Below are 57,671 nucleotides of genomic sequence, written 5' to 3' on the forward strand. Positions count from 1 at the left end.
TTTTCATAAGTTATCTCTCCAGCGAGTAAAGTATTCTTCATCGTCCCTGCTCCGAACGACTCCTTCCCTTGCCATATGGCCCCTCATCCCTGCTCCTTACGAGCCTGATATGAATAGTAACCTATTTTTTATGGCAGTCCAGTGACTTAAAGCAAGCGTCTGTTGATTCTCAAACCGACTAATAGATGTTACTTTACATATAGATAATAATACAAGACAGTTAAGCGGTTAGCGCGGCATTTAACTTGCTACTAAAGTCGCAAATCAAGCCAGTACGTCAGGTGATCTTTTCCATGCCGCTATTAATAGGCTAAATAAGACCATTTTAACCGAGAGCAACAGATAAAAAATGGATTCTCTGAAACGATGAGTGTACAACCCTTTCAGCCCCTCAGCGGCTTGGCTAGACGATTGGTCAACGACGGTGTGTTTTCATCCGATGTGGCAATGGATGCACTTAAAACCGCCCGTAAAGACAATAAACCCTTTATTGCCCATATTATCGAAAACCGTCTCGTCAGTGCTTATCGGGCAGCAGCAGCCGCCGCCGATGAGTTTGGCATGCCACTGTTTGATCTCGATGTGATCGATATCGAATCGCTGCCGCAAGGGTTGGTCGATGAGAACCTCATTACCAAGCACCACGCACTACCATTAATTAAGCGAGAAAATCGCCTCTATGTGGCCATCTCTGACCCTACCAACATCCAGGCGTTAGATGAGTTTAAATTTCACACCGGTACCACCACCGAAGGGGTTATCGTTGAAGAGGATAAACTATCCCACCTTATCGACACCTTCTTGGATGAACAAAACTCGGCTCTCGATGGCCTAGAAGATGCCGACCTCGACAACCTAGAGATTGATGAAGGGTTACAAGAGCCTCAAGAGGATAACAATGAAGAGGCGGCCAACGATGCGCCTATCGTGCGTTTCGTTAATAAGATTTTGCTTGATGCCATTAAAAACGGCGCGTCAGATATTCACTTTGAACCCTATGAAAAAACTTACCGAATCCGCTGCCGAATCGATGGTATTTTACAAGAGGTCGCTAAACCCCCTCAAACTTAGCCCCCCGACTCTGCGCCCGTCTTAAAGTCATGTCTCAGATGGATATCTCTGAACGACGCATGCCGCAAGATGGTCGGATTAAGATGAAAATATCTAAAAATCGAGCGATCGATTTCCGGGTTAACACCCTGCCGACGCTATGGGGCGAAAAGGTCGTGCTGCGTATTCTCGATCCGACGAGTGCCCAGATGGGGATTGAAGCACTGGGGTATGATGATGATCAGAAAGATCTCTATATGGAGACTCTACAGAAGCCCCAGGGGATGATTCTGGTCACCGGCCCCACCGGTAGTGGTAAAACCGTTTCGCTCTACACCGGCCTGAATATCCTCAACACCGTTGAACGCAATATCTCAACCGCTGAAGACCCTGTGGAGATCAACCTCGAAGGGATCAACCAGGTCCATGTGAATAACAAAGTAGGTCTAACCTTTGCCGAAGCACTGCGCTCCTTCCTACGTCAAGACCCGGATGTGGTTATGGTGGGGGAAATACGGGATATTGAAACCGCAGAGATCGCTATCAAAGCCGCTCAAACCGGCCATATGGTGTTATCTACATTGCACACCAACAGTGCCGCTGAGACATTAACCCGATTACGTAATATGGGGGTACCCGCCTTCAACATTGCCACCTCGGTATCGCTCATTATTGCCCAGCGCCTCGGTAGACGCCTATGCAGTGGCTGTAAAAAACCGACCACTATCCCTGAAGCGACACTGTTAGAGGAAGGCTTCACCCAAGCACAGATCGATGAAGGCCTAAACCTATTTGAGCACAACCCCGAAGGCTGTAACAAATGTAATAAGGGCTATAAGGGCCGCGTGGGTGTCTATGAAACAATGAAGATGACGCCTGAAATTGCTCAGGTCATCATGGATAATGGTTCATCTTTGGATATACTCGCCCAAGCAAACAAACAGGGCTTTAGATCGTTGCGCAAATCAGGCCTACGCAAAGTCATTCAAGGCATTACCAGCCTCGAAGAGATGAACCGGGTTATTAAGCTCTGATAATGCTAACCTTAAAATATTTCAACCTGTAAACGGAAGTTATTCAGATGGCGAAGAAAGCAGCAGACAAAACCCCTCTGACTTTTAACTGGGAAGGCAAGGACAAAAGTGGCAACCCAAGTAAGGGGGCCATCAATGCTGAGAGTATAACGGAAGCTAAAGCGATGCTGCGCAAGCAAGGCATCATGCCGAAAAAAGTGCGTAAACAAACGCACAGCATGTTTAGCAACCATAACAAACCGATAAAACCGCTGGATATCGCCCTGTTCACTCGACAGACCGCCACCATGCTGAAATCCGGTGTACCCCTACTTCAGGGCTTCGAAATCGTCGCCAACGGTATTGAAAAAGCCAAAATGAAAAAGGTTATCTACGATCTAAAATCCGATGTCAGCGGCGGCACCAGCTTTGCGAAGGCTTTAGAACGACACCCCAAATATTTTGATGATCTGTACTGCAACCTTGTCCACGCGGGTGAAAGCTCCGGCTCACTGGAAACCATGCTCGATCGTATAGCCAGCTATAAAGAGAAGATCGAAACCCTTAAGAAGAAAATCAAAAAAGCCCTGACCTACCCTATCGCCGTTATCGTGGTCGGTTTAGTCGTGTCAGCGATTCTGTTGATCAAAGTAGTACCGCAATTTGAAAGCGTATTTTCCAGCTTTGGTGCCGATTTACCTGCCTTTACTCAATTTGTTGTCGGCCTGTCAAAAGTTGCCCAAGACTGGTGGTTTGTTGCCATTATCGTCATTGTATTAGCCGGCTTCGCCTTTACTAAGGCCCATGAAAAATCGAGAGGCTTCCGCGAGTGGCTCGATCGTACCATGCTTAAAATCCCCATCATCGGGCAAATTCTACACAATTCATCCATTGCCCGCTTTGCCCGAACCTTAGCTACCACCTTTGCTGCCGGGGTACCCTTGGTAGATGCATTGGATTCTGCCGCGGGTGCATCCGGTAATGTTGTCTATGAAAAGGCCATTCACCAAATCAAAAATGGCGTCTCGACCGGCCAATCCCTGCAAAACGCCGTCAATATGACCGGGTTATTCCCGCCGATGGCCACTCAGATGATCGCCATCGGTGAAGAAGCAGGCTCTCTGGAGATGATGCTTGATAAAGTTGCCAGTTATTATGAAGAGGAGGTCGATAACGCTGTGGATAACCTATCTACCCTGATAGAGCCGCTAATTATGTCGATTCTCGGTATTCTGGTGGGTGGTTTGGTTATCGCCATGTATCTACCAATCTTCCAGCTCGGTAATGTTGTGTAAAAACTTCCAGGATTACAGTTTTCGCTTTAATAAAAACGTTTCAGGTTAAAGATTTTAATTTTGAGCAATCAGTACGACAGTAGGCCGAATTAGCATGATGTTCGACATAATTGCAGCGCAACCTTGGCTGGCGATCTCTTTAACCTTTATTTTTTCATTGCTAATCGGCAGTTTTATGAATGTGGTTATTTATCGTCTGCCGTTGATGATGGAGCGGGAATGGCTGGAGATGGCAGAAGAGGCTCTTGGGTCAACATCAACAGACTCGGCATTGGAAACAACAACAGCAGATGCTCAACTCGAAGAGACGGTTTTTTCTAATACAGATCAGGCCGACTCAGCACTTGTAGAACCCTCAGCATTAGCAACACAACCCATACCGGAAGCCACAGAGAGAGAAGAGGCCAACAAAGTCTTTAACCTTGCCCAACCGGCATCAACCTGCCCTAACTGTAATCACCTAATTCGTTGGTATGAAAACATCCCTCTCATCAGCTATTTTCTGATCCTCAGAGGTCGTTGTAGCGGCTGTAAAACCCGCATCTCAATACGCTATCCTCTGATTGAGCTGATTACCGCCATAATGTCCGCCTTTATCGTCTATCAATTTGGTTTTAATACCGTGGCGCTGGCGATTATTGTCTTTAGTTGGTGCCTAATCACGCTGACCGCGATCGACCTAGATCATCAACTATTACCGGATAAAATCACCCTACCGCTACTTTGGATCGGTCTGATCGTTAATAGCTTTGGCTATTTCACCAGCCTGCCCTCGGCACTCTGGGGCGCAGTTCTTGGCTATCTCTCGCTCTGGTCAGTCTACTGGTTATTTAAGCTAGTGACTGGTAAAGAAGGGATGGGTTACGGTGATTTTAAGTTACTCGCAGCACTTGGCGCTTGGGCCGGAGCGGATATGTTACCGCTGATAATTCTCGTTTCATCGCTGATTGGCGCACTAACCGGCGGTTTAATGATACTTTTCCGGCGTCACGGATCGCAAACACCGATGCCGTTCGGCCCCTATCTAGCAGGTGCGGGTTGGGTTGCGCTATTATGGGGCGATAATCTTACCGATTGGTATCTACAGCTGCTAAGCTTATAGTCGTTGAGCCGATCAGAGCAAGTACATACAACGCTGAATTCAGAGAGACTAATATGTTTGTAGTGGGTCTTACCGGTGGTATTAGCAGTGGAAAATCTGCAGTCTCCCACCTATTTGAGCAGTTAGCCGTGACCGTGATTGATGCGGACCAAGTCGCCCGTGAAGTCGTCGAACCCGGCGAGCCCGCGCTAGAAAAAATTACCCGACGCTTCGGCCCTGAGATACGCTTAGCGAACGGCGGGCTAGACCGCAAAGCCCTGCGAAAGATTGTCTTTTCCGATCCCCGCCAACGGGACTGGTTGGAACAGCTACTACACCCTCTCATTAGAGATCGCATTCTATTAAAGCTGGATCGGTGTGATTCAGACTATGCTATCTTGGCATCACCACTTTTATTAGAAACCGATCAGCATCTGTTGGTAAACCATATTGTGGTGGTCGATGTGGATGAAGCGACTCAGATTAGCCGTACCGTGACACGCGATAATACAGATATTGCACAGGTAAAAGCGATTATCGCCGCACAGATGCCCCATGATGAACGCATCACTAAAGCCGATGATCTGATCGATAACAGCGGCTCTTTCGCGGATCTGAAACCACAGATTGAACAACTACATTTAAAGTTTCTGGCGCAAGCACGACAGGAACAGGAGTCCGACCTTGGCAAATAACCCCACACACGGTAACAAACCGCTAGTCGCCTGCCCTTGTTGTAAGAAAGAGCAGGAATGGAGTAGCGATAATCCGTTTCGGCCATTCTGCAGTGAACGTTGTAAAATGATCGATCTGGGAGCATGGGCGGCCGAAGAATACCAGATTGCCGCCGAACCCAGTGTCGACGATTACAGCAGCAGCTTTGAGGATGCCGAAGGCACCGATTATCTAGACCGACCGCTGCACTAATTCACAGGATATCTATGGCAGCTTTTCATTGTGATATGAAGGCTCGACGCGATTATGTTGATCTAGCTTTATCGCCCCGAGACGGGGCCCCTACAAGAGCGGTTGCTGTTTTGATGTAGGAGATATCTCTGGCGGCGATATTGTTTGTTGAGGTTTATCGCCCCGAGACGGGGCTCCTACAAGAGCGGTTGCTGTTTTGATGTAGGAGCTACCTCTGGCGGCGATGTTGCTTGTTGAGGTTTATCGCCCCTAGAAGGGGCTCCTACAAGAGCGGTTGCTGTTTTGATGTAGGAGATATCTCTGGCGGCGATATTGTTTGTTGAGGTTTACCGCCCCGAGACGGGGCTCCTACAAGAGCGGTTGCTGTTTTGATGTAGAAGCTGCCTCTGGCGGCGATGTTGCTTGTTGAGGTTTATCGCCCCGAGACGGGGCTCCTACAAGAGCGGTTGTTGTTTTGATGTAGGAGCGGCCTCTGGCGGCGATATTGCTTGTTGAGGTTTATCGCCCCTAGAAGGGGTTCCTACAAGAGCGGTTGCTGTTTTGATGTAGGAGTTGCCTCTGGCAGCGATGTTTGGGTTAAAATTCATCGCCCCGAGCGGGGCTCCTACAAGAGCGGTTTCTGTTTTGATATAGGAGCTGCGTCTGGCAGCGATTACCTACGCATCAACAGCGAAACCCGCTAATCGCTGCGATTCCTTGGCCACCAACATGGATCGCTGTATCAATATTATCGAGTGATACCCCACCCAGCGCATAGACCGGCAACCTTGTTTGACTCACCTGCCGGGTAAATTCATCCCAACCTAGCGGTGCAGTATCGGGATGACTCGGCGTCTGCTGAACTGGCGATAGGGTAATGTAATCCACTCCGACCCGCTCAGCCTGCTGAATCTGTTCTAAGCTATGACAGGATGCTCCCAACCAACGGCCTGAAAATAGGTCGCGACCATTAGGCCCTTGACGATCCAACTGCTGTAAACGGTCAGAACTTAAATGAATAACGGGTACTTTGGCCTCATTAGCCGCTTCGATCGAGGTATTCCAGATGATCGGCCGGCTTTTAAAACGCTCAGCAAGCTGCGTATAAAGCGCTAACTGCACAGAGTTATCAAGATGCTTTGCCCGCAACATAATCGCGTCAGCGCCATTAAGCATCGCTTGAGCCACGAATCTGCCATACTGATCGGCTAGCTCAGTTAAGCACGACTCGCTCATCTGACCGTCTTCTAACAAAGCCTCTGTCGAATATTCCGGCGTAATCGCAATCGCATTCGGCAATAACAGCGCATTCACAATCGGTTTATTCGCCGCCGGAAACTGATAGTTCGGTAACTCAGACAAACGGATCCATTTTAGCGGCTGACCTTCTCGGCCATAAGCATCACCGCTAAACCGATTGACCCGAAACACATCCAGCAATACTGATTTATCCGGATAATGATAAGGCACCTGTATCAACGGCCGAGAGGCCGCCAGATCGATGGTAATACCTAACTCTTCATGCAGCTCACGGGTCAGTGCGTCGTGGGCAGATTCGCCCGGCTCCACCTTGCCCCCGGGAAACTCCCATAAACCGCCCTGATGCTGCTTGCTATTACGCAGTGCCAGAAGCAATTCGCCAGACTCATTAAAGATCGCTGCCGCCGCCACATGAATCAATTTAGACAAAACGCGTTCCTACTCAACGATTGATTAAGAACGGTAGTCCGCATTGATAGCAACATAGTCTTTGCTCAAATCAGTGGTCCAAACCGTTTCTTGTTGATCACCTCGATTAAGCAGAATACGAATAGTAATCTCTTCCCGACTCATCACTGCCTGTCCAGCCGCTTCGGTATAACTGGCCGCACGACCACCGTTTTCAACGATACAAGCTTCACCTAGCCAGATTTGCAGTGCATCAACATCGAGATTATCAACCCCAGCATAGCCCACCGCCGCTAGGATTCGCCCCCAGTTAGGGTCACTGGCAAACAGAGCGGTTTTCACCAACGGAGAATGTGCCACTGCATAAGCCGTTTTTAACGCTTCCTCAGAACTAGCCGCCTGCTCAACACTGATGGTAACAAATTTGGTCGCCCCTTCGCCGTCACGCACAATAGCCTGTGCTAGTTCGAGCAACACCTTGTTGACCGCCGCATCAAACAAAGCCAACAACTCGGCTGTTGCTTCGCTAACGTCGATACCACTGGCACCAGTCGCTATCAACATGCAGGAATCATTGGTAGACGTATCGCCATCGATGGTAATACGGTTAAACGAACGATCCGCCGCACGACTCAATAGAGTTTGCAGCAGTGCCGCCTCAACCTTCGCATCGGTAGCAATATAGGCCAACATGGTCGCCATATTCGGTTTGATCATACCGGCACCTTTGGAGATGCCGGTTAGGGTAATCAACTGCCCTTGATGTTCAATCTGCATCGAATAGGCTTTAGGGCGAGTATCGGTGGTCATAATACCACTGGCAGCCTCTAGCCAGCCGTTATCCGACAGAGCGTCAAAAGCGGCGGGGATCGCACTAATGATGCGTTCTTTCGGTAGCTTTTCACCAATCACTCCGGTTGAGAATGGCAATACCTGAGCAGACGTTACACCCGCCGTTTCAGCCACGGCCTGACACACAGCCAGCGCGTCCTGATAGCCTTCTTTACCGGTACCAGCATTGGCATTGCCGGTATTGGTCACCAGATAGCTAGGCATTCCCTGTTGCAGATGCTGTTTACAAATTCTCACCGGCGCAGCACAGAACTGATTAAGAGTAAAAACACCCGCCATCGATGCGCCAGCGGCAACCTCCATCAATACCAGATCTTTTCGGCCTGGCTTTTTAACGCCTGCGGATGTTGTACCTATACGAAACCCTGCAACCGGGTGCAGCGTTGGAAGCGTGCCAGGACCTACTGCCATTACCAACTCCTTAAACCTTGAAAAAAAGAAAGCAGCTTGGCTGCTTTCTATCAATTAATCAATCACCGGATCGGGGTAAGTATTACCCCTTAAGCGATCAGCTCAGCTTACCGTGACACTGTTTAAACTTCTTACCTGAACCACAAGGACAGGGATCATTACGCCCGACTTTTTTACCATCGCGTACAAAAGTTTCAACTTCAGCCACCGCTTCTGGTGCTTCAGTCTCAGATTCATCAACGGCCATCGCTGATGACTCAGCATGCTGGAAATTCATCTGCTGCTGTTCAGCCTGCTCACGACGCTGGCGTTCTAACTCGTCCAGCTCTTCTGGTTGGCGTACCTGTACATGACTCAAGATTTTGATCACATCGGTCTTAATATTTTCCAACAGATGTTCAAACAAGATAAACGATTCGCGTTTATATTCCTGTTTTGGGTTTTTCTGTGCATAACCGCGCAGATGAATCCCTTGGCGCAGCATATCCATAGACTGTAGATGCTCTTTCCACAGTGTATCTAGCACCTGCAACATCACCTGTTTCTCGAACAGGCGCATATTTTCTACCCCAACAAACGCTGCTTTAGCCTGATAATCTTCGACGATATCACGCAGAATTCGCTCGCGCAGTGTATCTTCATGCAGGGTGTCATCTTTATCCAGCCACTCCTGAATCGGCATCTCTATGCCAAATTCAGACTCAATGTGTTTCTCTAGCCCAGCAACATCCCACTGCTCTTCCAAGCTCTGCGGCTTGATATAATCATTGATCGCATTTTCAACCACTTCAGCGCGCACCGCCTCAATAGTTTCAGAAATATCATTGGTGGCCATCAGTTCATTACGTTGATCATAGACCGCCCGGCGTTGATCGTTCGCCACATCATCATATTCCAGCAGTTGCTTACGAATATCGTAGTTACGGCCTTCAACTTTACGCTGTGCTTTTTCAATCGCGTTAGAGACCATCTTATGCTCGATCGCTTCGCCCTTTTCCATTCCCAGCGCTTTCATAAACTGACGCACACGATCGGAGGCAAAGATACGCATCAGATCATCTTCCAATGACAGGAAGAAACGTGACGAGCCGTTATCACCCTGACGACCGGCACGACCTCGAAGCTGGTTATCGATACGGCGTGATTCATGACGCTCAGTACCGATAATATGCAGGCCGCCCGCCTTCAATACTGCATCATGACGCTCTTGCCATTCAGCCTTAGCTGCCGCGACCTGCTCTTCAGTCGGGTTATCTAAACCTTCCAATACCGATTCAAACTTACCACCCAAGACGATATCAGTACCACGACCCGCCATGTTGGTGGCAATTGTCACCGCACCGGCACGGCCAGCATCGGCGATAATCGTCGCTTCCTTACCGTGGTTCTTAGCGTTCAAAACATTGTGAGGGAAGTTTTTCTTCTTCAAGAAATTAGAGATCATTTCAGAAGATTCAACCGAGGCAGTACCCACCAGTACGGGACGTTTCTCTTCAACGCAATGCTCGATCTCTTTTAGAATCGCTTCATATTTCTCTTCAATCGTGAGGAAGACCAAATCGTTATAGTCGATCCGCGCAACGGGCACATTGGTCGGGATAACTACAACATCCAAACCATAGATCTGATTCAATTCGAATGCTTCAGTATCCGCAGTACCGGTCATACCTGACAGCTTTTCATACAAGCGGAAATAGTTCTGGAAAGTGGTTGATGCCAACGTCTGACTTTCTTGATTAATATGCACGCCTTCTTTTGCTTCAACCGCCTGATGCAAGCCTTCAGACCAACGGCGACCCGGCATAATACGGCCAGTGTGCTCATCAACGATAACCACTTCACCATTCTGCACGATGTAGTCAACATCCCGCTGAAACAGGTTATGCGCCCGCAGTGCCGCTAAGACATGATGTAACATACCCAAGTTTTGTGGCGCATAGAGGCTTTCGCCTTCGGCAAGAATCCCCTCTTTCGAGAGCATCTCTTCGATACGTTGATGACCGCGCTCCGTTAACTCAACCGAGCGGTTTTTCTCATCAACGGCAAAATCACCATCGATCTCGATCTCTTCTTTAGGATCGATCTCACCATCAAACTTTTCCAGTACCGGAATCAAGGTGTTCATTTTGCGGTACATTTCAGAGCTATCTTCCGCGGCGCCAGAAATAATCAATGGCGTACGCGCCTCATCGATCAAGATAGAGTCAACCTCATCCACAACCGAAAAGAAAAAGTCTCGCTGTACTTTGTCTTCGACACTAAAAGCCATATTATCGCGCAAATAGTCGAAGCCAAATTCGTTGTTAGTACCGTAGGTAATATCGCAATGATAAGCGTCGCGTTTGGTTTGCGGATCCTGACCAGATAAAACCACGCCCACGCTCATACCGAGAAATTCATACAGTGGGCGCATCCACTCTGCATCTCGGCTGGCCAGATAATCGTTCACGGTGACAACATGAACACCGCGGCCCGCTAATGCATTGAGATACACAGGCAGTGTCGCCACCAGTGTTTTACCCTCACCGGTGCGCATCTCTGCAACTTTACCCTCATGCAGGGTGATACCACCGATCATCTGCACATCGAAGTGACGCATCCCCATGACCCGGCGTGATGCTTCCCGTACCACGGCAAACGCTTCAGGCAACAGCGCATCGAGGGATTCACCCTGTTCGAGGCGCGCCTTAAACTCAACCGTCTTGGCTTTCAGATCATCATCGGAGAGAGGTTCAACTTCGCTTTCATAGCTATTGATCTGCTTAACAACCTTACCCATCTGTTTGAGCACACGGTCGTTCTTACTACCAAAAACCTTCTTTAACATCGAAGTGAACATAATCTGATTATTTACCTATTAGCAGCGGCGGGCTTGAGCCGATTAAAGTATAAAATTAACGCAACATTCTACATCTATTGGGGCATCAAATTGAATCTCAATAGGGATATTTTTTCTGTGGGGATAAATGACTGGTAAAAAGCGTAAAAAGCGTAAAAAGCCGAACTAAATAGTTCGGCTTTTATGGCGTTACAACCGCTTAGCTTACAGCTGCTGGTTGTAAGTATGAAATAGGCACTGATTGCTCACGCCCTTCAAAGGTAACAATCTCCCAAGCATCTTCTGTTTCCAGAAGCTTACGCAGTAGGAGGTTATTTAAATAATGGCCGGATTTAAAACCGTGGAATTCACCAATCAGGCTTTTACCTAATAGATAAAGGTCGCCGACAGCATCCAACACCTTGTGTTTAACAAACTCATCATCGTAACGCAGCCCATCTTCATTCAGAATGCGGTAATCATCCACGACAATGGCATTATCCATGCTTCCGCCAAGGGCTAGGTTTTGCGCTCGCAGGTATTCAATATCCCGCATAAAACCAAAGGTACGTGCCCGGCTAACCTCTTTAACAAATGAAGTGCTGGAAAAATCAAGGGTAGCTTCCATATTGCGTTCAGCAAAGGCAGGGTGGTCAAACTCGATGGTAAAACCAACTTTAAAGCCTTCAAATGGCTTAAAGGTTGCTGATTTATCATCCAATTCAACACGAATCTCTTTCTTAATGCGGATAAACTGCTTCGGTGCATCCTGCTCGTGAATACCGGCTGATTGAATTAGGAAGACAAACGGCGCTGCGCTGCCATCCATAATCGGCACTTCTTCTGCACTCAACTCAACAAAAGCATTATCGATACCCAATCCTGCCATCGCTGACAACAGATGCTCTACCGTAGAAACCCGAACATCACCTTTCTGCAGATTGGTCGACAATGTGGTATCACCCACATTCTTCGCCCGCGCATGAATCTCGACCACAGGATCAAGATCGACACGACGGAAAACAATACCGGTATCCACGGGTGCAGGCTTCAGTGTCAAATACACCTTCTGCCCGGTGTGGAGGCCCACGCCAGTTGCTTTAATGCTGTTGCGTAAAGTACGTTGTCCGATCATATTTCCTGCCAAGGTTATTTTGTGGCGATAAACGCGCCATTCTAACAAAATTACGCCTATATCAGCAATAACTGATTAAGCGTAACACCGACAATGTCAAGCGCATGGGTATAAACCCTTAATCCGCCTGACGCCGCAGAAATGTCGGGATATCCAGATAGGTCTCGGTTTCCCCTTGCGTGCTACTCTTCGACTGCTGTGAGCCAGAAAGTTCCCGCTGAGAGACTCTATTTTTTTCAGCACTGATATGATCCGCTTTACGGCGGTGCACCGCTGGTAGTTCCAGTTGATCCAGATCCAGCGCACCATCGGGCTTACGGTTGCTACTGACCACTTTAACGGTAGTGTCCTCTGGTGCCGCTTTTTGTAAACCGGTGGCAACAACAGTCACTTTAATATCATCGGTCATTTCTGGATCGATAACGGTTCCAACCACGACAATGGCATTATCAGAGGCGAACTCTTCAATTACCTGACCGACATCACTAAACTCACCGAGACCTAAATCTAGACCCGCTGTGATATTAACCAAGATACCGCGAGCGCCCATCAGATCGACATCTTCCAACAATGGACTGCGAACCGCCGCCTGTGCGGCTTCCATCGCCCGGTTTTCACCCCGCGCCATACCAGTCCCCATCATCGAGGTACCCATTTCAGACATCACAGTACGAACATCGGCGAAGTCGACGTTGATCATACCCGGGCGGATAATTAGGTCAGAAATACCCTGTACCGCACCTTTCAATACATCGTTCGCTTCATCGAACGCCTTCATCAGAGTGCAGTTTTTACCCAGCACCTGAAGCAGCTTCTCGTTAGGCACGATAATCAATGAATCAACATGCTCGGATAACTCTTTGATCCCCTGATCGGCAATCAGCATGCGCTTCTTACCTTCAAACGGGAATGGCTTGGTCACCACGGCAACGGTCAAAATACCGAGTTCTTTAGCCACTTCAGCCACAATCGGTGCCGCACCGGTGCCAGTACCGCCGCCCATACCGGCGGTGATAAACACCATATCGGCACCGCTCAGCATCTCGACGATCTGATCCCGATCTTCCAGTGCGGCCTGACGACCAATATCCGGATTTGCCCCCGCGCCCAACCCTTTGGTGATCTCGCCACCTAATTGCAGGACACTGCGCGAGGCCATATTATTCAAGGCCTGCGCATCGGTGTTGGCACAGATAAACTCAACCCCATCAACTTCTGACGAGACCATGTGCTGGACCGCGTTGCCGCCGCCACCACCCACACCGATCACTTTAATGACGGCGCTCTGTGCAATGTTATTCACTAATTCAAACATATCCCTTCCCTCCAGGTTCAGTGCCCGACCCGCACCTGCTTGTGTTGCATTCTGTTTCATTGCTGACTGTCACATCCTGTGAATACTTCAATCACCCGGGGATAACACACTGTGTATCACGCCCCGCTCTAAATTTATTATGTTGCGTCCGTTCTTTATTTCGCTTACAAAATCATCAGAAGTTCCCCTGAAACCAGGTCTTCATCCGCTGCAGAACATTGGGTTGCTCAACACCATCATCAACCGGTACCGCTTCAGCCATATGCTGAATATCCTGTTTAGCGTATTGCAGCAAGCCAATGCCAGTGGCGTAGATAGGGCTATTCAAAATATCACCCATTCCCCGTACCCCCTTTGGCAACGCCAGACGGACCGGCATGTGGAAAATTTCTTCCGCCAGCTCCACTGCACCTTCCATCTTCGCCGTGCCGCCGGTCAGGACAATACCTGCCGCGACTAAATCTTCGAATCCACTGCGCCTCAGCTCAGCCTGTATCAGGGTGAACAGTTCGTCATAGCGAGGCTCAACCACCTCAGCTAACGCCTGCCGGGATAGATCCCGCGCCGGACGATCCCCCACACTCGGCACCTTAATGGTGTCATCGGCACTAGCCAACTGCGCCAATGCGCAGGCATATTTAATTTTGATCTCTTCTGCGTGGGGTGTCGGTGTGCGTAACGCCATAGCAATATCGTTGGTCACCTGATCTCCGGCAATGGGAATCACCGCCGTATGGCGAATAGAGCCACCGGTAAAGATTGCAATGTCGGTCGTGCCGCCCCCCATATCCACCATGCAAACGCCGAGCTCTTTTTCGTCATCGGTCAATACTGAAAAACTGGACGCTAATTGTTCCAACACCGAGTTATCCACCGCTAAACCGCAACGCTGAACACACTTTTCAATATTTTGTACCGCGTTTACCGCACCGGTCACCAGATGCACCTTAGCTTCCAATCGAACACCGGACATACCCAGTGGCTCACGGATACCTTCCTGATTATCGATGACATACTCTTGCGGTAAAATATGCAGAATCTTTTGATCAGCGGGAATGGCCACCGCTCGAGCAGCATCAATCACCCGCTCTAGATCGTGTTCCATCACTTCACCCTCACGCACCGCGACGATGCCGTGAGAATTCATGCTATTAATATGGCTACCGGCGATACCCACTGTCACCGAATGGATCTTACAACCAGCCATCAGTTCGGCTTCTTCCACCGCTCGCTGTATGGAGTGCACCGTGGATTCGATATTCACCACCACGCCGCGCTTTAGCCCACGGGACTCATGGGAGCCAATACCAACGATATCGATCGTGCCATCTAGGCCAACCTCACCCACAAGGCAGACCACTTTTGAGGTCCCTATATCCAGCGCCACAATCATATTATTTCCAGGCTTCATTGCCATATTCACTGTATCAACCTTGTTGTTGTTCATCTGTGGCGGCCAAAGGGCGCCACTTAACGGCTATGCCGTTGTTGTATCGAATATCAATCTGCTCTATCCGGCCAGCATCTGCTTCTGCTTGCAAACGCTGCTGATAGACTTTCAAAAAACGTTCTAACCTTGCTACAACCTGATCTCGGCCGACAATCACGCGAATACCGTTATCCAGCAATAGAGTCCAAGCCCCTCTCGCTTCCAGCTGTAACTCCACCAATTGCAAACCGGTATTACGCAACATCTGATTTAAGTCGTAATACTCCGACATCATCATCCCAGTGTTACTCGAAGGCCCCTTTAAACGCGGCAATGCGTTGTACTTAGCAACATCATCGGGCCAAAAAATATCCCCTTCGTGGTTTAACAAACCATCTTCACCCCAACGGGCAATCGGCACCTCTTCGGTGACCGTTAAATAAAGCGATGCAGGCCAACGCCGACTTATCCCAACCTGATAAACCCAAGGATTCGCCTGTATCCCCTCTTTAACCGCCTGAATATCGGCACTCAATAAACCGCCATCCATCAAGGCAACTGACTTAGCGGCGATCTGCTGTCGGTCAAGGTGGCGCGTATTACCGGCGAAAGTCACCCGTTCAACCGGCTGATCCAGCCAACTATACAACGACCCAAAGGCATAATTACCTAGGGCAAAAAACACTGCGAGTGCCGTCAAAATAGTGGCTGGCTTGATCCACCAATCACCATCGATAGTCTGCCAACGAGGCAAGACATCATGGTCTGTATCAACGGCCGCTTGGCTGCCAGGCTGTACTTCCTGTGTGTCATTGTTAACTGAACGTGCTATCGGCTTTATGCGCCTAAACCAACCCTTGCCAACTTTATGTTTTGGTTCATCTGTTTTCTTATAAACCGTTGCCGACGCCCCTCTTTTAGGCGCTTCAGGCTGTGGCTCTTCAGTTGAAAACAGTTTCTTCAACACAGTTAAAGGCTCCCTCGCAGGATCGTCACCACCAACTCTTCAAAACTAATTCCCGCTTGCCGTGCAGCCATCGGCACTAAGCTATGATCAGTCATACCCGGTAAGGTATTCACTTCCAGCAACTGAAACCCCCGCTGCTGATCCAACATCACATCCACTCGCCCCCAACCTCGGCAATCAACCATTTCAAAGGCTAGCTCAGCCAACCGTTTTAACTCAGTTTCCTGCGCTTCGGTCAGTTCATTATCAAAATGATACTGGGTATCATTAGCCTGATATTTAGCCTCAAAATCGTAAAATTCATGGGGTGTTTCCAAGCGGATAGCCGGCAGCGCTTGGCCATTTAACACCGCAATCGTAAACTCAGGGCCGTTGATCCAACTCTCCACCAGCACCGCCCGATCAAACTGTCGGGCCGCTTCGATCGCTTGTGCTAACTCAGCCGCGCTCGTCACCTTGCTCATACCGATGCTTGAACCTTCATGAGCAGGCTTTACAATCATGGGAAAACCCAGTTGCTCAGCTAACTGCTGTAGATCAGTCGCTTCATCAGGTACCACATAGGCAGGTGTTGGTAATCCTGCGGCACTCCAAATCTGTTTACACTTAACCTTATCCATCCCTAGGGCGGAAGCCATAACACCGCTGCCGGTATAGGGTTTCGCCATAATTTCTAACACCCCTTGCAGAGTGCCATCTTCACCGCCACGGCCATGCATAATCAGAAACGCCCGATCAAACACCGCCTGCTGCAACTGCGCAAGAGGGTCTGCGCCATCAGCACATAGATCGATCCCAAACGCATCCACATTGGCCTGCTGCAATCCACGCAAGACTTCGGCACCGCTTTTGAGAGACACGCTTCGCTCAGCAGATGAGCCACCGAACAGCACCGCCACTCGACCAAATTCAGCACGTTCCGCAGCCGTAATCCTATAAGCGCCCATCAATCAGCCTCCGCCACGACGGTTAAATCTAGAGTTAAGTCCAATGTCGACAACTGATGTGCTAAGGCGGTGATATTCCCCGCGCCTTGGGTCAGCAGTAGATCACCTGGCTGCAATACGTTTTTCAGCACTTGAGGCACCGCATCAACCGATTCAACAAACACTGGATCGACACTGCCACGCTGACGAATACTGCGACACAAACTACGGCTATCAGCACCGGCAATAGGCTCCTCACCGGCAGCATAGACTTCCATCAGCAGTAGCACATCGGCTTCGGATAACACCTGCACGAAATCCTCATACAGATCTCGAGTACGGGTATAACGGTGGGGCTGATTAATCATAACCAAACGTTTGTCTGGCCAGCCCTCTTTGACCGCCCGGATAGTCGCCTGAACTTCACGAGGGTGATGACCATAATCATCCACCAGCATCACCGAGCCACCCGCAACGGGAATATCACCTAACACCTGAAAGCGTCGTCCAACCCCTTCAAATTTCTGCAATGCGGTACAGATAGCCTGGTCATCAATCCCTTCATCACTGGCCACCGCAATGGTCGCCAACGCATTCAAAACATTATGCCTGCCCGGCATATTCACAGTGACCTGCAGATCGGCGCGGCCATCAGGCCGTTTCACCGTAAAGCTGGTTTGCATACCGCGCTGAACAATATCTTCTGCCCGGTAATCGGCATCTTCATTGACACCGTAGGTGACGATAGGCCGCCCTACTTGGGGAATGATCTCCTTAACCACCGGGTCATCGGTACAAAGTACGGCTAAACCATAAAACGGTAGGTTATGCAGAAAATCGACAAAGGTTTGTTTCAACTTGCCAAAATCACCGCCGTAAGTATCCATATGATCGGCGTCGATGTTGGTAACAATCGCCACCATCGGCTGCAGATGTAGGAAAGAAGCATCACTTTCATCCGCTTCGGCCACCAAATAACGGCTTCCACCGAGTTTGGCATTGGTGCCGGCACTGTTGAGTCGCCCACCAATCACAAAGGTCGGATCAAACCCCGCTTCGGCCATCACCGAGGCCAGTAAACTGGTCGTAGTCGTCTTACCGTGGGTTCCCGCAACCGCGATGCCATGCCGGTAACGCATCAACTCTGCCAGCATCTCAGCCCGACGCACCACCGGAATACGGCGTTCACGGGCAGCACTAACTTCTGGGTTATCATTACCGACCGCCGTAGAAATAACGACCACATTAGCAGCAGTAATATTTTCCGCGAGATGCCCGATAAAGATCTCAGCCCCCATACTCTTAAGTCGCTCAGTGGTCGCCGAAGCGCGAATATCAGAACCGGTAATCTGATAGCCCTGATTCAACAGCACCTCAGCGATACCACACATACCCACACCGCCGATACCGACAAAGTGAATACGGCGAATACGGCGCATTTCCGGTACTTCATACATCTCAGTGGTATTATCAGTCACTTGTTCATTACCTCCAGACAGATATCCGCGACCGTTTGACTCGCATCGGGCTGTCCTAGCTGGCGGGCTTTTTGCGCCATATCTAAAAGTACCTCGCGGTCATTCAACTGCTCTGTCAAAATATTTATCAGCCGGTCTCGATTCAGTTCATGCTGCTGAATCAATAGTGCGGCGCCCGCCTCAGCCAGATAGCGGGCATTGCCCGTCTGATGATCATCAACCGCAAACGGGAATGGCACCAAGATAGACGCCACACCGGCAATACTTAATTCACTCACCGTCAGTGCACCTGACCGGCACAGGACGAGATCAGCCCAACCATAAGCTTCATCCATCCGCTCAATAAAGGGTACAACCCGGATCGATTCCCGTTCAGCCAGTCCAGCCTCGCGGTATAGCGCTTCGGTTTCTGTTAGGTTTCGTTTGCCTACTTGATGCAAAACGTCTGGAACCATCCCTTGCGGCAGCGCACTCAACACTTGCGGCAATAGTTCATTGATGGCCTTAGCGCCCAAGCTACCGCCAACAACCAATAGCCTTAGTGGCCCTTTGCGACCATCAAAACGCTTCTCGGGCTGCGGCAAGTTAAGAATATCGCCACGCACCGGATTACCGACGACCGTGGTTTTAACCTTACCCATAAAGGCCCCACCAAAGGCTTCCAACACCCGCTTGGCTAACCGCGCCAAGATCTTATTGGTCATACCAGCACAGGCATTCTGTTCGTGCACCACCACGGGCACACCCGTCAGCCAGGCCGCCAAACCACCCGGGCCTGATGCAAAGCCGCCCATGCCGAGTACCACATCAGGTTTTACCCGCCGCAAAACAGCTAATGCTTGATACAACGCCTGTAGCAAGCGCAAGGGTGCCAGCAGTAAGCTTAACTTCCCCTTACCGCGCAGCCCTTGCACATTAATACAGTGCAATTTAATGTCTGCCGCCGGCACAACATCGGCTTCAATCCCAGCAGCCGTACCTAGCCACTCGACGGCAACACCCTGCTGGCGTAAGCAGTCAGCAGTGGCCAGCGCCGGAAAAACATGTCCACCGGTACCACCCGCCATAATCAATACTTTGCGGCTGCTATTCATCTGCACTGCCTGTTTTCAATGATTTCTTTTTTCTTACCGGCACCTTACCCGCTTCAACCTGTAACCGTTTCAGTTCGTAATCCACCCGCAAGACAATCGCCAACATCACACAACTCACCACTAAGCTACTGCCGCCATAGCTAACCAACGGTAGGGTCAACCCCTTGGTTGGCAACGCCCCCACATTGACACCGATATTAATCAACGCTTGTCCTGTCAGCATAATCGCGAAGCCATAAACCACGTAGGCCATAAAAAACTGCTGTAGCTTTTCGGCCCGACGACCAATACGAAACATCCGCTGGGCCATCAGGCCATATAACCCGACCACCAGCAGCGCAAACACCAAGCCCATCTCTTCGGCTAAGACCGAAAAAACAAAATCGGTATGTGCCTCAGGCAGGTAAAAAAGCTTTTGCACACTATTACCTAAGCCTGCGCCAAACCAATCTCCACGGCCAAAGGCGATCTGGGCTTGGGCCAACTGATAGCCGGAACCAAATGGGTCTGCCCAAGGGTCAAGAAAGGTTTTTAAACGCACCACCCGATAAGGTTGCAGCATAGCCAACGAAGGAATCACCACCGCACAACCGACGACGATCAGAGCGAACTGGCTAAACTTCATCCCACCCAGAAAGATCATCCCCATCACACTGCCCATTAACACCACAGCCGCGCCAAAATCCGGCTCTAGAATCATCAGAAAGACAAAAAAAGCCAGTGGCAATGCGGGTTTCGCAATGCCTATCCAGCTACTTCTCACCTCCGTCAGTCGGCGTACAAGATAGCCCGCGAGGTAGATCACCATGGTGAACTTAGCCACCTCTGACGCCTGTAGGTTCACAGGTCCTAACGGGATCCAACGTACCGAACCATTAATTTCCCGGCCCACAACCAACACCAACATCAGTAATACAATACCCAGCAACAACAACCCTGGCCCCATACGCTGCCATACATGAAGCGGCACACGAATTACGGCAATTACTGCGGTTAGCCCCAGCAGGATAAACACACCGTGCCGGATCATATAAAAAAATGGATTGCTGTTACGCACCGCCGCCACTTCAATGGAAGCCGAGCTAATCATCACAAAACCGATCAAGATCAAACACAGCGCCGCCGCAACCAGCAAAGGATCAAACGGTAACACCCGGTGAGTACCGGGGGTCGCCGATCTATCTAATGCGGCTGCACTCATAGCGCCTCCACCGATTCAATAAAGGCATCACCGCGCGCCGGAAAACCACTAAACATATCGAAACTGGCGCAGGCCGGTGACAGCAATACAATGTCACCGGGCTGCGCCAATGCCGCCGCCTGTTGCACGGCGGCAGTCATACTTGCGGCATATTGACCTGATAGGCAACCGACCGCTTGATCAATCAACGCACCATCTTTACCGATACATATCAACGCCCGACCGGCCTGTTTTAACGGCTTATCCAAATCTCTAAAATCAGCGCCTTTACCAACACCACCCGCTATCAAGACAATTTTATGCCCTTCACCTAACGTGGCTGACAAACCATTGATCGCTGCAACGGTAGCGCCAACATTGGTGCCCTTACTATCATTGAAATAGTTAATGCCATTTTTCTCGGCAACCCACTGACAACGATGCTTTAACCCGGCGAACTGCTTTAAGGTGTGCAACATCGACTCGAGCGGGATATTCACCGCCTCACCTAAAGCCAACGCCGCAAGCGCATTCGCCAAATTGTGTTGCCCTTGAATTTTCAATTCACTCACCGCCAATAATGGCGTTAAGCCTCGGGCCAAAAAGGTTTGCCCTTGCTGTTCGATCAAACCAAACTGATTAAGGTCGGGCCGCCCTAAACCAAAACTACTAATCTTAACCCCGGTACTCACCAATGGTGAGGTCAATGGATCATCTCGATTGATCACCACATTCGCCGCACCTTTAAACACCCGATGCTTAGCCTGATAATAGAGCTGCAGATTTTGATCATAGCGATCCAAATGATCAGGACTTACATTAAGCACAGTGGCGGCGGTAGCCCGCAGGTCATTCACCGTTTCCAGTTGAAAACTAGACAGTTCTAAAACATATAGCTGCTGTTCACCATCCCTCAGCATATCCAACACGGGCGTGCCTAGATTGCCGCCAATACCGGTATCAATCCCAGCATCTAAGGCCATCTGTCCCACCAGCGTGGTCACGGTGCTTTTCGCATTCGAGCCGGTAATGGCAACAATCGGAGCACTGATCGCCTGACAGAACAGATCGATATCACCGCTGAGCTTTACTCCGGCGGCAACCGCAGCCTGAATCGCTGGCTGATCTTTTGCCACCCCAGGGCTGAGTATCATTTCACTGGCACGGCATAGCAGCGTGGCATCGAGCTCACCACAGTGCAGTTCAACATGAGGGAACTCTGAACGAATCGCGGCAAGATTTGGTGGCGCATCACGGGTATCCAACAACATAAACGGCAACCCTTTTGCCGCTAAATAGCGGGCACAGGAAAGCCCAGTCTGTCCTAGGCCAATAATAATCCGCTGTTGATCCGTCGCTATCAGGTTCACAATCACTCCACTAACGTATTTTCAGCGTTGCTAGTCCGATCAGTACCAGCACTACCGTAATAATCCAAAAACGCACAATAACCCGTGGTTCAGGCCAACCTTTCAATTCAAAATGGTGGTGCAGGGGTGCCATTCTAAAGATCCGCCGCCCCGTCAATTTGAACGATGCCACCTGCAAAATTACCGACACGGTTTCAATCACGAATACCCCGCCCATAATCAGCAACACCAATTCCTGGCGTACAACTACGGCAATAACACCCAACGCGGCACCTAGGGCCAACGCACCAACATCACCCATAAAGACCTGTGCTGGGTAGGTGTTAAACCACAAAAATCCGAGCCCTGCGCCAACAATCGAAGCACAGATAATCACCAATTCACCCGCACCCGCGATATAAGGAATATGCAGGTAGTTAGCAAAGTTAACGTTACCGCCCAAGTAAGCGAAAAAGCCCAATGCACCGGCAACCAAGACCGTCGGCAAAATAGCCAAACCATCTAAACCATCCGTCAGGTTGACCGCATTAGATGTGCCGACAATGACGAAATAAGTGAACACGATAAAGAACAGCCCCATCTCGATGGCAACGTCTTTAAAGATCGGAATAATCAACTGGGTTTCTGCCGGTGATTGCGCCGTCATATACAGCACAATAGCGGCCCCTAAGCCGCCCACCGATTGCCAAAAATATTTCCAACGGGCCGGTAATCCTCGGGTGCTCTTTTCGATCACCATGCGGTAATCATCCACCCAGCCAACCGCGCCAAAGATAAAGGTTACCCCTAGCACAATCCAGGTATAACGGTTACTCAGATCAGACCAAAGCAGGCTGCTGATCATAATGGCCAGAATAATTAGTGCGCCACCCATGGTAGGCGTACCAGCTTTACTAAAGTGGGACTCCGGTCCATCACTGCGAACCGTTTGGCCGATCTGTTTACTTTTCAGTTTACGAATCAACGCAGGTCCAAGCATCAATGAGATCGCCAGTGCGGTCAGCACGCCGAGAATACTGCGCAGCGTTAGATAACTGAACACGGCGAAAAAACTGTTATATTCAGCTAGCCAGTTGGCCAGTAGTAATAACATCAGTGACTACCTCCATCGGTAGAGCCATCATTGGTCAGGCCCATTACAATTTGATCCATTCCCGCACTGCGAGACCCTTTTACCAACAGAACACGCTGACTCGTCGGCAGCTGCTGCAGATAACGCAACAGCGCCTTTTTATCTGTAAAATGCTGGGCGTTTTGACCACCGGCGGCGATAAAGCCATCATGGGCTGCACGACTCAACACACCACAACTAAGCAAGCTATCGATATGTTTAGCGGCGGCATACTGCCCCACATCCTGATGCTGTTGCAGTTCATCAGCACCTAATTCACCCATATCACCCAGAACCAATACCTGTTCACCCTCAAGCTCTGCGAGGGTATCCAACGCGGCTTTCACCGCATCCGGATTGGCGTTATAGCTGTCATCGATAAGCAGTGTGGCGTCATCTAAGCGAATAGGTCGCATCCGTCCGGCAACCCCTTGGCACTGACTTAAACCTTTGGCTGCCACTTTAGGCTCGCAGCCATCGGCTATCACCGCCGCCGCTGCGGCTAAGGCATTGGCAATATTATGACGTCCCATCAACGCTAGGCTGACCGGATACTGACTACCTTGATAGTTCAGACTAAACCCATAACAACCGCTGTCCTGTAAGCGGATATCCGACGCAAACACCGTTGCTTCAGGATTTGCCAGTGAAAAGGTCAATAGCTGTTGTTGCGCTAACATGGCCAACCAAACACTGGCATGCGGATCATCCAAATTTACAATGGCGGTGCCGTTCTCCGACAGACCTTCAAATATTTCCGCCTTGGCTAGCACTACACCTCGAAGCGAGCCGAAGCCCTCGAGATGTGCGCCATAGGCATTATTCAATATTGCTACATCCGGCTTTGTCAGTTGGGTGCTATAGGCGATCTCGTGAGCGCCACTGGCGCCCATTTCGATAACCGCATAACGATCACCCGCTGACAACCGCAGTAAAGTCAAAGGCACGCCAATATCGTTATTCAAGTTGCCCTGAGTGGCCAACGTTTGACCTCGTAACCGGTTTATTGATGCCAACATCTCTTTAACGGTGGTTTTGCCACTACTTCCGGTCACCGCAAACATGGAGCCACTAAAGCGGGCACGATTAAAGGCCGCGATATTACCCAGCGCCATCCGCGTATTACTAACCACCAGCTGAGGCACATCAATCTCGACTTGCCGCTCGACAACAACCGCTACCGCGCCATCAGCAACCGCTTGGGCGACAAACTCATGGGCATCGAAATGCTCGCCCCGCAACGCGATAAACAGATCACCGGCCTGTATATTGCGGGTATCGGTGCTGACACCCTGCACTTCGCAACTCGCGCCAATCAGCCGGGCAGACAACGGCCCGGCCAGCTCACTCAGATTAAAAGGGCCGTTCATTACTGCCCCTCCAGGCGCTGTTGACGCACAACATCTAGGGCATGACGCGCCACGGCCAAATCATCAAATGGTCGTTTCACGCCCTGTATATCCTGATAAGTCTCATGACCTTTCCCAGCTATCAACAAAATATCCTTAGGTTTCAATGCCGCTACAGCGTATTCAATGGCACGTTGACGGTCCGGTTCACAGATAACCTGCGGCGCATCACTGAAGCCCGCCATCACCATTTCAATAATCTGTTGTGGATCTTCAGTGCGCGGGTTATCACTGGTCACGACAACGCGCTCGGCTAACTGCTCAGCGATTATCGCCATCGGCGCTCGCTTACCCGTATCCCGATCACCGCCGCAGCCAAACACACACCAAAGTTCGCCTTCGCAGTGGCTTCGCAACGCTTGCAAGGCTTTTTCCAGCGCATCCGGCGTGTGGGCATAATCAACCACCACCAGCGGCGATTGCCTTGACACCAACTGCATTCGACCAGCAACAGGGCTCAATTGCCTCACCGCACTCTCAATCTGATCCAGTGGATAACCCATTTTTAGAGTTACTCCAATCGACAACAGTAGGTTGCTCAGATTAAACCGGCCGATAAGACCGGTATCCAACCTAAAGGTTCCCTGGGGTGTGCTAATCTGGGCGCGAATACCGGTCGCGGAAAGCGTTACCTCGGTCGCCCGTACGGCAACACCGTCTAATTCGCCAAAGCTCAGCCGCTCGTGACCATCTTTGCGGGCCAATAAATTAGCGCCAAATGGATCATCCCCATTGATCACCTGATGATCGATATCAAAATCAGTAAATAAACGCGCCTTCGCCGCACCATAGTTTTCCATATCACCGTGATAATCTAAGTGATCACGGGATAGGTTAGTAAATCCCGCCGCGTCAAAATGAACGCCGCTAACCCGCTGCTGATCTAACGCATGGCTGGACACTTCCATCACCACAGCCGTTGCACCCTGTTGACGAAAGTCCGCCAATAACTGATGCACACCGATAGCATCGGGGGTGGTATGGGTCGCGTCATTTAACTGACCCAACAGCCCATTCCCCACCGTGCCAATCAGACCACAGGTCTCACCACAGAAACTCAGTAACTGGGCAATATAATGGGCGCAAGAGGTTTTACCGTTAGTCCCGGTTACCCCGATAACCCGCATGTGAAGTGAAGGCTCACCATAGAAACGCGAGGCGACCTCGCCAATCGTGGCAGCAACATCTGCCACACCGATCAGCGGGATCGACACATTAATAGGGTCCGCTGCAGCCAGTTCTGCGTCATCAACGATCGCAGCGACTGCCCCTTCTGCTGCAGCGGAGCAAACAAAATCAATACCTTTATGGTTAACACCATCACGGGCGAAAAATAGATCACCCGATTTTACTTGTCGGCTGTCCTGACAAATCCCACTCACCGCCAACGGTGCCAGCACTGTACCGGCCAGTTGCGGTAGTAAGTCAGCCAAGGCGTAACAAACCGAGGGGGTCTGAACGCCACTCATTTCATCACCACATGGGATGATGCAGGCTGCCAATTATCCGGCGCCACATTCAGCATTCTTAACGCACCACCCACTACCCGGGAAAATAACGGTGCCGCCACTTCGCCACCGTAATACTCTTGCCCCTTAGGGTTATCCACCATAACTACAGCAACGATCTCCGGGTTATCCACCGGGGCAACACCGGCAAAGATGGACATATACTGATCATCGGCATAACCGTTCACACCCACCTTATGCACGGTGCCGGTCTTACCAGCCACCCGATACCCCTCAATGGCAGCACGACGTCCGGTACCACCACTCTGAGTAACGGTCTCCATCATGCGTAACACCGCATTAGCAACTTTTTCCGGCATTACCCGAGTACCTGACTCAGGCCGATCAAGCTTCAGCAGTGACACAGGCCGCACTAAACCGCCCGTCGCAAATGGCAGATAAGAGTGCGCCAACTGCAACGGCGTAACAGACAGACCATAGCCGTAGGACATAGTCGCCCGTTCTACCAAACGTTTTTCCGCTAAATAAGGCAAAACACCAGCCTGCTCACCCGGAAAACCGGTACCCGGCACCTGTCCTAGGCCGACGTTATGAAATACATTTCGTACCGCATCGCCATGCATACTGAGCGCTAGCTTAGTCGCACCGACGTTACTGGATTTAGTAATAATTCGCCCCAGCGTCAGCTTGCCATAGTTACGATGATCTCGAATCGTCTTGCTCTTCACCCGGATATAACCCGGCGAAGTATCGATCACGCTATCCAAGGTATACTTGCCGCTCATCAATGCCGCAGCGACCGTCAATGGTTTCATGGTCGACCCCGGCTCAAAGGTATCCGTTACCGCTCGATTACGTAGCGATTCCATGCCCTTGCCAAGGTTACTCCGGTCATTCGGGTTATATGATGGCTGATTCACCATCGCTAAGACCTCCCCGGTATGTACGTCTAACACCACCATTGCGGCAGAATCCGCTTTATGGGCCTGCACCGCCGCTTTCAATTCTCGATAGGCTAAATACTGCAGCCGCAGATCGATACTCAGCTGCAGGTCTTTGCCCTGCACCATCGGTTCAAGCTCCCGAATATGCTTAACCGTGCGGCCCAACAGATCCCGCATCACCAGTTTCTTTCCGGGTATGCCCTGCAACCAATCTTCAAATGCCAGCTCAATACCTTCCTGTCCCACACCATCCAGACCGGTAAAGCCCACTAAGTGCGTCGCAACCTCGGCAGCGGGATAGAAACGCTTATACTCACGGTCCACATAAACACCGGGGATATGGAGATCTTCAACTTGTTCCGCCTGCGCAGGTGTCATCTGCCGTTTCAGATAGATAAACTGCTTATCACGAAACCGAGCAACTCGCTTTAACAGAGCATTTTTATCGGTTTCAATCAGAGTCGCTAGCTTAGTAATAGAGCCATTTTGCAGATCAAACTCTTTCGGGTTCATCCATACGGTTGAAACCGGTGCGCTAACCGATAAAGGCAGTCCATTACGATCACTGATCATGCCCCGGTGCGCCGGAATAATAGCCGTACGCAACACCCGAGCATCCCCCTGGCGCTTCAAAAACGCTTGTTCCTGAACATTCAACGAGAGCATTTTACCTGCCACACCGGTAGCGATCAGGCACAGCAAAAAAAACACCAGCCATAAGCGCCAGCCTCTTGCTGCACGAGCTTGAAAACCTTGCTCATCGCTCATCTCTGATCACCTCAACCTGCTCAGGAATTCGCATTCCTAGGCGTTTAATTGCCACTGATTCGACCCGGTTATTCGCCGCCAACGTGCCCTGCTCAAGCAATAGCTGGCCCCATTCAACCTGCAACTCATCCCACTGCTGAACTAATTCCTGCTGCTGATTAAACAGCACCCGATACTGATGCGCCGACCAGATCACCAGTAACGCAGACACCACCAGCAGGGACACCAGACAAAACAACAACACCCCAGACTTAATTAGCTCGACAGGCTCAATTATCCCATCGATGCGTGGCTCTTCTTTCGCCTTCAACCACGGCGGTAACGGCACACTCAGTTTCATCGTACTTTTTTAGCGACCCGCATCACGGCACTGCGTGAGCGTGGATTACCGGATACTTCATCCTGCCCCGCTTTCCTCGCTTTACCCACCGCTTTTAGACGGATATTCAACATGTCATCGGTGACCGGAATACCCGGTGGCAGATGTTCATCGCCTTTGACATATTTGCGAATAAAGCGCTTAACAATACGGTCTTCCAGAGAATGAAAACTGATAACCACCAGATTACCACCGGGCTTAAGCATCTCTAACGCCTGATCGAGACAATCTTCTAAATCTTCTAGCTCTCGGTTAATAAAGATACGGATACCTTGAAAAGCACGAGTGGCCGGATTTTTACCTTTTTCCCAAGCAGGGTTAGCTTCAGTAATAATTTTTGCCAAACGTCCGGTGGTGACAATAGGGTCAAGGGCTCGCTCGTTGATAATCGCACGCGCCATTCGCCGCGAATGACGCTCTTCACCATAGGTATAGAGCACATCAGCAATCTCTTTTTCACCCGCCCGGGCCAACCACTCAGCAGCACTTTCACCGACATCCGGATTCATCCGCATATCCAGCGGCCCATCGGACATAAAACTAAAACCACGAGTAGGGTCATCCAACTGCGGCGATGAAACCCCTAGATCTAACAACACACCATCAACCTGTCCTGCCAGCTCCCGCTGACGGACAAACTCTTCTAACTGCGCGAATGAGCCTCGCTCAATGCTAAAACGAGGTTCATCACCAAATCGCTCTGCCGCACAGGCAATCGCCTCGGGATCTTTATCGATACCCATCAGGTGACCATGTTCAGACAACCGACTTAATACCAACGCAGAATGACCGCCGCGGCCAAAGGTACCATCGATATAAAACCCATCCGGATCTTCGACCAGGGTATCCACAGCCTCATTCAGCAACACTGTGATATGTTTAAACTCTGCACTCATGTGCTAACCCCTGTCGGTTTAAAGTGATAAATTCTGTAACTCATCCGGTAGCTCTGCACCACCATCCGCTTCTGCCAAATACTCATCGCGAGTCGCCATCCAGCGCTCTTCGCTCCAAATTTCAAACTTGCCACCCTGACCTAGCAAAACAATTTTCTTACTTAAGCCGGCATATTCACGTAACGGAGCCGGTAACAACAAACGTCCATTGCCATCCATATCGATATCGGTAGCATGGCCGATCAACAACCGCTGAATACGCCGCGCGGCTGGATTAAAACTGGGTAATGCTTCAATCTTCGCCTGAATCTCTTCCCATTCAGCCAGGGGGTATAACAATAGGCAGCGTTCTTCCGTATCAATCGTCGCCACTAGTTGCCCACCGCAATGCTCCGTGAGCGTGTCACGGTAGCGTGCCGGTATGGCCATACGGCCCTTGGCATCCAGATTGATTGGATTGACCCCACGAAAAAACAAAAAACTCTCCTAAAAAAACAAAATAACCCACATTTACCCACATTTTCCCACTAGTGCACACTATAGGAATTAAGCCCTCTATTTGCAAGAAAGAAAGCGTGTGGCATAAGGTAAGAAACAGACGGACTATGAACTCGGCGAATACAATTCATCGCCCAGCGATACCCATGAGATAAAAACAGCCAAGAAAACAGCGAGTTGAAAAAAGTAAGTAGTTACTACGCCCGAGCTGCCTGTATTTCAGATGAAAATAAAGCAGGAACAAATCAGAGCCATTCAAGCCAACCCGATTCAGCCGAATAGCGACACAATACCGAGCACAAAAAAGAAAAGTAGCGACACCCACTCAACGAGTCAAAACCAGCGACCACCAAGAGCGCCGAAAGCACTGAGACAAATATCTAAGAAGGACTTTATCCCGGGCAATAATAGTAAGCGTAGACTGCTCACACCTTAAATCGCTTCGGTTACCTGAGAGTCATTGAGATTGATATTCCAAGGCAGCAGACTTTCAATATCTGTGGTCTTGGTATTGTTGATCCGTTTTAGCACGGCTGTCAGGTAGGCCTTTGGGTCGATACCGTTGAGCTTCGCTGTGCCCATGATGCTATAAAGCGCAGCACCATAATGCCCTCCATCCTCAGAACCGGCGAATAGGTGATTCTTCCGCCCCAGCGCTAGTGGGCGGATAGCCCGCTCAGCGGCGTTGTTGTCTATTTCTATACGGCCATCATCAAGGTACCGCGTCAGGCTATCCCATTGTTTGCGAGCATAGTTGATCGCTCGTCCCAAAGCCGAGCCTTTAGAGCATTGTCGAAGGGTCTGATCTAACCAGGTATACAGATCATCCATCAAAGGTTTGGCATTTTTCTGCCTATCATATTGCCGTTCATCCGGCGGCTTACCCTTGATCTGTTTTTCAACCTGATACAACGCGTTTATTCGTTCAACGGCTTCCAGCGCAACAGGGCTTTTTGTCGATTCAGCAAGCTCGAAGAACTTTCTGCGGACATGAGCCCAGCAACCCGCTCGCGTGATGCCGGACTGAACGGCAAGGTTATAACCCGCATAAGCATCAGTCTGGATGATCCCGCGATAACCCTTCAAGTGAGCGGCAGGTTCTTTTCCTGACCGGGTGGTACTGTACTGGAACCAAACAGCAGGCGCTGCATCGCCTCCCCAGGGACGATCATCTCGTACGTAGTTCCAGTAGCGCCCCGTTAGGGTTTTGTTATTTCCGGGCTTGAGCGTTGGTGCCGTTGTATCATCCGCATGGAGTTTGTGTGCTGACATCACATGCGTGCGGATGGCCTGCACCAAGGGCTCTAACAGCGCACCGGCACGGCCAACCCAACCCGCTAACGTCGAACGATCCAGTTCGATATCTGAACGCTTGAAGCGTCCTTCCTGACGATAGAGTGGCAAGTGATCTGCGTATTTATCAACGATGACCTGAGCGATCAGTGCAGCCGAGGCGATCCCTTTATCAATGACGCGTTCTTGCGCAGGTGCTTGAGCGATCTGATCGCAAGCACTACAGCCATACTTAGGGCGAACCTGTTGCAGAACCACATACTGTTCCGGCACCACGTGCAGCATCTCAGAGAGGTCTTCCCCGATTAGTTTCATCTTCCCTCCACAGTCAGGACAGTGACAGCTTGCGGGTTCATGGCGGTGCTCTTCACGCGGGAGTGATTCGCTAAAGCGTTTACGGCCGCGCGAGGTGGAAGATGACCGCGCAGACACTGTGGAGTTTGGAGATATCTGAGCGATCGCTGTTTCGGTATCTTCGATCAGAAGATCAAGCTGATCAGTACTATCTGTGCGTTCACTGGAACGGCCAAAACGGTTCCGAAGCAGCGCAGCAAGACGTAGCTCAAGATGCTCATTTCGGGTCCGCTCCACCGTCAGATTCTGCTGCATAGAAAGCACTATCTGCTTGAGCAGTTCAGGATCATTGGGCAGGGAATCAGCGGTCATTTTCATGAGGTATATTTTATCAGAACACCCTCTGAAATCCCCGTATTTATTAGGTTTTCAAGCAGACAAATGTGGTCGATTAGTACGTTTGGGAGCTCTCCAGTCTATCCCTTCGAGCAGCATAGAGAGCTGCGCAGTCGATAGATGAATAACGCCATTTTTCGCCTGAGGCCAAACGAATCGGCCCTGTTCAAGACGCTTATAAAACAGGCAGAGTCCTTGACCGTCCCACCAGAGCACTTTGATCCGGTCACCACGCCTTCCTCGGAACACAAAGAGCTGCCCTGAAAAGGGATTTTTATCAATCTGATATTGGACAACACCAGCAAGACCATCAAAGCCTTTGCGCATATCCGTATGACCGGCGATCAGCCAAACACGTGTACCTGAAGGTAACCCCATCATACCAGTGCCCTCAAGATCTGACCGAGCTGGGTATCCGTCGGATTACTCAAATTGAGCTGATGGCCTGAGTTAAACCGGATACTCATAACTGACATAGAGGGCCGTGTCGACTCTGGTGTCTGCGCACATGGTTGGTGATTTGGCGCGTGCTGATCAGTTGAATCATCAACAACAATCATAGGTATCATGGGCGAGTTTGCTTTCTTAACCCAGCGAGCCTCGTTCCGAAACTCTCTAATCCAGTTCGACAACATATTTGCGTTGATGTCATATTCACGCGCAATCGCCGCCTTAGACTCAGGGCCTGTAATCGCTTCATGAACTATCTTGAGTTTCAGTTCGGGGGGATATCGACGTCGTGGCGGTAGTGTGGATTTATGCATGTTACGTTCCCATCTATTTTTAAATGGGAACTTCGCATCTCACTTATTTTCAAGCAACGTGTGAGCAGTCGACGCTTACCAATAATATGCCTGCCAACTAAAACTCAGCCCCAGTTTAATTAATATGACTCAATGAAAAGTGTCGGCTTCATCAACAAGCCCTAGATGGTGACGGGGAGTTGTCGCGGGCATCAAAGTTTAGCCATAAAGAGGAAAGAACAGAGCTCACCAATATGCCCTAGATTTTGGTAAGGAGCTGTCATGGACATCAAGATCATAAAGAAGAAAGTGTAGAGTTCGCCGATAAGCCCCGAGGTTTTATCGAGAGTTGTCGTGGACATCCAGCACCTAGATGTAAAAAAAGAAACAATCAGGTGCGAGTTTGCCGATTAGCCCTGAGGCTTTATCGAGAGCTGTCGTGGACATCAAGATCATAAAGAAGAAAGTGTAGAGTTCGCCGATAAGCCCTAGGTTTTACCGAGAGCTGTCGTAGACATCCAGCACCTAGATGCAAAAAAGAAAAATGAAATGTAGAGGTGTAGAGTTCGCCGATAAGCCCTGAGGTTTTATCGAGAGCTGTCGTGGACATCAAGATCATAAAGAAGAAAGTGTAGAGTTCGCCGATAAGCCCTAGATTTTTGACAAGGAGTTGTCGTGGACATCAAGACGCTTGCTTAACATATAGAATGGAGATGTAGCGTTCGCCGATAAGCCCTAGGTTTTACCGAGAGCTGTCGTAGACATCCAGCACCTAGATGCAAAAAAGAAAAATGAAATGTAGAGGTGTAGAGTTCGCCGATAAGCCCTGAGGCTTTATCGAGAGCTGTCGTGGACATCAAGATCATAAAGAAGAAAGTGTAGAGTTCGCCGATAAGCCGGGTTTTGTCGTGGACAATCATTCATCTAGGGCCTGCGTCGCCACAGGCCTCAAGCGACCTACCCGAATCCAGCATGGGCCATGCCTCATGGATTCCTATTTGGTCTTGCTCCAGGTGGGGTTTACCTTGCCGTGACGTGTTACCACGCACGCGGTGCGCTCTTACCGCACCCTTTCACCCTTACCGGCTTCCTGTAAACAGGAAACGTAGGCGGTTTACTCTCTGCTGCACTTGCCGTAGGCTTGCGCCTCCCAGGCATTACCTGGCACCCTGCCCGATGGAGCCCGGACTTTCCTCCCCTTCCATACGGAAGCAGCGATTGTCTGGCGAACTCTACGGCGCAAAGGATACCAGCAAGCACACCATAAGCAAGCACAACAGTCGTTAGCGCAGCGAATTATTTACGCTCAAGCGCCGCTTGATACATCACCTTCTTTTTAATCCCGGTAATTTTCGCCGCGAGCGCCGAAGCCTGCTTCACCGACAACTCTTCAAGCAGAATATCCAGCACTTCACTGCTGCGAAGGTCCAGCAGAGTTTCATCCTGCTTCGGAGCCCCTTCGACCATCAACACAAATTCACCTTTACGCTGATTAGGGTCTGCCTCGACCTGAGCCAACACCTCTTCAGCGGTGCCGTTAAGAAAAGTCTCAAAGGTTTTCGTTAACTCTCGGGCAAGAGCAATATTTCGCTCTGCCCCGAAAGCCGCAACAATATCCTTTAAACTATCGATAATTCGATGAGGGGACTCATAAAACATTAAGGTCCGAGTTTCCGCCGCCAGCGCGGTATAAAAATTAAGCCGCTGCTGGGACTTCGCCGGAGGAAAGCCCTCAAAAGCAAAACGATCGGAAGGTACACCGGCGGCACACAGAGCCGCCACTAACGCACAGCACCCCGGCAACGGCGTCACTTTAAAACCCGCCGCACGCACTTCACGCACCAAAACAAAGCCGGGATCAGAGATCAACGGCGTGCCAGCATCAGAAATCAGCGCAATATCTTCGCCTCTCTGCAACTTTTCGATAATTTTTTGCTGCTGCTGGCGTTCATTATGGTCATGAACTGCTATCATCGGCGTTTTGATATTAAAATGTGACAGCAAACGTCCACTATGGCGGGTATCTTCAGCCGCAATTAATGCAACCGACTCCAATATACGGAGCGCGCGCGGCGTCATATCTTCCAAGTTGCCAATTGGCGTTGCAACAACATACAAAACTGCTTCGGACATCAGTATTCGAGCCATTTATAATTCAGGATGTGAAAGTATATGACGTTTCCAAGCCGTCTGTCTCTGGTCCTAACCGCCAGCGTAGCACTTTTTCTTACTGGCTGCGGTTCCCAACAGGGAAATATGACCCCAGTCTCCACTGACCCGATGCAGCAGGTCGCCGAACTTATCCAACTGGCGGAGGTGGCTGCGCCGGTTAAAAGCGCACAACTCAAAGCCAAAGCGGCCCGCATCCTGATTGCGCAAAATAGACAAGACGAGGCATCACAATTGCTCGACGAGGTCGATATGCAGCGCCTGACACCCGCCCTGCAATTTGAGATCTCTGAGTTAAGAGCCAGAACCGCACTGCAACAACAGGACGGACAACGAGCGCTTCGCTATTTACAGCAACTGCCAGCGGGAACGACCCAAAACTTACCCACAGAGCAACAATACCTAATAGGTGAGATGCAGGCTGACGCCTATCGCTATCAGGAAAATTCATTCAACGAACTGCAACAACTCATTCAACTAAGCAGCTACAGTCCCGCTGATAAAGCCAGAACGCTCCATAATCGCATCTGGAACCTACTAACACAGATGCCGATCGATCAACTAAAACAACTGAGCCAACAAGCGGACAACAACTACTATCAACAGGGCTGGTATGAACTCGCGCTTAGCGCAGGCAACGCCTTAGACCTAAACCAACAAGACAAACAACTGCAACAATGGAATGTCCTCTGGCAATCCCACCCAGCCCAGCAAATCCCCCCGATGCACTCCAAGCCGTCAGCAACGCAGAGACGTTAAGCGCCGAACACATCGCCCTTTTCTTACCAATGAGCGGCAATCTACAAAAACCCGCTGAAGCTATCATTACCGGCTTTATGACAGCCCACTACAATGCCGTACAAGCGGGTAAAACAACCGCCAGAGTCACCATGCTCGACTCGACTAAAATTAATACACCCGAGCAACTGTACCAGCTTGCCACAGAGCGCAATATCGACTTAATTGTCGGCCCGCTACAAAAAGAGATGGTCGAAAAGCTGATCAATTACGGACCGGCCCCAATTCCAACATTAACACTCAATACTGTGCCCGGCTTACAACAAAGCAATATTTACCAGTTTGGCCTAGCCATCGAAGATGAAGCCTCTCAAGCAGCAGAGCGGGTGTGGCAGGACCAAAAACGCCAAGTGTTGATTTACACTGCCAATACAGACTGGGGAGAACGCGCCGCCAATGCCTTTAGCCGTCGCTTCAACGAACTCGGCGGCATCATCCTCGACAGTCGCCGTTACAATGACAATATCAGCTATTCAGAACAGATCGCCGAGTTATTAGGCACCGATCAGAGCGGAATACGCAAATCTCAACTCACTCGAGTCATCGGCCAACGGCCCGAATTTGAAAATCGCCGCCGCCAAGATATCGATGCGATCTTCCTCGCCGCGCTGCCGCAAAGTGCACGCCAGATCAAACCCACGCTAGCGTTCCATTACGCCGGCAATATCCCCGTGTATGCGACCTCACTGATCTATACGGGCACAGAATCAGCCATTGAGGACCAGGACCTTAACGGCATTAACTTCGTTACCACTCCTTGGGTCAGCAGCCCACCCTCGGCAACGCACCTACAGCTAGCACAACTGCGCGATGATACCGAAAGCCGTTTTGGACGCCTGTATGCATTAGGCATTGATGCTTTCACTCTGTTTCCTTATCTAGCCCAACTATCAGCGTCGAGCTCTGCTAAGATAGAGGGCGAAACCGGCTCACTTTCTATCACTGAAAATAACCAGATTGTGCGTACCCTTAACTGGACCACATTTACACAAGGCATAGCCCAGCCCTTAGAGTGATGAGATATCCATGGATAGACAACAGATCGGCAAGGATGCCGAGCAACGCGCACTGAGCTACCTCAAGCAGCAAGGCCTTAAATTGGTCGAACAAAATTTTCACTGCCGCTTTGGTGAAATCGATCTGATCATGCGCGATCAAGATCAATTGGTGTTTGTTGAAGTACGCAGTAGACGTTATCAACAATGGGGCGGTGCCGGTTTATCGGTCGATTTTCGCAAACAGAAGAAATTAATAAAAACAGCGAGTTACTTCCTCAGCCAGCAGAAAAGCAGTAATCTGCCCATATGCCGGTTTGATGTTATCGCATTCGAGGCCAATCAGGATCACGGGAGTGGAGATTCCCGCCCCGTATGGTATAAAGACGCCTTCAGACCTGAAGCCACTTTCTGACAGGAGCACCGATGGTACTTCAAGACCGAGTCATTAACCTATTCCATAACAGCATGGACGTTAATGCCCAAACCATCGAAGAATACACCCCGATGATTTCCCATGCTGGCGAGCTTTTGCTCGGCTGCCTGATATCCGAAAACAAGATTCTGTGTTGCGGAAACGGCGGAAGTGCGGCCTTATCGCAGCATTTCACCAGCTTGCTGATGAATCAGTTTCGCCATGAACGCCCCGGCCTTCCGGCAATATCTCTCAGCGCAGAAGGTTCTGCACTCACCGGCATCGCCCAAGATGGCCAGTTCAATGATATCTTTTCAAAACAGATCCGCGCCCTCGGCCAACCCGGCGATCTACTGCTACTTCTCTCTAGTGATGGCCGTGCGGCTAACCTTGTGCAGGCCATTCAAGCAGCTCATGATCGAGATATGCTAGTCATCGCCCTGACTGGGGGAACTAATAACAATATTCACTCTCTATTACTGCCGGACGAGGTTGAGTTTTGCATTCCGGCAGACGACCCCGCACTTATTTTTGGGGCACAAACGCTGATTCTGCACGCCTTGTGCGATCTAATTGACTTTCAACTTTTTGGCGGAGAATAAAGAATGAAACGGATAGCGATCCTAATGCTCGCAGGCATTCTAACCAGCGGCTGCTCAACCGTTGTTAGCAGTTTAAAAGAAGAGCCTATCAAGGAAGACCCTACGGGTAGAACCACCGGCAGCTTCGTTGACGACGAGCTCATTGAGATCAAATCCAACGTCAATATCAGTAAAGGCTCAGTTGAACTGAGCAGCAGCCATGTGAACATCACCAGCTTTAATGGCATCGTGTTGATCACCGGACAGGTAGCAACCGAAGAAAGCCGACTCGAAGCGGAACAGATTGTTAGCCAAGTGCGCAAGATTCGCCGTATTCACAACGAACTGACCATCACCAGCCCAACATCCACCCTGACCCGCGCCAGCGATACTTGGATCACCGCCAAAATCAAAGCCAATATGATTGGTGATAAAGATGTCGATGCTAGCCAAATCAAGGTGGTCACGGAAAACGGTGTGGTTTATTTAATGGGCTTAGTCACCCGTGCACAAGCGGACAAAGCGATTCAAGTGGTAAAAAGCGTCAACGGTATCCAAAAAATCGTTAAGATCTTTGAATATATCGATTAATACTGACTTTATAAACAGCCCTCTCCTCGCCGCCAGAGGTAGCTCCTACCTTAGAACACTCCTGTAGGAGCCGCCTCCGGCGGCGATAAACCATGGTTCGGATTGAAATTCATCGCCCCGAGACGGGGCTCCCACAGGAGTTGGTGCATTATCCTCATGTAGGAGCCCTTTCCAGGGGCGATGCAATAAACCCTTAGCGCTACTTCACTACCTTCAATGAAGGTCGACTCTTGGCTTTAGGCTCGGGTGCGGGTGCTTTTGGCGGTGTCGGATCGTTCTCAGGCTCATCGGCATAAAGCGCCTCAACACCCGGCTCCGCGCCGAAACCCATGCCTTGACCGTTCTCACGGGCATAGATCGCCATGACTGCAACGATCGGCACAAACACATTCATGGGCACGCCACCAAAGCGCGCATTAAAACTCACAGCATCGTTCTCAACCGTCAAACTCTGCACCGCAGAAGGCGCAATATTCAAGACAATCTGACCATCACTGATAAACTGCTGCGGCACCATTACACCTTGAATTTCGGCATCAATAACTAGGTGCGGCGTCCAACCACTGTCAAGAATCCACTCATTCAGCGCACGGATAAGATATCCACGACTCGATTGCATTACATACTCCAAAAAAAGGATGAGTAAAAACCCATCCTTTTTAGTTATTTATAGCGACGAAATATCAGTCACGCATTTCGCGTTCTTCTTCAGACAAGCTGATTTGAAACGCTTCACGCTCAAACAGACGCTCCATATACTTAATAAGATCTTTGCACTGAGCTTCTGGCAATTCAACACCCAGAATCTCTAGACGCCATAGCAGCGGAGCGATACAGCAGTCTACCAAGGTAAACTCTTCACTCATGAAGAAATCTTTTTCACCAAAGATCGGTGAAACAGCCACCAGACTGTCACGTAACGCTTTACGCGCTTCGTCAGCATCATCCGCATCTTCAGCCGTTAAAATCACATCAGCCAAAGAACACCAGTCACGCTGAATACGATACATATACAGACGGCTTTCAGCACGTGCAACAGGATAGACAGGTAGTAGCGGCGGATGAGGAAAACGCTCATCCAGATACTCCATCATCACATTTGGCTCATACAATACCAGTTCCCGATCCAACAGAGTCGGTAAGCTATTGTATGGATTCAGTGACGCCAGATCCTCAGGCAAACTGTTTGGATCGCAATCGTTAATCTCAACTGCAACACCCTTTTCAGCCAGAACGATACGTACCCGATGGCTATAATGATCATTGCCATCGGAGTAAAAAGTCATAGAAGAACGCTTGGCCACTACACCCATTAAATCACCCCGTTTCACTTATTCCATAAAAAATATACGCGGACCAATAAAATTGGCCCACGTATCGGTATTCCTGACTCGCGGACGTTTAGTGAACGTCGCGCCAGTACTCTTTCTTCAGCGCGAACGCGAAGACGAATAAGATAGCCAGGAAGATCAGCACTTTATAACCAATCGATTCAGATTCAAGCTTAACAGGGTTACCCATATAAGACATGAAGTTCACGAGGTCATAAATAGTCTTATCAAACTCTTCAACTGAAAGCTCGCCCTTTTCAGCAATGCTCAGACAACCACCCATTTGCAGCCCAGTCAAAGGATCGATGGTTTTCTCATGATGAGCCATCTCTTCTTTGGTGCAATGGTTGACCTGCATCCCCTGCAAACCTTCTAGAACATTGGGCATACCAACATCCGGGAAGACCACGTTGTTAACACCCCAAGGCCGCGCAGAATCTTTGTAGAAGCTACGCAGGTAAGTGTAAACCCAATCTTCACCTCGCAGACGTGTTTCCAACGTCAGATCAGGTGGAGGCGTACCAAACCAATCAGCCGCATCAGCCTGAGGCATAGCGATGGTCATCTGTTCACCGACCTTAGATTCACCAAAGATCAAGTGCTCTTGCACTAACTCATTAGGCATACCGAGATCGATAGCAGCACGCTCATAACGCTGAAAGTTAGCCGAATGACAACCCATGCAATAGTTCACAAAGGTCTTCATGCCACGTTGCAGTGACTCTTTATTGGTATGATCCGGCCCCATAGTATCCAAATGGACTCCGCCGGTACTCGCACTGGCGACGACAGGCACCAGCACCAACATAATTGCGATAAAAAACTTTTTCATTAGCCTGTCACCCTTTCCGGTACCGGTTTAGTGCTTTCCATTCTGGTGTAGAACGGCATCAGGAAGAAGTATGCAAAATACAGTGCAGTACAGATTTGTGCGACCACGGTACGCTCAGGAGAAGATGGAACAACCCCAAGATAACCCAGCACAACAAAGCTGATTGCAAAAATCACCAGCCATACTTTGCTCATCCAGCCTTTATAACGCATGGATTTAACCGGGCTGCGATCCAACCAAGGTAGAACAAACAGGATAGCAATCGCACCACCCATCACCACGACACCTGGGAACTGAGATGCCGCAATAGGCGGAATCGCACGCAACATAGCGTAGAACGGCGTGAAGTACCAAACCGGCGCGATGTGCGGCGGAGTCTTCAGCGGGTTAGCCGGTTCAAAGTTTGGCTGTTCAATAAAGTACCCACCCATCTCAGGGAAGAAGAAGATGATCAGGCAGAATACGAACAGGAAGACCACTACACCGACAATATCTTTCACAGTGTAATACGGGTGGAATGGGATACCATCGAGTGGGATACCGTTCTCATCCTTCTTCTCTTTAATCTCAATACCGTCTGGGTTGTTAGAGCCCACTTCATGCAGTGCAATGATGTGCATAACAACCAGACCCAATAGGACGATTGGCAGTGCAACTACGTGCAGCGAGAAGAAGCGGTTCAGCGTAATACCCGAAATCAGGTAGTCACCACGAATCCACTCAGCGAGGTCTGGACCAATAACCGGCACCGCAGAGAACAGCGATACAATTACTTGAGCACCCCAGTAAGACATCTGTCCCCATGGCAGCAAGTAACCCATAAAGGCTTCAGCCATCAGCGCCAGATAGATCGTCATACCGAAGATCCATACCAACTCACGAGGCTTACGGTAAGAACCGTACAGCAGACCTCGGAACATATGCAGGTAAACCACAGCAAAGAATGCCGAAGCACCGGTAGAGTGCATGTAACGCAGCAACCAACCATAATCCACATCACGCATGATGTATTCAACAGAAGCGAATGCGCCTTCTGCTGTTGGGTTATAGCTCATGGTCAACCAGATACCGGTCAGCAGTTGGTTAACCAGAACTAACAGAGCGAGGGAACCAAAGAAATACCAAAAATTGAAGTTCTTTGGAGCATAGTATTTTGCTAAATGATCATCCCACATCGCCGTTAGCGGGAAACGATCATCGATCCAGCCAATGATGCCTGGATTTCCTTTATTACGTGCGCCAGCCATTATGCAGTCTCCTGATCCACACCGATGATGATCACATTTTCGCTCTCATAATAATGAGGCGGAATCACCAGGTTAGTAGGTGCCGGAACACCTTTCAATACACGACCAGACAGGTCAAAACGAGAGCCATGACATGGGCAGTAGAAACCACCGACCCAATCAGCACCCAAATCTTCAGGCGCCAGTTCAGGACGGTATGTCGGTGAACAGCCCAAATGGGTACAAATACCAACCATCACTGCAATATCTTCACGAATTGCACGGGCTGGTGTGCCTGGTACATAGGATGGCTGATGTGGAACTGTCGATTCAGGATCCGCTAAACGGTCAGAAATCTTTGCTAGATTAGCCAAAGCTTCCGGTCCACGACGCACAATCCATACAGGCTTGCCGCGCCACTTCACGATCATCTGCTGACCGATTTCCAGCTTGCTGACATCAGCTTTAACCGGAGCGCCAGCTGTTTTAGCTTTTGCACTCGGATTCCATGAAGCCACGAACGGAACAGCAGCTCCTACGGCACCCACTGCCCCAACAGCAGAGGTGGCACCGATCAGGAGACGTCGCCGCCCCTTATTCACGCCGTCATTACTCATTAAGATTATCTCCCCTCACTCAACCTATAACCCCACACTATTGCAGCGCAGCAATTATTGGGTTGCTCAGTAATGAATACCGAATTAACGGATTTTTAAAATGGCACAAATAGTAATGAAATTCCCTGCTTCTTACAAGGCTAATTAGGGGCAAAACCGCCTTTTTACGCCTATAGTCGACCGAGTCTTGACCTCATACCAAAGCGCCATCCATAAAACAAAAAAACGCCCGAACCATTGCTGGCACGGGCGCTTTTTGTACGATACAAAAACTGTATCGGCGCGAATTAACGCTTGGAGAATTGTGGCTTCTTACGTGCTTTACGTAGACCCACTTTCTTACGCTCAACTTCACGTGCATCACGGGTAACAAAACCAGCAGCACGCAGTTCAGGACGCAGTGTCTCATCATATTCCATCAGCGCACGAGTGATACCGTGACGGATCGCACCGGCCTGACCGAAACCACCACCGCCTTTAACGGTAATGTAAACATCAAATTTTTCAGTGTTACCAGTCAGATCTAAAGGCTGACGAACGATCATGCGAGCAGTTTCGCGACCGAAGTAAACATCAAGTTCACGCTGGTTAACAGTGATTTTACCTGTACCTGGACGCAAGAATACGCGTGCAGTAGAGGATTTACGACGGCCTGTGCCGTAATACTGAGTTGTAGACATATTGACCTGCCCCTTAGACGTTCAGTTCTTGTGGCTGTTGAGCCGCATGCGGATGTTCTGCACCAGCGTACACTTTCATTTTAGTGTACATAGCGCGACCCAAGGGACCTTTAGGCAACATGCCTTTAACGGCCAGTTCGATGGTGCGTGTTGGATGAGTTTCAACCATCTTCTCGAAAGAAGTTTCACGCAGACCACCTGGGTAACCAGTATGGCGATAGTACATTTTGTCCTTACGCTTGTTACCAGTTACGTTAACTTTCTCAGCGTTAACAACGATGATGTAATCACCAGTATCAACATGAGGAGTGAATTCTGCTTTATGCTTGCCGCGTAGGCGACGTGCAATCTCGGTAGCCAGACGACCCAGAGTTTTACCCTCAGCGTCTACAACATACCAATCGCGTTTTACCTCTGCAGGCTTAGCGCTAAATGTAGTCATGATAATTTACCTATACATCAGTCTGAACAAGGCCAATCTACTGATTAGCAAGGTTCGACGACCTTATAATTATTGGTTGTAAACCGCAGTCTACAACGTCAAAATTCCCCGGACCAATCCGAAGGAGCGCGGATTATACTGCAACCGCACAAATATGCCAACAAATATTTCGCGATTCAAATTCATACCGCTTTGTCGCTCGAAATCGCTTTCACATTGCTCTTTCTGCTCAAGCGGCTAGCGACAAAGCGCTTAACTTAAATGCTTGTCATTGAATCAATTAAGCAGGATTCTTCGAGCCAGCAGCAAATCATGCTCACTGTGACGTTAGAGCAACCACTGCTATCAAGCCCGGTGCTCACGCGCTAAATATTCCTGTGACTGCATTTCAAGTAAACGGCTCTGAGTTCGTTGTATCTCAAACTCCAAACGCCCTTCGCTGTAGATCTCGTGGATGGACTTTTCAGCGGTAAGAATTAATTTCACGCCACAATCATAAAACTCATCAACAAGGTTAACAAAGCGGCGCGCAGCATCATCGTTGTTACGCCCAAGCTGCGGTACATTGCTAATCAACACAGCATGGAAAACCTTACTCAACTCGATGTAATCATTCTGACTACGCGGCCCTTCACACAGCTCAGAAAACTCAAACCAAGCGACATCCTCGCAACAACGGCGGGCTTGAATACTCCGACCATTAACTTCTAACGCGCAGCTTTCAGCCACATCATTAAGATCAGGCACAAGGCTTTCAAAGCTCTTATTCAGAGATGCATCGGCAGCAGCATCCAACGGATAATGATACAGCTCAGCTTGCTCAAGGGTACGCAAACGGTAATCGACACCACTATCAACATTGACAACATCGGTAAACTTATTCAACAGGTCGATCGCCGGTAAAAACCGCGCACGCTGCAAACCATTTTCATATAGCCCATCAGGCACAATGTTAGAGGTAGCCACCAGCGATACACCGTTTTTAAATAGCTCTTGCAACAAACCACCGAGAATCATGGCATCGGTAATATCAGTAACAAAAAACTCATCGAAACAGATAATCTGAAATTCGCTGGCATATTTTTTACCAATTTCAACCAACGGGTTGGGTGTGCCATCTAACAGTCTCAACTCTTGATGAACCCGCTGCATAAAACGGTGAAAGTGGGTACGCTCTTTATTCTCGAATGGCAGACTGTCATAGAAGGTATCCATAAGGTAAGTCTTACCCCGACCGACACCACCCCAGAAGTACAACCCCTGAACCGGCTCAACCGTTTTCTTCTTCAGTTTGCCTGATAAGCGCCCCATCAATCCGGTAGGCTTAGGCTTATGCTGCTGTTTAGCCACTAGGTCATCATACAAACGCTGTAGATGCTTAACCGCTTCTTCCTGGGCCGAATCATAGGAGAAGTCGTCCCGTTCAAGGTCTTTTTTATAACGAGCAATTGGAGTCATGCGAGAAACCGTACCATTCAAACTAATGTCAGATGTTCAGAAAAGGATCTAAAAGAAGGTTGGGGACTTTACTCTCCAGCACCCTGTTTTGCAACGCAACAAAGGGAGAAGTCGAGCACAGCCATTGAGCGAACTCATCGCAGCCAGAGGCAGCTCCTACAGCAAAAACAACAAACTTCACCCTGCGGGAGCCCCTTCTAGGGGCGATAAATTTCGATACAACATCATCGCCGCCAGAGGCAGCTCCTACAGCAAAAACAACAAACTTCACCCTGTGGGAGCCCCTTCTAGGGGCGATAAATACCAATGAAAAACCACCGCTGCCAAAGACAGCTCCTACAGCAAAAACAACAAACTTCACCCTGTGGGAGCCCCGTCTCGGGGCGATAAACCTCAACAAACACATCGCCGCCAGAGGCAACTCCCACAATACAAAGAACAAATCTAGTAGATAAAAATCGCGACGAGGCATCGCTCGCTTCAGGCCTACCGGACCTGTAGGAGGCGCGCCCTCACACCGATTAAGCTGCCAAGATTGGCAATTCGGGCAAATTAACCCCAACCTCCTAACCAATCCCCATCAACGGGATCAATAACGGTAACATAAACGCGGTGAAGGCACCGGTCATACCCATCGCTAAACCACCAAAAGCCCCCGCCATCAGGCCATACTCAAATGCATAGGCGGTGCCCATACCGTGGGCAGAAACACCTAACGTAAACCCCTTCACCGCTTCATCAGTGACATTCAAAATACGATAAATCGGTGGCGCCAAGGCACAACCGATAGCCCCCGTGATTAATACCAAACCAGAGGCTAGCGAGGGATAACCACCTAATTTTGCAGCAACACCGATCGCGATCGCCGACGTCACCGACTTAGGCGCTATCGACAATAGCGTCCCCAATGAAGCATCGAGCGCCTGCGCCACAAGAATAGCCGAAGCTGCTGCCGTCACAGCACCGGCCATACAGGCCAACAACAACGGCAATAGCATTTTCTTAACCCGCTCAAAATGATCAAACAAAGGCACCGCCAGCGCCACCGTCGCAGGCCCTAGCAAAAAGTGGATAAACTGCGCCCCCTCAAAATAGGTTTCATACGGGGTACCGGTCAGCAATAAAAACACAATAATCAGCGCTAACGATACCAGCACTGGGTGCAGTAAAGGCGTACCACCCAAGCGGCGATTTAGCCACGAAGTTGCAATAAAGGTGACAATAGTAACGATCAGCCATAACAAGGGTTTGGCCGAGAAAAAGGTCCAGAACGCCATCGCAGCTACTCCCGCTCCAACTGTTGCAGCTTCTTCGCCGACGGGTTAAGAATCAACGCCGTCACGATGATCGTCAGCCCAGTACTGATAATCAAGGCCAGCAAAATAGCCAACCAGTCCGCTTTTAGCAACGAGAAGTGTGTCATTAAGCCAACGCCTGCAGGCACAAACAGCAGTGCTAGGTGTTTTAACAAGGCTTCAGAAGGAATTCGCAGCGATTCAGGCACTTCGCCCTTCACTATCAAACAAACCAATAACAACACCATACCGACAACAGGCCCTGGCACCGGCATTCCTAACGCGATAACAATCAGTTCACCCGCAAATTGAAAAAGCAGTAATATTAAAAAACCAACCAGCATATCATCCCCAACAACAGGTTAAAGCAGTAACAAGAAAGCCTCACTACCGGCATAAAGCGCAAATACAATGAATAACACACCCGATGCGCGATGCAGCCAGACTACCGAGACATAGCGCATCAGTGCTCGCCCCGCTATAACACCGATCACCGATGTCGCCACCAGCGCTATTGTCGCGCCCAGCCAGACAGGCACGGCAGGCTCTGTACTCGCCAACCCCATCACCGCTAGCTGGGTCTTATCACCCAACTCAGCGAAGAACAGCATGATCAGCGCGGATAAGAACACACTTTTACCCGAAACAGCAGGACTGCCGTCTTCATCATCCTCTTCAGCATTGAACGACTGCAAACCAAACCAGAGAAACAACAACGCAACCACGCACAACACCGCCGAGCGAGGCAGCCATGCTGATGCCACGGAACCGACAGCAACCGCCAACACATTCAAGATTGCAAACGCAACAACAGCCCCTAGAATCACCGGCAGTGGCCGATACCGCGCGGCCAGCGTCATACACACCAATTGGCTTTTATCACCAAACTCAGCCAAAAACACCAGTAAAAAGGCCCCGACAAGACTGCCTAGTTGATCCATATTCGCCTTTCCCGAAGCATAAAATGCGGGCGATTATACATAAATAAATACAACTCGCGGGCAGGCAAGCCAAAAGTTAATTGTTCAGAAGTGACTTTTCGGCAACACGTAATGCCTGTTCAGTATTTAGATTACATAGCTGATCAGCCACATCAACGATATCAATCAGCTGCATGGGATGACAGCGCATCCAGCGCTGCACCGCCCGTTGACCGCCTTCCAACCATGTAGACAGATCCGCTACCAGCCGCCGAGGAATAACCGCATGCAAGGGATGCAATTCATCCCCTTCTGACAAAACCGTAATAGCATCCGGCTTCGCTTGAGCGGCAAGCAGTAATCGTTCGATCAACTCAGCTTGTAACAAAGGAGTATCACAAGGTAGAACCAACACCTGGTCTGTATGACAAACCCTAAGACCACTTAAGATACCCGCCAAAGGCCCCTGAAACCCGGCCAACTCATCCATAACCACCTGATCAGCCAGATCACTGTATTCCGGCAGATGGCGATTACAGCTGATAATCAGCCGGCGAGCGTAGGGCCTGACAAGCTGCACCGCAAAACCCGCCATCGGTTGCGAACGAAAAGCCACCAACCCCTTATCTTGCCCACCCATACGCCGACCTTCACCACCGGCCAGCACAATAACATCAACGGGAGTAAGGCCCGTCATCCACCGGTTACCGGCGGGAACAAGCCGACCTCATCCCCCGCAGCAATCACTGTATCCAGCGGGACAATTTCTTGATTAACTGAACACAATAAGGTGCCATCGAGCGCTCGACGCCATTCATCACCTTTTTCCTTAAGAGCAGCCAACAAATCGACAACCCGCTCACCACTCACCGATGGATGATCCAGCTGCCCAACCCTTAACGCCTCGCGTAGAGATGCAAAAAACAATACTTTAACCATCAGAGCACCTTTCACCCATAAACAACGACGCATAACAAAGCCATAAACCCGTTATGCCGATACCAATATCAATTTATCCACCGAACAACTGAAGCGGTTATTGCTGGACCGCTTTATCCACAAATCAACTTACTCACAACAATCGTCTTAGCCACACCCGCTAAAACTAGGGATCCTTAACCACTATAGTCCCACTTCACTGAACGGGATAAACGCTAGCCGATCACCTTCAGTAACCACGGTTTCCGCCGGCACCACAAGATAACCGGCAGCCGACACAGCCGAACTCAGCACGCCCGAGCTTTGACTATGCCCTAACACCGCTCGGCCATTCTTGAGCTCAACCCGTAAATACTCCTGCCGACCAATTGCTCGCTTACGACTAAAGCCAGCCTCAACCATTAAACTTAACGGTAAGACCGAAACGGCCCCCATCGACCGCAATAAAAACGGGCGCGCGAGTATAGAAAAGGTTACCAAAACCGCAGAAGGGTTACCTGGCAGCCCAAGCAAAGGCTTGCCATTGACATAACCAAAGGCCATCGGCTTTCCGGGTTTAAGCGCGAGCTTCCACAGCTTTAATTCACCTTGCGATTCAACCGCCGCTTTAACATGATCCTCTTCACCCACCGAGACTCCACCACTGGTGATAATACAGTCGGCCTGCTCTGATGCCTGTTTCAACGCTGCTTTTGTGCCTTCGAAGGTGTCAGCAACAACCGCAGAGACGATCACCTCGCAACCCAACCCTTGCAATAAACCACGCAGGGTAAACAGGTTCGAGTTATAAATCTGACCTGGCTGCAAGGGATTCCCCGGCATCACCAACTCATCACCGGTAGCTAACACCGCCACTTTCACCGGCTTATAGACATTCACCTCTGCGATGCCCACCGAAGCCAACACACCGATATGCGAAGCCGTCAATCGAGTCCCTTTAGGTATCACGACCTGACCCGTGCGAATATCCTGCCCTCGCTGGCGAATATTACTCCCTGCAGTCGGCACCTCAACAATCTCAACCCAAGACCGCCCATCTACATCGGTGACAACGGTATTTTCCTGCATCACAACGGCATCAGCACCTTGGGGCATTTCAGAACCGGTAAAAATACGGGCCGCCGTTCCAGCCTCCAAAGGTTTGGGAGCAGTACCCGCTGGAATACGCTGAGAAACCTTCAACAGCTTCCCTTCCTGCAAACCAGCAAGATCAGTGCTATTGAATGCATAACCGTCCATCGCACTGTTATCCTGCGGCGGCACATCAACGGTCGACAGCTGATCCTCAGCCAACACGCGCCCTAGCGTATCACTAATCGCCAAGCGTTCCGTAGCTACCGCAGGTTTTGCTTGAGCCAACAGAGCGCTCAGTACTTCAGTAACGGGCATCAACGATGGCTTTGACAGATCACAGCTCATCCTCGTGGCCCACAAACAGTATCAACTGACCGATCAGTCATCACCATCTCAACAAAATTACAGGGCCGGTGGCGAGCATCTAGCTGTTCACGAATAATACCGTTCCACGCGGTTTTACAGGCCCCCGTTGAACCCGGCATACAAAAAATAACTGTACGATTAGCAACGCCAGCAAAAGCGCGGGATTGAATCGTTGAAGTGCCTATTTCCTCATAGGACAACTGTCGAAACAGCTCACCATACCCCTCAATGGCTTTATCAAACAGTGGTGACAGTGCTTCTGGGGTCGTATCCCGCAGCGTAAAGCCTGTCCCCCCTGTAACCAGCACCGCCTGCACTTGCTCATCGGCAATCCACTGAGACACCACCGCCCGCAACTGATAAACATCATCCTTACAGATCGCGCGCTGAGCAAGCTGATGCCCTGCTGCGTCCAAACCCTCAACCAACGCATCACCAGACGTGTCATTCTTCGGCGTTCGCGTATCAGACACCGTCAGCACTGCGATCTGTAACGACTGAAAAGCCACCTCTTTCTTGCTATGAGCCATAAAAAAACCTACTACCTTTCTCTAATTAGCGAGACAGAATATGTACATGTCACACTGGTGCAACACAAGGAAACTAAATTAAACTGACATTATCACCGAAGGTCGGCTGCAAAGCCAAGCGCGGACACCCCTGAATAGAAAACCCAACGATATCGCAGTGCAACAAAAAAACGTGAAATAGATCAAATTGCTGCCTTTGAAGAGTACCGTTCGAAAAAAGCGCATGGTACTATTAGCCAGACTTGCAAGGCCGCTGTTCATATTATTTATGCTTACCCAGTATGCTGCTATTGAATAATATTCAAAAACGAAAATCAGTTGGCAATAATATAGAACATATATAAGGATATCTGCCGATGAAAAAACTTACATTAATGAGCCTAATTGCTCCTTCAGCTCTAATCATGTCATTACCGGCTTCAGCAGCGATAGAACCAGCAGCCATTGATGCTGGTCCTGTGAGAATTATCCCTATGATGACCGCACAAGTTGGTTATGACGATAATTTTTTCAGCACTTCAAATAATGAGCAAGATGAAACCATTACGGTACTCACTCCGTCCGTTCAACTCATTGCTGAAGATGGTCTAAACGCTTACCGACTGATGTATCAACTTAGCGAAGGGATGCATCAAAATAGTTCCGATGATAACTATACCGATCATACATTCGGCGGGGCGGCTCATTTAGAATTCAGCCAGCGCAGCATGCTAGATTTAAAAGCAGCCTACAATAAAGGCCATGAAGCTCGTGGTACGAATGATTACGTTAGCTCTAGTCCAATAGAATATGACCTGGTTACGGCTGGTTTCAAATACATGTACGGTGCACCACAAGCCACAGGGCGTATTGAATTCTATGGTGAGCACTTAGAACGAGAGTTCACGAACTTTCGCTCTACCACTAGAGGTCGCGATGATACCGAAGTAACCTTAGGTACTATTTTTTATTATAAAATCATGCCTAAAACGTCACTACTATTCGAAGTACGTAACAAAGATATCAATTATGACGTCGATCCTGCCAGTTCCCTCGACAGTAACACTTGGAAGTATCTTGTCGGTGCTACCTGGGAAGGGACAGCAAAAACCACCGGTACCATCAAAGTGGGTATGAGTGAAAAAGACTTTGACTCTGCGAGCCGTGACGATGTCTCAACTTCTAGCTGGGAGGCCTCTGTACGTTGGGAGCCACTCAGTTACTCTGTTGTAGATATAAGTACTAGTCGTACCGATGCCGAAAGTACTGGCACTGGTAACTTTATTGATACTAAAAGCTACAATATCAACTGGAACCATGCCTGGAATGACATTATCAACAGCGATCTTGGTTTAGGTTATACTACAGAAACCTATGAGGGTGACACTCGTGAGGATGATACCAAGTCATTCAATATCGGCATGAACTATGACATGCGCCGTTGGTTGACCTTTGGTTTAAGCTACAAGTATAGCGATGTTGATTCTAACATTGCCACAGAAGACTACAGCAAAAACCTATTCATGCTGTCAGTAAACGCCTCACTTTAAGCTGATTAAATCGAGTTGCTTCTATGACATCCTGTTTGAACGCAATCAGAGTAGCCTTTATGGCTACTCTGATTTTATTTTGCTCAGCCGTTTCGGCTGAATCAACCACTCTTTCTGATTACCGCCTCGGTTCAGGCGATCTACTCAGCATTCAGGTCTTTGGTGAAGAAGACTTAAGTATGGAAATTCGCCTCAGTGATGCAGGCACCATTGCCTACCCCTTCCTCGGCGAGCTAAAAATACTTAATATGACCATTGGCAACCTCAGCAAAAAAATAGAGGAAGGCCTGGCCGAAGGCTATCTACATGACCCACAGGTTAGTATTACGGTATTAGAGTATCGTCAATTTTATATTAATGGCGAAGTTAAAGAGCCCGGTGGCTATCCCTATCAACCAGGCCTGACATTGCAGAAAGCAGTAGCATTGGCTGGCGGTTTCACCGAGAGAGCATCCAAGAGTAAGTTATTCGTCTCCCATGACGGCGAAACGACGAACCCTCGCCTCGTTAAGCTTAATACTCAAATTAGGCCTGGTGATATTATCACCATCGAACAAAGTTTCTTTTAATCACGCTGCTGTATACGCCTAGACTAGAGCAGACGGCAAGCTGATACACGATAAAACGTTCCACATACACATTTACAGAGACAAACCGGACAGTATGGAAACGAATAAATTTCAGGACAACAATTCCCCTGTTATGGGCGATGATGTTATCGACCTACGCCAATATTGGAACACCATCAACCGGCATAAGTGGGGAATTTTCGGCTTTGCTATTGTGGTCACAATGCTGACAACGTTAGTAGTTTTCTCTATGAAGCCTATCTACCGAGCTGACGCAACCCTATTGATCGAATCTCAAAATGCGAATGTGGTTTCAATCGAAGAGGTCTATGGTTTAGAGTCCGGTAATAGTGAGTATTATCTGACCCAATTTGAAATTCTGAAATCACGTCAATTAGCCGAACGGGTGATTGATAAGCTCAACCTGATCGACCACCCTGAATTTAATCAACCACCGAGCTTTATTGCTCAAACCATTGCAACAGTCAAAGGATTACTCCCTTTAGGTGTGCCAACGGAATTAAGTGAAGAGGAAAAGGCTCGTATTCACCTACAAGGGGTTACATCTCAGCTTCTCGGCAATCTCACCATTGAGCCTATCCGAAAAACACAGCTGGTCAAAATAAGTTATGACTCATACGAACCGTTACTATCGGCTGAAATCGCCAATGCGATTGGTGATGCCTATATAGAAAACAACTTAGAAGCGCGCTTGCAGCTCACCACTAAAGCGTCTGGCTGGATTATGGAGCGCTTAAGCGGTCTACGAGAGAAACTTAAGATATCTGAACAGAATCTACAACAGTACCGTGAGCAGGAACAGATCGTTGGCGCCGATGGTGGCTTTGATATTGCCAACAACGAGCTGGATATGGTCGCTAGCAAGCATGTTGAAGCCCGCCGTGAACGCATGGCCCTTGAAAGCCTTAATCGTCAAATCAAAAAACTGGACAAACGCAATCCAGAGAATTTTGAATTAATCCCTGCTATTCTTCAGCATCCCTTAGTACAGAGTCTGAAAGGCGCTGTACTACAGGTTGAACTGAAAAAATCTGAGCTTTCAAAGCGTTATGGTGCAAAACATCCGAAGATGAAAGCAGCACAATCGGAACTGGATAACGCTCGACGCAGCCTTAATGCCCAGATTCTCTCCGTGGTTAACGGTATTGAAAATGAATACCGATTGGCTCTATCGGCAGAACGTTCCCTTAAAGCAGCGGTAGATCAAACCAAAAAAGACTTGCAATCAATCAACCGTAAAGATTACCGTCTAAAAGAGCTCGAAAAAGAAGTTGATGCTAATCGTCAGCTCTATGACACTTTCTTTACCCGCTTGAGCGAAACCAATGCCACCGGTGATCTACAATCTGCCAATGCACGTATTTCAGATCCAGCACAACCGCCACGCGTCCCTGAAAAGCCTAAGAAAGGCTTGATAATGGCGCTAGCCTTTGTGGTCAGCATCATGTTCGGCATCATGTTCTCCTTCCTATTAGAAGCACTGAACAACACACTGAAAACAGCGCAAGATGTTGAAAATAAGCTTGGTGCTACCATGCTAGGCTTACTGCCTAAACTGGCTAGAAAAAACAAAGCCGATAATGTCAGCTATACGGCCTACCTGGATAAAAACCAATCATCCTTTGCTGAATCCGTTCGTACTATCCGTACCGGCATTGTGCTTTCGGCACTCGATAACCCGCACAAGATTCTCTGTGTCACCTCATCGGTTCCGGGTGAAGGGAAAACCTCTTTAACTATGAACCTAGCATTTTCCATTGGCCAGATGGAAAAAGTGTTATTGATTGATGCCGATATGCGTCGTCCATCGATTGCCAAAGCCTTTGGCCTATCAGGCAAGGTTGCCGGACTATCAAACCTCGTCGCTGGCACAGCAAAACTCGAAGAGTGCATTCATAAAGACGAAGCATCCGGCATCGATGTACTGCCTTCTGGTATTATTCCACCCAACCCACTAGAGTTGTTGTCGTCCGAGCGTTTTGCTAAAGCTTTAGAGTTGCTGGAAACCAAGTACGACCGTATTGTTATCGATACCGCACCGACTCAAGCCGTAAGTGATGCATTAGTCTTGTCTCATCACGTTGGGGCAATGATCTATGTCGTCAAAGCCGATTCAACCAACTACCAGCTGGCTAAGAACGGTATCAAGCGACTAACGGAAGTAAAAGCGCCTCTTATCGGCGTTGTGCTCAACCAAGTTGATATTAAGAAAGCATCTAAATACGGTGGCGATTACTATGGCTACTATGATGTCTACGGTTATACCGGCGAAAAGCAAGGTGCCTAATGATTGACCTACATAACCATTTATTGCCTGGTATCGATGATGGGCCTTCAACCTTAGAAGAGTCTCTAGAGTTGGCCCGTATTGCGGCCAACGACGGTATCACTCATATGGTTGTGACGCCTCATATACATCCCGGGCGGTATGAGAACCAAATAGCCACCATTAAACCGGTATTGCAGCAGTTGCAAGCGGCGCTAGTTGAGCACTCAATTCCATTAACCATGAGCATGGGTGCTGAGCTACGTATCTCAGCCGAGATGATCAGTATGATACCGGCGGGTAAAATACCCTTTTTGGGCGAGTGGCAAGGACAAAAAGTCCTGCTACTCGAACTCCCTCATAGTCATATCCCCCCGGGAAGCGATAAGCTGATTGCTTGGTTAAAAGCGCAGAATATTCTACCGATGATCGCTCATCCGGAGCGTAATAAAGAGATCATCAATAATATTGACAAGATCAACCCCTTTATTGAGCAAGGCTGTCTGCTGCAGTTAACCGCTATGTCGGTGGCAGGAAAGTTTGGCAACAGCCCCTTAGAAATTGCCAAAGAGTTACTGGTTAGAGGCTGGGTCACAGTGTTAGCTACGGATGCTCATAATGTCGCGCACCGCCCCCCTGTACTCACAGAAGGGCTTAAAGCTGCGGCCAATATTATTGGTGAAGAAGCCGCACTACGCTTAGTAAAAGAGACGCCTGAACAGATCACCCGCGCCCATGTCAACTAATGTAAAACAACGACTGCTAATCGTCATCCCATTAATGACCCTTTTAACTGGGGCAATTTATTATTCAATAAGTATCGGCATAGCCGACCTTTACGGTTACAGCCCTCGACAACATTTAGAACACTGGCAAAAAAAAGGCTTAACCCCGCCTCCAACTGAACTCAATAACGCCCTCAACAGCATCAACACCGCCATCCACTGGAATCCTCGCCATGCAGAATTTCACGATATGCGTGCGTTACTCCATTATTATAAGGCCCTCGAAGCTTATCGTCTGGGCGACAGTGAAGTGTTTACTCAACTTACCCAACAAGCACTTACAAGTTATAAAAAAGCCTCTCAGTTACGCACTCACTGGCCCTACAGCTGGGCAAATCTTGCCTTAATGAAGGCGATGCTACAGCAGTTTGATGATGAATATCGTCACGCGTTAGCGCAAGCTACCACACTCGGCCCTTGGGAGAACGGCGTAAACTTGGCAGTAGCCGATGCAGGCATGCTGGGTTGGCTCTATTTGGATAAGCAAAGCCAAACCGCTGTTATCGACAATATCGAACGCGGTATGAAACGTAACAATAGAGCCTTAAAACAACGACTGACAGCCATAAATAAGCTTGGCTTGGCGTGTGTATACCTAAAAGAATCGAAGCAGCGTCATCGGCTTTGCCGCACTTGATGAAATAAATAGAATACGCTTAGATACAATTAAAACAGACTAACGCTTATATATTTGGAGCACTCATGACGACCGTACGCAAAGCAGTAATCCCTGTAGCGGGTTTAGGAACCCGGGTACTTCCCGCCAGTAAAGCCATTCCTAAAGAGATGCTCCCCGTTGTTGATAAACCGGTGATCCAGCATGTTGTGGAAGAAGCCGTTAAAGCTGGTATCAAAGAGATTATATTGGTGACCCGCAGCGGAAAATCAGCCATCGAAGATCACTTCGATTCTCACTATGAGCTAGAGCATCAGCTTGAACTCAAAAACAAAACCGCCATTCTTGACTCCGTACGCAATATCATTCCAAAGGATGTCACCATCGTTTCGGTCAGACAACCTGAAGCTAAAGGCTTAGGTCACGCGGTTCACTGTGCTGCAGAGGTCGTCAATAATGAACCATTTGTGGTCATTCTTCCGGATGTCCTAGTTAATAATTATCAGCAGAATGAAAATGATCTGCAAAAAATGGTGCGGGCGTTCGAGCAGCATAACGCAGCTCAGATCATGGTCGAATCCGTGCCCCAAAACCAAGTACAGCTTTACGGCATTACTGACTGTCATGGTGTAAAACCCGCGGCAGGTGAGTCTACACCCATCAAAGGTATGGTTGAAAAACCCAATGTTGACGAAGCGCCTTCCGATCTAGCTGTTGTCGGCCGTTATGTCCTGCCCGCGCGCGTGATGGCTCTGCTAGCCGACACTAAACCTGGAGCTGGAGATGAAATACAGCTCACCGATGCACTGGATGAGTTGCTTCGAGAACAAACGGTTGAAGCCTATCGGATGACCGGAAAAACCTACGATTGCGGCAATAAACTGGGCTTCTTACAGGCGAATGTCGCTTATGGTCTGCAGCATCCGGATACCGCTGAAGGGTTTAAACTGTTTCTCGCGCAACAAGGCTGATATTTATGACCGTTGATCAATCCCCAGCGTGGGCTGCTCTGAACCTCCATGCCGAAGAGCTGCGCACTAAACACCTCAAAGAGATGTTTGCCGATGATGATAAGCGCTTTGAAAAGCTCAGCTTCAGTGCCGCCCACTGTCTGGCTGACTTTTCGAAGCAACGAATCACAGAAGACACTCTGGAACGGCTGATCACATTAGCGCAACAGCAACAGCTGCCGCAAAAAATAGAAGCACTGTTCAGTGGCGAACATGTTAACCCATCGGAGAATCGGCCCGCACTGCATACCGCACTACGTCAGCCAAAAGAGATGCCGCTGTTCTTAGGTGATACCGATATCTCGAAAGAGATCCACTGTTCATTAGAACGGATGGAAACGTTGGTTGAACAGATTCATAATGGCCAATGGCGTGGTTATGATGGCGGCCCGATCAAAAACGTTGTGAATATCGGGGTGGGCGGCTCCGATCTTGGGCCGTTGATGGCCTGCCGCGCATTAAATATGTTTTCCGCCGATGAAATCCGCGATATTGATATCCATTTTGTTTCGTCAATGGATGGCAGCCAACTGGCAAGACTACTCAGCCGAATCGACCCGGCATCGACGCTATTTATCGTATCCTCCAAGTCATTCTCGACCATCGATACATTGGCAAACTCTAATACAGCACGAGAGTGGTTAGTCAATGCTAGCGGCTTACCCGTCGAACTGATCAGCCAACATCACTTTATCGGCATTACCGCCAGCCCAGCGAAAGCGACTGAATGGGGCATTCCCGAAAAGAACCAACTACACTTCTGGGACTGGACTGGGGGCCGCTATTCCATGTGGTCCGCAATCGGCATGGCCATTGCGTTGCACACAGGTAATAGTAATTTCCGGAAAATGCTCGCGGGCGCCCACGAGATGGACAGCCACTTTCGTACCGCACCTCTGACTGAAAATTTACCGGTATTACTGGCGATGATCGGTGTCTGGAATATTAACTTCTTGAATATCCACGCCCATGCGGTACTACCCTATGATGGCCGTTTGCAACACCTGCCAGCCTATCTTGAACAGTTAGAGATGGAGAGTAACGGCAAAAGTGTTACCTTGAATGGCGATCAATTTGATTATTCAACCTGCCCTATTCTGTGGGGTGAAGTCGGCCCGAACGCACAACATGCGTTTTACCAACTGCTTCACCAGGGCACTGAATCGGTCATGTGTGATTTTATCGCGCCGGCACTGCGTTATCAGGAGTACGGTGAAGAGCTGCGGGCGCAACATCAATTAGCGCTGGCAAACTGCCTCGCTCAATCACGCTTATTGGCCTTGGGTGACAGTGTGTTGGATAATGCCGATAACGCACCTTCCCATAAGCGTTATCGAGGTAACCAACCTAGCACGACGCTAATGATCGATGAATTGACCCCAGAAAGTTTTGGCGCCCTGATTGCCATGTACGAACATAAAGTCTATG

The 57,671-nt window shown here is 49.4% G+C and carries 55 protein-coding genes, 1 other RNA gene and 2 pseudogenes (2 of these 58 running past the window's edge); 16 read left to right on the forward strand and 42 right to left on the reverse strand.

Going from position 1 to position 57,671, the window contains the following annotated elements:
* Positions 1 to 7: the beginning of a pilin gene (locus AC0L4K_RS14295; RefSeq protein ID WP_473266805.1), read on the reverse strand. It extends 503 nt beyond the left edge of the window; 7 of the gene's 510 nt are visible here — the first part of the coding sequence; the start codon lies at positions 5 to 7; the stop codon falls past the left edge of the window.
* A 359-nt stretch (positions 8 to 366) separates the two neighbouring features.
* On the opposite strand from AC0L4K_RS14295, the pseudogene pilB reads away from it, so the two are divergent.
* From pilB to AC0L4K_RS14320, 5 genes and pseudogenes are all read left to right on the forward strand, one after another.
* Positions 367 to 2,084, forward strand: a pseudogene (gene pilB, locus AC0L4K_RS14300) (type IV-A pilus assembly ATPase PilB).
* 47 nt (positions 2,085 to 2,131) lie between these two features.
* Positions 2,132 to 3,358 carry a type II secretion system F family protein gene (locus tag AC0L4K_RS14305; RefSeq protein WP_473266806.1) on the forward strand — a complete coding sequence of 409 codons (1,227 nt, stop codon included), beginning with the start codon at positions 2,132 to 2,134 and terminating at the stop codon, positions 3,356 to 3,358.
* 97 nt (positions 3,359 to 3,455) lie between these two features.
* On the forward strand, positions 3,456 to 4,460 hold the full coding sequence (locus AC0L4K_RS14310; RefSeq protein WP_473269228.1) for a prepilin peptidase: 1,005 nt from the start codon (positions 3,456 to 3,458) through the stop codon (positions 4,458 to 4,460).
* A gap of 53 nt (positions 4,461 to 4,513) precedes the next feature.
* Positions 4,514 to 5,134, forward strand: a complete 621-nt coding sequence (coaE, locus tag AC0L4K_RS14315) for a dephospho-CoA kinase (protein ID WP_473266808.1) — start codon at positions 4,514 to 4,516, stop codon at positions 5,132 to 5,134.
* The gene (locus tag AC0L4K_RS14320; RefSeq protein WP_417227537.1) at positions 5,124 to 5,366 is read left to right on the forward strand and encodes a DNA gyrase inhibitor YacG; all 243 of its coding nucleotides are present in this window, start codon (positions 5,124 to 5,126) and stop codon (positions 5,364 to 5,366) included. Before coaE ends, AC0L4K_RS14320 begins: the two co-directional genes overlap by 11 nt.
* A gap of 663 nt (positions 5,367 to 6,029) precedes the next feature.
* On the opposite strand, the gene AC0L4K_RS14325 is transcribed toward AC0L4K_RS14320, so the two are convergent.
* From AC0L4K_RS14325 to rsmI, 25 genes are all read right to left on the reverse strand, one after another.
* A complete protein-coding gene (locus AC0L4K_RS14325) occupies positions 6,030 to 7,034 on the reverse strand; it encodes a Nudix family hydrolase (protein ID WP_473266810.1) in 1,005 nt (334 codons plus the stop codon).
* Positions 7,035 to 7,058: 24 nt separating this feature from the next.
* Positions 7,059 to 8,276, reverse strand: a complete 1,218-nt coding sequence (gene argJ, locus AC0L4K_RS14330; protein ID WP_473266811.1) for a bifunctional glutamate N-acetyltransferase/amino-acid acetyltransferase ArgJ — start codon at positions 8,274 to 8,276, stop codon at positions 7,059 to 7,061.
* Between the two features lie 97 nt (positions 8,277 to 8,373).
* Entirely contained in the window at positions 8,374 to 11,115 is a 2,742-nt protein-coding gene (gene secA, locus AC0L4K_RS14335) for a preprotein translocase subunit SecA (RefSeq protein WP_473266813.1), read from the reverse strand.
* Positions 11,116 to 11,314: 199 nt separating this feature from the next.
* Positions 11,315 to 12,229, reverse strand: coding sequence for a UDP-3-O-acyl-N-acetylglucosamine deacetylase (lpxC, locus tag AC0L4K_RS14340; protein ID WP_417227545.1), 915 nt, complete (start codon positions 12,227 to 12,229; stop codon positions 11,315 to 11,317).
* Between the two features lie 118 nt (positions 12,230 to 12,347).
* Positions 12,348 to 13,544 (reverse strand): cell division protein FtsZ, encoded by a 1,197-nt coding sequence (ftsZ, locus tag AC0L4K_RS14345; protein WP_417227645.1) that lies wholly within the window; start codon positions 13,542 to 13,544, stop codon positions 12,348 to 12,350.
* 175 nt (positions 13,545 to 13,719) lie between these two features.
* Positions 13,720 to 14,961, reverse strand: a complete 1,242-nt coding sequence (gene ftsA, locus AC0L4K_RS14350; RefSeq protein ID WP_473269229.1) for a cell division protein FtsA — start codon at positions 14,959 to 14,961, stop codon at positions 13,720 to 13,722.
* Between the two features lie 10 nt (positions 14,962 to 14,971).
* The gene (locus AC0L4K_RS14355) at positions 14,972 to 15,940 is read right to left on the reverse strand and encodes a cell division protein FtsQ/DivIB (protein ID WP_473266815.1); all 969 of its coding nucleotides are present in this window, start codon (positions 15,938 to 15,940) and stop codon (positions 14,972 to 14,974) included.
* Positions 15,941 to 15,942: 2 nt separating this feature from the next.
* Positions 15,943 to 16,887: a D-alanine--D-alanine ligase gene (locus tag AC0L4K_RS14360; RefSeq protein WP_473266817.1), complete on the reverse strand. Its 945-nt coding sequence runs from the start codon at positions 16,885 to 16,887 to the stop codon at positions 15,943 to 15,945.
* Positions 16,887 to 18,323 (reverse strand): UDP-N-acetylmuramate--L-alanine ligase, encoded by a 1,437-nt coding sequence (gene murC, locus AC0L4K_RS14365; protein WP_417227649.1) that lies wholly within the window; start codon positions 18,321 to 18,323, stop codon positions 16,887 to 16,889. The genes AC0L4K_RS14360 and murC overlap by 1 nt, the downstream gene beginning before the upstream one ends.
* A 17-nt stretch (positions 18,324 to 18,340) precedes the next feature.
* Positions 18,341 to 19,438, reverse strand: a complete 1,098-nt coding sequence (murG, locus tag AC0L4K_RS14370; protein WP_473266819.1) for an undecaprenyldiphospho-muramoylpentapeptide beta-N-acetylglucosaminyltransferase — start codon at positions 19,436 to 19,438, stop codon at positions 18,341 to 18,343.
* Positions 19,431 to 20,639, reverse strand: coding sequence for a putative lipid II flippase FtsW (ftsW, locus tag AC0L4K_RS14375; protein WP_473266821.1), 1,209 nt, complete (start codon positions 20,637 to 20,639; stop codon positions 19,431 to 19,433). Before ftsW ends, murG begins: the two co-directional genes overlap by 8 nt.
* Positions 20,636 to 21,988, reverse strand: a complete 1,353-nt coding sequence (gene murD / locus AC0L4K_RS14380; protein WP_473266822.1) for a UDP-N-acetylmuramoyl-L-alanine--D-glutamate ligase — start codon at positions 21,986 to 21,988, stop codon at positions 20,636 to 20,638. The genes ftsW and murD overlap by 4 nt, the downstream gene beginning before the upstream one ends.
* A 10-nt stretch (positions 21,989 to 21,998) precedes the next feature.
* On the reverse strand, positions 21,999 to 23,081 hold the full coding sequence (mraY, locus tag AC0L4K_RS14385) for a phospho-N-acetylmuramoyl-pentapeptide-transferase (RefSeq protein WP_417227557.1): 1,083 nt from the start codon (positions 23,079 to 23,081) through the stop codon (positions 21,999 to 22,001).
* Entirely contained in the window at positions 23,081 to 24,469 is a 1,389-nt protein-coding gene (locus AC0L4K_RS14390; protein ID WP_473266823.1) for a UDP-N-acetylmuramoyl-tripeptide--D-alanyl-D-alanine ligase, read from the reverse strand. The genes mraY and AC0L4K_RS14390 overlap by 1 nt, the downstream gene beginning before the upstream one ends.
* A complete protein-coding gene (locus AC0L4K_RS14395; protein ID WP_473266825.1) occupies positions 24,469 to 25,977 on the reverse strand; it encodes a UDP-N-acetylmuramoyl-L-alanyl-D-glutamate--2,6-diaminopimelate ligase in 1,509 nt (502 codons plus the stop codon). Before AC0L4K_RS14395 ends, AC0L4K_RS14390 begins: the two co-directional genes overlap by 1 nt.
* On the reverse strand, positions 25,974 to 27,689 hold the full coding sequence (locus tag AC0L4K_RS14400) for a peptidoglycan D,D-transpeptidase FtsI family protein (protein WP_417227563.1): 1,716 nt from the start codon (positions 27,687 to 27,689) through the stop codon (positions 25,974 to 25,976). The genes AC0L4K_RS14395 and AC0L4K_RS14400 overlap by 4 nt, the downstream gene beginning before the upstream one ends.
* Complete coding sequence (ftsL, locus tag AC0L4K_RS14405; protein WP_417227565.1) at positions 27,679 to 28,029, reverse strand: cell division protein FtsL; 351 nt, start codon at positions 28,027 to 28,029, stop codon at positions 27,679 to 27,681. The genes AC0L4K_RS14400 and ftsL overlap by 11 nt, the downstream gene beginning before the upstream one ends.
* The gene (gene rsmH / locus AC0L4K_RS14410; protein WP_417227567.1) at positions 28,026 to 28,964 is read right to left on the reverse strand and encodes a 16S rRNA (cytosine(1402)-N(4))-methyltransferase RsmH; all 939 of its coding nucleotides are present in this window, start codon (positions 28,962 to 28,964) and stop codon (positions 28,026 to 28,028) included. Before rsmH ends, ftsL begins: the two co-directional genes overlap by 4 nt.
* A gap of 18 nt (positions 28,965 to 28,982) precedes the next feature.
* On the reverse strand, positions 28,983 to 29,441 hold the full coding sequence (mraZ, locus tag AC0L4K_RS14415; RefSeq protein WP_473266827.1) for a division/cell wall cluster transcriptional repressor MraZ: 459 nt from the start codon (positions 29,439 to 29,441) through the stop codon (positions 28,983 to 28,985).
* A gap of 453 nt (positions 29,442 to 29,894) precedes the next feature.
* On the reverse strand, positions 29,895 to 31,427 hold the full coding sequence (tnpC, locus tag AC0L4K_RS14420) for an IS66 family transposase (RefSeq protein WP_473266828.1): 1,533 nt from the start codon (positions 31,425 to 31,427) through the stop codon (positions 29,895 to 29,897).
* A gap of 51 nt (positions 31,428 to 31,478) precedes the next feature.
* Positions 31,479 to 31,826 carry an IS66 family insertion sequence element accessory protein TnpB gene (gene tnpB, locus AC0L4K_RS14425; protein WP_473266830.1) on the reverse strand — a complete coding sequence of 116 codons (348 nt, stop codon included), beginning with the start codon at positions 31,824 to 31,826 and terminating at the stop codon, positions 31,479 to 31,481.
* Positions 31,823 to 32,209: an IS66-like element accessory protein TnpA gene (tnpA, locus tag AC0L4K_RS14430; RefSeq protein ID WP_473266831.1), complete on the reverse strand. Its 387-nt coding sequence runs from the start codon at positions 32,207 to 32,209 to the stop codon at positions 31,823 to 31,825. The genes tnpB and tnpA overlap by 4 nt, the downstream gene beginning before the upstream one ends.
* A gap of 191 nt (positions 32,210 to 32,400) precedes the next feature.
* On the reverse strand, positions 32,401 to 32,550 hold the full coding sequence (locus AC0L4K_RS14435; protein ID WP_473266833.1) for a hypothetical protein: 150 nt from the start codon (positions 32,548 to 32,550) through the stop codon (positions 32,401 to 32,403).
* Between the two features lie 514 nt (positions 32,551 to 33,064).
* Positions 33,065 to 33,422, reverse strand: an RNA gene (rnpB, locus tag AC0L4K_RS14440) — RNase P RNA component class A.
* Positions 33,423 to 33,484: 62 nt separating this feature from the next.
* Positions 33,485 to 34,321: a 16S rRNA (cytidine(1402)-2'-O)-methyltransferase gene (gene rsmI, locus AC0L4K_RS14445; protein WP_473266834.1), complete on the reverse strand. Its 837-nt coding sequence runs from the start codon at positions 34,319 to 34,321 to the stop codon at positions 33,485 to 33,487.
* 147 nt (positions 34,322 to 34,468) lie between these two features.
* On the opposite strand from rsmI, the pseudogene AC0L4K_RS14450 reads away from it, so the two are divergent.
* The 4 genes and pseudogenes from AC0L4K_RS14450 to AC0L4K_RS14465 all read left to right on the forward strand — a co-directional run bounded on the left by AC0L4K_RS14450 (position 34,469) and on the right by AC0L4K_RS14465 (position 37,737).
* Positions 34,469 to 36,171 (forward strand): annotated as a pseudogene (locus tag AC0L4K_RS14450) (penicillin-binding protein activator).
* Between the two features lie 10 nt (positions 36,172 to 36,181).
* The gene (locus tag AC0L4K_RS14455; protein WP_473266836.1) at positions 36,182 to 36,565 is read left to right on the forward strand and encodes a YraN family protein; all 384 of its coding nucleotides are present in this window, start codon (positions 36,182 to 36,184) and stop codon (positions 36,563 to 36,565) included.
* A gap of 11 nt (positions 36,566 to 36,576) precedes the next feature.
* Complete coding sequence (locus AC0L4K_RS14460; RefSeq protein ID WP_417227579.1) at positions 36,577 to 37,167, forward strand: SIS domain-containing protein; 591 nt, start codon at positions 36,577 to 36,579, stop codon at positions 37,165 to 37,167.
* Between the two features lie 3 nt (positions 37,168 to 37,170).
* Positions 37,171 to 37,737 (forward strand): BON domain-containing protein, encoded by a 567-nt coding sequence (locus tag AC0L4K_RS14465; protein ID WP_417227581.1) that lies wholly within the window; start codon positions 37,171 to 37,173, stop codon positions 37,735 to 37,737.
* Between the two features lie 199 nt (positions 37,738 to 37,936).
* Here the strand turns inward: AC0L4K_RS14465 and AC0L4K_RS14470 are convergent, their stop codons facing one another.
* The 16 genes from AC0L4K_RS14470 to moaB form a co-directional block, all read right to left on the reverse strand.
* Complete coding sequence (locus AC0L4K_RS14470; protein ID WP_473266838.1) at positions 37,937 to 38,356, reverse strand: ClpXP protease specificity-enhancing factor; 420 nt, start codon at positions 38,354 to 38,356, stop codon at positions 37,937 to 37,939.
* Positions 38,357 to 38,420: 64 nt separating this feature from the next.
* Positions 38,421 to 39,050 carry a stringent starvation protein SspA gene (gene sspA / locus AC0L4K_RS14475; RefSeq protein WP_417227585.1) on the reverse strand — a complete coding sequence of 210 codons (630 nt, stop codon included), beginning with the start codon at positions 39,048 to 39,050 and terminating at the stop codon, positions 38,421 to 38,423.
* Between the two features lie 88 nt (positions 39,051 to 39,138).
* On the reverse strand, positions 39,139 to 39,900 hold the full coding sequence (locus tag AC0L4K_RS14480; RefSeq protein WP_473266840.1) for a cytochrome c1: 762 nt from the start codon (positions 39,898 to 39,900) through the stop codon (positions 39,139 to 39,141).
* Positions 39,900 to 41,147 carry a cytochrome b gene (locus AC0L4K_RS14485; protein WP_417227589.1) on the reverse strand — a complete coding sequence of 416 codons (1,248 nt, stop codon included), beginning with the start codon at positions 41,145 to 41,147 and terminating at the stop codon, positions 39,900 to 39,902. The genes AC0L4K_RS14480 and AC0L4K_RS14485 overlap by 1 nt, the downstream gene beginning before the upstream one ends.
* Positions 41,147 to 41,743 carry a ubiquinol-cytochrome c reductase iron-sulfur subunit gene (petA, locus tag AC0L4K_RS14490; protein WP_417227591.1) on the reverse strand — a complete coding sequence of 199 codons (597 nt, stop codon included), beginning with the start codon at positions 41,741 to 41,743 and terminating at the stop codon, positions 41,147 to 41,149. Before petA ends, AC0L4K_RS14485 begins: the two co-directional genes overlap by 1 nt.
* A 287-nt stretch (positions 41,744 to 42,030) precedes the next feature.
* Positions 42,031 to 42,423, reverse strand: a complete 393-nt coding sequence (gene rpsI / locus AC0L4K_RS14495) for a 30S ribosomal protein S9 (protein ID WP_296062245.1) — start codon at positions 42,421 to 42,423, stop codon at positions 42,031 to 42,033.
* 13 nt (positions 42,424 to 42,436) lie between these two features.
* Positions 42,437 to 42,865 (reverse strand): 50S ribosomal protein L13, encoded by a 429-nt coding sequence (gene rplM, locus AC0L4K_RS14500; RefSeq protein WP_126159155.1) that lies wholly within the window; start codon positions 42,863 to 42,865, stop codon positions 42,437 to 42,439.
* 345 nt (positions 42,866 to 43,210) lie between these two features.
* Entirely contained in the window at positions 43,211 to 44,323 is a 1,113-nt protein-coding gene (zapE, locus tag AC0L4K_RS14505; protein WP_417227593.1) for a cell division protein ZapE, read from the reverse strand.
* Between the two features lie 28 nt (positions 44,324 to 44,351).
* Complete coding sequence (locus AC0L4K_RS14510) at positions 44,352 to 44,684, reverse strand: hypothetical protein (protein ID WP_473266843.1); 333 nt, start codon at positions 44,682 to 44,684, stop codon at positions 44,352 to 44,354.
* Positions 44,685 to 44,889: 205 nt separating this feature from the next.
* Positions 44,890 to 45,600, reverse strand: coding sequence for an LrgB family protein (locus tag AC0L4K_RS14515; protein WP_473266845.1), 711 nt, complete (start codon positions 45,598 to 45,600; stop codon positions 44,890 to 44,892).
* Positions 45,601 to 45,605: 5 nt separating this feature from the next.
* Positions 45,606 to 45,962, reverse strand: a complete 357-nt coding sequence (locus tag AC0L4K_RS14520) for a CidA/LrgA family protein (RefSeq protein WP_417227599.1) — start codon at positions 45,960 to 45,962, stop codon at positions 45,606 to 45,608.
* Between the two features lie 18 nt (positions 45,963 to 45,980).
* Positions 45,981 to 46,559 carry a TMEM165/GDT1 family protein gene (locus tag AC0L4K_RS14525; RefSeq protein WP_473266847.1) on the reverse strand — a complete coding sequence of 193 codons (579 nt, stop codon included), beginning with the start codon at positions 46,557 to 46,559 and terminating at the stop codon, positions 45,981 to 45,983.
* A gap of 76 nt (positions 46,560 to 46,635) precedes the next feature.
* A complete protein-coding gene (gene mobA / locus AC0L4K_RS14530) occupies positions 46,636 to 47,235 on the reverse strand; it encodes a molybdenum cofactor guanylyltransferase MobA (RefSeq protein WP_473266849.1) in 600 nt (199 codons plus the stop codon).
* On the reverse strand, positions 47,232 to 47,477 hold the full coding sequence (locus AC0L4K_RS14535; RefSeq protein WP_473266850.1) for a MoaD/ThiS family protein: 246 nt from the start codon (positions 47,475 to 47,477) through the stop codon (positions 47,232 to 47,234). The genes mobA and AC0L4K_RS14535 overlap by 4 nt, the downstream gene beginning before the upstream one ends.
* Before the next feature lie 183 nt (positions 47,478 to 47,660).
* The gene (locus AC0L4K_RS14540; protein ID WP_473266852.1) at positions 47,661 to 48,896 is read right to left on the reverse strand and encodes a molybdopterin molybdotransferase MoeA; all 1,236 of its coding nucleotides are present in this window, start codon (positions 48,894 to 48,896) and stop codon (positions 47,661 to 47,663) included.
* Positions 48,893 to 49,447 (reverse strand): molybdenum cofactor biosynthesis protein B, encoded by a 555-nt coding sequence (gene moaB, locus AC0L4K_RS14545; protein WP_473266854.1) that lies wholly within the window; start codon positions 49,445 to 49,447, stop codon positions 48,893 to 48,895. Before moaB ends, AC0L4K_RS14540 begins: the two co-directional genes overlap by 4 nt.
* A 356-nt stretch (positions 49,448 to 49,803) precedes the next feature.
* Here moaB and AC0L4K_RS14550 point away from each other — a divergent pair, with 356 nt between their 5' ends.
* The 7 genes from AC0L4K_RS14550 to pgi form a co-directional block, all read left to right on the forward strand.
* Positions 49,804 to 50,976 (forward strand): outer membrane beta-barrel protein, encoded by a 1,173-nt coding sequence (locus AC0L4K_RS14550; RefSeq protein ID WP_473266855.1) that lies wholly within the window; start codon positions 49,804 to 49,806, stop codon positions 50,974 to 50,976.
* A gap of 59 nt (positions 50,977 to 51,035) precedes the next feature.
* Positions 51,036 to 51,545, forward strand: coding sequence for a polysaccharide biosynthesis/export family protein (locus AC0L4K_RS14555; RefSeq protein WP_473266857.1), 510 nt, complete (start codon positions 51,036 to 51,038; stop codon positions 51,543 to 51,545).
* 94 nt (positions 51,546 to 51,639) lie between these two features.
* The gene (locus AC0L4K_RS14560; RefSeq protein ID WP_473266858.1) at positions 51,640 to 53,853 is read left to right on the forward strand and encodes a GumC family protein; all 2,214 of its coding nucleotides are present in this window, start codon (positions 51,640 to 51,642) and stop codon (positions 53,851 to 53,853) included.
* Entirely contained in the window at positions 53,853 to 54,578 is a 726-nt protein-coding gene (locus AC0L4K_RS14565; protein WP_473266860.1) for a tyrosine-protein phosphatase, read from the forward strand. Before AC0L4K_RS14560 ends, AC0L4K_RS14565 begins: the two co-directional genes overlap by 1 nt.
* Entirely contained in the window at positions 54,568 to 55,254 is a 687-nt protein-coding gene (locus AC0L4K_RS14570) for a hypothetical protein (RefSeq protein WP_473266861.1), read from the forward strand. The genes AC0L4K_RS14565 and AC0L4K_RS14570 overlap by 11 nt, the downstream gene beginning before the upstream one ends.
* A 65-nt stretch (positions 55,255 to 55,319) precedes the next feature.
* Positions 55,320 to 56,204: a UTP--glucose-1-phosphate uridylyltransferase GalU gene (galU, locus tag AC0L4K_RS14575; protein WP_473266863.1), complete on the forward strand. Its 885-nt coding sequence runs from the start codon at positions 55,320 to 55,322 to the stop codon at positions 56,202 to 56,204.
* A 5-nt stretch (positions 56,205 to 56,209) separates the two neighbouring features.
* Positions 56,210 to 57,671, forward strand: partial view of a glucose-6-phosphate isomerase gene (gene pgi / locus AC0L4K_RS14580; protein WP_473266864.1) — the 5' portion only. It continues 176 nt past the right edge of the window; only the first 1,462 of its 1,638 coding nucleotides appear in the window; the start codon lies at positions 56,210 to 56,212; its stop codon lies beyond the right edge, outside the window.

The organism is Amphritea sp. GJ51-11 (assembly GCF_055808735.1).

What these genes read in the sequence shown, in the direction of transcription:
- AC0L4K_RS14305 (WP_473266806.1), top strand. Translation starts at nt 2,132, where the DNA reads ATGGCGAAGAAAGCAGCAGACAAAACCCCTCTGACTTTTAACTGGGAA.
- AC0L4K_RS14310 (WP_473269228.1), top strand. Translation starts at nt 3,456, where the DNA reads ATGTTCGACATAATTGCAGCGCAACCTTGGCTGGCGATCTCTTTAACC.
- coaE (WP_473266808.1), top strand. Translation starts at nt 4,514, where the DNA reads ATGTTTGTAGTGGGTCTTACCGGTGGTATTAGCAGTGGAAAATCTGCA.
- argJ (WP_473266811.1), bottom strand. Translation starts at nt 8,276, where the DNA reads ATGGCAGTAGGTCCTGGCACGCTTCCAACGCTGCACCCGGTTGCAGGG.
- secA (WP_473266813.1), bottom strand. Translation starts at nt 11,115, where the DNA reads ATGTTCACTTCGATGTTAAAGAAGGTTTTTGGTAGTAAGAACGACCGT.
- lpxC (WP_417227545.1), bottom strand. Translation starts at nt 12,229, where the DNA reads ATGATCGGACAACGTACTTTACGCAACAGCATTAAAGCAACTGGCGTG.
- ftsZ (WP_417227645.1), bottom strand. Translation starts at nt 13,544, where the DNA reads ATGTTTGAATTAGTGAATAACATTGCACAGAGCGCCGTCATTAAAGTG.
- ftsA (WP_473269229.1), bottom strand. Translation starts at nt 14,961, where the DNA reads ATGGCAATGAAGCCTGGAAATAATATGATTGTGGCGCTGGATATAGGG.
- AC0L4K_RS14360 (WP_473266817.1), bottom strand. Translation starts at nt 16,887, where the DNA reads ATGGGCGCTTATAGGATTACGGCTGCGGAACGTGCTGAATTTGGTCGA.
- murC (WP_417227649.1), bottom strand. Translation starts at nt 18,323, where the DNA reads ATGTATGAAGTACCGGAAATGCGCCGTATTCGCCGTATTCACTTTGTC.
- murG (WP_473266819.1), bottom strand. Translation starts at nt 19,438, where the DNA reads ATGAATAGCAGCCGCAAAGTATTGATTATGGCGGGTGGTACCGGTGGA.
- ftsW (WP_473266821.1), bottom strand. Translation starts at nt 20,639, where the DNA reads ATGAGTGCAGCCGCATTAGATAGATCGGCGACCCCCGGTACTCACCGG.
- mraY (WP_417227557.1), bottom strand. Translation starts at nt 23,081, where the DNA reads ATGTTATTACTACTGGCCAACTGGCTAGCTGAATATAACAGTTTTTTC.
- AC0L4K_RS14390 (WP_473266823.1), bottom strand. Translation starts at nt 24,469, where the DNA reads ATGAACGGCCCTTTTAATCTGAGTGAGCTGGCCGGGCCGTTGTCTGCC.
- AC0L4K_RS14395 (WP_473266825.1), bottom strand. Translation starts at nt 25,977, where the DNA reads ATGAGTGGCGTTCAGACCCCCTCGGTTTGTTACGCCTTGGCTGACTTA.
- AC0L4K_RS14400 (WP_417227563.1), bottom strand. Translation starts at nt 27,689, where the DNA reads ATGAGCGATGAGCAAGGTTTTCAAGCTCGTGCAGCAAGAGGCTGGCGC.
- ftsL (WP_417227565.1), bottom strand. Translation starts at nt 28,029, where the DNA reads ATGAAACTGAGTGTGCCGTTACCGCCGTGGTTGAAGGCGAAAGAAGAG.
- rsmH (WP_417227567.1), bottom strand. Translation starts at nt 28,964, where the DNA reads ATGAGTGCAGAGTTTAAACATATCACAGTGTTGCTGAATGAGGCTGTG.
- tnpC (WP_473266828.1), bottom strand. Translation starts at nt 31,427, where the DNA reads ATGAAAATGACCGCTGATTCCCTGCCCAATGATCCTGAACTGCTCAAG.
- tnpB (WP_473266830.1), bottom strand. Translation starts at nt 31,826, where the DNA reads ATGATGGGGTTACCTTCAGGTACACGTGTTTGGCTGATCGCCGGTCAT.
- tnpA (WP_473266831.1), bottom strand. Translation starts at nt 32,209, where the DNA reads ATGCATAAATCCACACTACCGCCACGACGTCGATATCCCCCCGAACTG.
- AC0L4K_RS14435 (WP_473266833.1), bottom strand. Translation starts at nt 32,550, where the DNA reads ATGTCCACGACAACTCTCGATAAAACCTCGGGGCTTATCGGCGAACTC.
- rsmI (WP_473266834.1), bottom strand. Translation starts at nt 34,321, where the DNA reads ATGTCCGAAGCAGTTTTGTATGTTGTTGCAACGCCAATTGGCAACTTG.
- AC0L4K_RS14455 (WP_473266836.1), top strand. Translation starts at nt 36,182, where the DNA reads ATGGATAGACAACAGATCGGCAAGGATGCCGAGCAACGCGCACTGAGC.
- AC0L4K_RS14460 (WP_417227579.1), top strand. Translation starts at nt 36,577, where the DNA reads ATGGTACTTCAAGACCGAGTCATTAACCTATTCCATAACAGCATGGAC.
- AC0L4K_RS14465 (WP_417227581.1), top strand. Translation starts at nt 37,171, where the DNA reads ATGAAACGGATAGCGATCCTAATGCTCGCAGGCATTCTAACCAGCGGC.
- AC0L4K_RS14470 (WP_473266838.1), bottom strand. Translation starts at nt 38,356, where the DNA reads ATGCAATCGAGTCGTGGATATCTTATCCGTGCGCTGAATGAGTGGATT.
- sspA (WP_417227585.1), bottom strand. Translation starts at nt 39,050, where the DNA reads ATGGGTGTAGTGGCCAAGCGTTCTTCTATGACTTTTTACTCCGATGGC.
- AC0L4K_RS14480 (WP_473266840.1), bottom strand. Translation starts at nt 39,900, where the DNA reads ATGAAAAAGTTTTTTATCGCAATTATGTTGGTGCTGGTGCCTGTCGTC.
- AC0L4K_RS14485 (WP_417227589.1), bottom strand. Translation starts at nt 41,147, where the DNA reads ATGGCTGGCGCACGTAATAAAGGAAATCCAGGCATCATTGGCTGGATC.
- petA (WP_417227591.1), bottom strand. Translation starts at nt 41,743, where the DNA reads ATGAGTAATGACGGCGTGAATAAGGGGCGGCGACGTCTCCTGATCGGT.
- rpsI (WP_296062245.1), bottom strand. Translation starts at nt 42,423, where the DNA reads ATGTCTACAACTCAGTATTACGGCACAGGCCGTCGTAAATCCTCTACT.
- rplM (WP_126159155.1), bottom strand. Translation starts at nt 42,865, where the DNA reads ATGACTACATTTAGCGCTAAGCCTGCAGAGGTAAAACGCGATTGGTAT.
- zapE (WP_417227593.1), bottom strand. Translation starts at nt 44,323, where the DNA reads ATGACTCCAATTGCTCGTTATAAAAAAGACCTTGAACGGGACGACTTC.
- AC0L4K_RS14515 (WP_473266845.1), bottom strand. Translation starts at nt 45,600, where the DNA reads ATGGCGTTCTGGACCTTTTTCTCGGCCAAACCCTTGTTATGGCTGATC.
- AC0L4K_RS14520 (WP_417227599.1), bottom strand. Translation starts at nt 45,962, where the DNA reads ATGCTGGTTGGTTTTTTAATATTACTGCTTTTTCAATTTGCGGGTGAA.
- AC0L4K_RS14525 (WP_473266847.1), bottom strand. Translation starts at nt 46,559, where the DNA reads ATGGATCAACTAGGCAGTCTTGTCGGGGCCTTTTTACTGGTGTTTTTG.
- mobA (WP_473266849.1), bottom strand. Translation starts at nt 47,235, where the DNA reads ATGACGGGCCTTACTCCCGTTGATGTTATTGTGCTGGCCGGTGGTGAA.
- AC0L4K_RS14535 (WP_473266850.1), bottom strand. Translation starts at nt 47,477, where the DNA reads ATGGTTAAAGTATTGTTTTTTGCATCTCTACGCGAGGCGTTAAGGGTT.
- AC0L4K_RS14540 (WP_473266852.1), bottom strand. Translation starts at nt 48,896, where the DNA reads ATGAGCTGTGATCTGTCAAAGCCATCGTTGATGCCCGTTACTGAAGTA.
- moaB (WP_473266854.1), bottom strand. Translation starts at nt 49,447, where the DNA reads ATGGCTCATAGCAAGAAAGAGGTGGCTTTTCAGTCGTTACAGATCGCA.
- AC0L4K_RS14550 (WP_473266855.1), top strand. Translation starts at nt 49,804, where the DNA reads ATGAAAAAACTTACATTAATGAGCCTAATTGCTCCTTCAGCTCTAATC.
- AC0L4K_RS14555 (WP_473266857.1), top strand. Translation starts at nt 51,036, where the DNA reads ATGGCTACTCTGATTTTATTTTGCTCAGCCGTTTCGGCTGAATCAACC.
- AC0L4K_RS14560 (WP_473266858.1), top strand. Translation starts at nt 51,640, where the DNA reads ATGGAAACGAATAAATTTCAGGACAACAATTCCCCTGTTATGGGCGAT.
- AC0L4K_RS14565 (WP_473266860.1), top strand. Translation starts at nt 53,853, where the DNA reads ATGATTGACCTACATAACCATTTATTGCCTGGTATCGATGATGGGCCT.
- AC0L4K_RS14570 (WP_473266861.1), top strand. Translation starts at nt 54,568, where the DNA reads ATGTCAACTAATGTAAAACAACGACTGCTAATCGTCATCCCATTAATG.
- galU (WP_473266863.1), top strand. Translation starts at nt 55,320, where the DNA reads ATGACGACCGTACGCAAAGCAGTAATCCCTGTAGCGGGTTTAGGAACC.